The following is a 54,637-nucleotide window of genomic DNA, read 5'->3' on the forward strand; positions in this document are numbered from 1 at the left end:
GGCGAGCCCGGCGGCGAGCGGCGTGCGGCCCCCGGTGGCCAGGGCCCGCAGCCGCGCCGCGCCCGCCTCGACCGACGACGTCGGCGGCAGGACGAGGTCGGCGGCGCGCCCCCGGAAGGTGATCAGGCCGACCTTGTCGCGGCGCTGGTAGGCGTCCAGCAGCAGGCTCAGCACGGCCGTCTTCACCGTCTCCATGCGGCGGCGCGCGGCCATCGAGCCGCTGGCGTCCACGACGAACAGCACCAGGTTGCCCTCGCGGCCCTCGCGGACCGCCTCCCGCAGGTCGTCCGGGCGCAGCACGAGGCCCGCGCCGGACCGGCCGCGCGCCCGCTGCCGCGGTGCGGCGGCCAGCAGCGTCGCCACCACGTGGGGGTCGCGGACCTTCGCCGCCGGACGGCGCGCCCCGGTGACCCGGCCCCGGGCCGTCCGCGACCGCGACCGCCGTCCCGCGGAGCCCTCGCCCACGCCCGGCACCTCCAGCAGCGGCACCGCGTGCGGCGCCGCGACCGAGGCGACCCGCTCGCCGCCCCCGCCGCCGGACCGCTCCTCCTGCGCCAGGTCCGCGTCCTGCGACGGGCCCCTGTTCTGCGACAGGCCCGCGTCATCTGACGAGCCTGCGTTCCGCTCGGGGCTCGCGTCCCGTGACGGGCTCGCGCTCTGCTCCCGGCTCGCGTTCTGCTCCCTGTTCGTGTCCTGCTCCGGGCTTGGGTTCTGCGACGGGCCCTGCCCTCCGCCCTGCGGAGGGGAAGAGGGCTCGCCGCCGCCTCCGCCGTCCGGGGGAGGGTCGTCGCCGGGGGAGGTGCTGTCGAGCAGCTCGTCGAGCAGCGACTCGTCCAGGCCCGGCGCGTCGAAGGGGTCCCGCCGGCGCCGGTGCGGCAGCGACAGCCGGGCGGCCGCGCGCACGTCCTCGGCCGTCACCTTGTCGCGCCCCCGCCACGCGGCGTGCGCGAGCGCGGCGTTCGCCGTGACGAGGTCGGCGCGCAGACCGTCGACCTCGAAGCCCGCGCACACGGCCGCGATCTGCTCCAGCCGCTCGTCCGGCAGCCGGACCCCGGTGAGCCTCTCCCGCGCGGCCGCGATGCGCCCCGCCAGTTCGGCCTCGGCGTCCCGCCAGCGCGCGGCGAACGCGGCGGGGTCGGCCTCGAAGGCCAGCCGCCGCCGGACGACCTCGGCCCGCTCCCGCGGGTCCCGCGACGCCCGCACCTCGACCGTCAGCCCGAAGCGGTCGAGGAGCTGGGGACGCAGCTCGCCCTCCTCGGGGTTCATCGTCCCGACCAGCAGGAACCGGGCCGCGTGCCGCACCGACACCGACTCGCGCTCCACGTAGCAGGTGCCGAGCGCGGCGGCGTCCAGCAGCAGGTCGACCAGGTGGTCGTGCAGCAGGTTCACCTCGTCCACGTACAGGACGCCGCGGTGCGCCGCCGCGAGCAGGCCCGGCTCGAACGCCTTGACGCCCTCGGTCAGGGCCCGCTCGACGTCCAGCGACCCGGCGAGCCGGTCCTCCGAGGCGCCCACCGGCAGCTCCACCAGCGCGGACGGCCGGCGCTCGGCCGGTCCGCCCGGCTCGTGCGGGCCGTCCGGGCAGGACGGGTCGGGCGCCGCCGGGTCGCACGCGAACCGGCAGCCCGCCACCGTGTCCACGGCGGGGAGCTGCCCGGCGAGGGCCCGCACGATCGTCGACTTGGCCGTGCCCTTCTCACCGCGCACCAGCACACCCCCCACCCGTGGCGAGACGGCGTTGAGCAGCAGCGCCAGCTTCAGGTCGTCCAGCCCGACGACGGCGCTGAACGGATAGGCGACGTTCACACCTGGACCTTCCGGTTGACGTGGGCGACCCGCCAGCCGTTCCCGGCGGGGGTGAGCCTCGTGGTGGACAGCGGCGCGACGTCGAACCGGTCGGCCGCGAGGACGTCGACGCGCAGCGCATGGGCGAGCGCGGCACGGATCACGCCCGCGTCGCAGACGGCGATGCCGGACGGCCCGGTGCCGAGCCACGCCGCGACCCGCGCCGCGAGGGCGGACCGGCTCTCGCCGCCGTGGGGCGCGGCGTCCGGATCCGCCAGCCAGGCGGCCAGCGCGTCCGGGGCGATGTCCGCGTAGTGGACGCCGGCCCAGGTACCCGGGTCGGCCTCGGCGAGCGCCGCGACCGGGCGGGCGGCGAGGCCGAGCGCGGTGCAGGTCTCCCGGGCGGCGCGGGCGGGCGAGGTCCACGCGTCGCCGTCCGGGAGCGCGCCCGCCAGCGCCTCCGCCCTGGCCAGGCCGGCCGGGTCGGCGGCGTCGCCGGCGGGGAAGCGGGCCTGCCGCATCCCCGCCGACGTGGCGTGCCGGACGAGCAGCAGCCCGGTCAGCCCGGCCCGCTCACGCCGGGGCCGGGGCACGGGCGGCCCGGTCGCAGAACCACCCGAACAGGGTTCCGAAGGACGCCCAGAACACCAGCTGGGTCCCCAGCGAGGTGATGCGGAACTGCCACAGCAGCGTGGCCGGGAACCCGTCCGGTACCTCGTCCACGGCCGGGAGGAGCAGCGACGCCACCGCCACCGGGACGACGAACGCCAGCACGGCCGCGGGCCAGCGCGCCCACGGTCCGCCGCGCACGCTTCGCGCCGTCGTCACCGCGATCGCGGTCGACAGCAGCCCGACCCCGATCATCGCCAGGTACAGCACGGTCCGGGTGTTGATCGTCTCCGGATCGCCCACCGCGGGCGGGTTCGCCGGATACTTCAGGAACGGCACGACGATGACGGCGGCGAAGGCCGTCCCGGCGGCGGCGAGGGCGAGCCCGGCGTCCGAGCGCGGCCCCACGCGTCCCCGCAGGCCCGCGAAGACGAGCGCGAAGACGCCGCCCACCGCGAGCCCGTAGAGGCCCGTGGCGAGGAAGAGCCCGGCCTTCTGCGTGCCGCGGCCGACCTCCCCGCCGTGCTCGTGTGCTCCCTCGTGTTCGTGTGTCGCGGTCTCGTGCTCGTGTGTCGTGGTCTCGTGCTCGTGCGTCGCGGCGGCCTTCTCCAGGGCGATCGCGTCGTCCACGCGGGGCTCGCCGACCGCGAAGGCGAAGACGCCCGCGACGAGACCGGCCAGCAGGCCCAGAAGCAGGCCCCTGACCAGCAGGGTGCGCACCATGCGGCGGCCTAGTGGCAGGGCACGCCGAGCAGGTGCCGCCCGTCGTGCATCAGCTCGTGGAGGTATCCGCCGGTCTGCGAGACGGCGCCGTTGTCCATGAGGACGAGGTAGCCGAGGAGCAGCAGCGCGGGCACTGCGAGCAGCCAGGGAACGAGGCGGGAGAGGGGGATGTGCGGAGCCGACAGCGTGCTCACGGAGCCTCCGTAGGGGATCTAGCGCGTCCCGGACAATGAGGTCGCGATCACCCGAGCGACCTGGCTCCCGGGATCGGCGTCCCGGATACAGTGGCGCGTCCGCACCGGCATCTCACCGGATTTCCCTCGGGCAACCGTGAATCAGCCGCACGCTACGGGCCGGGTGAGCGCCCTGTCAACAGCGCCCCACCGGCGGCGCCCCCGGCGGCTCGGGGCCGCCGGGGCCCCGCCACCGGCGGCCACCAGGGCGGACCGAGGGTGCCAAGTGCCCGATATCCAGCTTTGTTGCCATGAAGAGGGACTCACCTATCATGGCGAATTCGTCTCGCGTCCCCTGCTCCCGAAACCCGACGTTGGAGCCCCGTACATGATCAGCCCAGAGACCGCGCCCCCCGCCTCCCCCGCCGCCCCCTCCTCCCTCGACGACGTCAAGGGGTGGTTCCCCAAGCTCGACCAGCTCCTGTTCACCTGGTTCCTGGAACGCCAGGAGCGCCTCGGCGAGCGCGGGGACCTGGTGGAGCTCGGCTCCTACCTCGGCAAGAGCGCCATCCTGATGGGACGCCACCTGCGGGACGGCGAGACCTTCACGGTGTGCGACCTGTTCGACACCGACGCGCCGGACGACTCCAACCAGGCGGAGATGCAGGGGTCGTACTCCACCCTGACCCGCCGGGCGTTCGAGTCGAACTACCGCGCCTTCCACGACCGCCTCCCCGAGATCGTCCAGGGCCCGACCTCGCTGATCCTGGACCACGTCCAGCCCGAGACCTGCCGGTTCGTGCACGTGGACGCGTCCCACCTGTACGAGCACGTGCGGGCCGACATCGAGGCGGCGCACGTGATGCTCCCCGCCGGGGGCCTGATCGTGTGCGACGACTACCGGTCCGAGCACACCCCCGGAGTGTCCGCGGCGGTGTGGGGCGCGGTGGCCGCCGGCGGGCTGCGCCCGATCTGCGTCACGACGCAGAAGTTCTACGGCACGTGGGGCGACGCCGACACCGTCCAGGACGACCTCCTCGACTGGCTGGGGACGCGGGACGACGCCTGGCACGAGGTCCAGCAGGTCGCCGGACGGCGGCTCGTCCGCCTCAAGGGCAAGGGGGCGACGCGCCCCTACAACGAGGCGGGCCGGCTGAAGGAGCGGCTCGCGCAGGCGGAGAAGCGGCTCGCGCGTTCGGAGGAGAGGCTGGCCCGCGCCCAGAAGGAACTGGAGGCCGTCCGCGGCTCGGTGAGCTTCAGGGTCGGCCGCGCGGCCACCGCCCTCCCTCGCGCCCTGCGCGGCGGACGGAAGGCGTAGGCGTTCCATCGGCGCGCCGATGGAACGCTCCTCGGAACGGCGCGCCGATGCGATGCCGGCGTGCGCCTCGGCCTTCCCCGCATACCGCGCCCCGCGTGGAAGGGGGTGCGCCGAGGCGGAGCGCCCTATCCCTGCAAGGGGTCCTTAACCCATTTTGCCGGGCTTGTCCGAAAAGCACGTCACAATGGCCGGCGGATCCGAGTTTCAGGGCTTTCGCCCCACCCCCGCGTAGCACCATTGGCGGTCCGCCGCCGGCGGCACGGTCGTCCCCGGATCGGGGCGCCACATCGACAGGGTCGTAAGGCCCGGGTCCACGAGCTCGAAACCGTCGAACAGCCGCGTGACGGCCGCGCGGCCGCGCAGGGTGATCTGGTAGGTGGCCCGCTCGTACACCGCGCCCGCGTCCCGGACCCGCTTGTCGGCGTCGAAGTCGCCGGTCACGTGCGACACCGCCAGGTAGCTGCCGGGCGCGATCGCGTCGCGGAGCCGCGCCACGATCCCGGGCGGGTCGTCGCCGTCGCCGATGAAGTGCAGCACCGCCAGCATCAGCACGGCGACCGGCCGGTCGAAGTCGATGAGCCCGGTCACCTCGGGGTCGGCCAGGATCTCGCCCGGCCTGCGCGCGTCGCCCTGGATGACGGTCACCTGCGGCGTCCCGGCCAGCAGCGCCCGCCCGTGGACCAGCACGACCGGCTCCACGTCGACGTACACGACGCGGGCGTCGGGCGCGACCTGGTGGGCGATCTCGTGCACGTTGCCCTGGGTGGGCAGGCCGGAGCCGATGTCGATGAACTGGCGGATCCCCGACTCGGCGAGGAACCGCACCGCGCGCCGCAGGAACGCGCGGTTCTCGCGCGCCATGAGCGGGGTGTCGGGGGCGTGCCGGACGACCTCCTCCACGGCCTCCCGGTCGGCGGCGTAGTTGTCCTTCCCGCCCAGGAGGTAGTCGTACATTCGCGGAACGTTCGGCGTGTGCGGATCGACGGTGTCCAGCGTCCTCTCCCCGGCTTGCGGCGCCGCGACTTTCCGCCCGGGAAATGTCGCGAAGTTACCCGTGACATGTAAGCATTGCGATCAACTCGGAAACAACCGAAACGACGATGCCAACGCGGGAGAGCGCGAATGCGAGTCGACGCCGGCACCCCTTCCCAGATCCCGGGACCGCCCGCCCGGGACGACGGCTCCGCCGCCATCGCGGCGGCCGGAGGGCTGCACGAGTACCAGTTGAGGCTGCACGCCGAGTACGGGCCGGTGGTGCGGTTCCCGCTGCCCGGTGCCGGCCTCGCGGTGTCGGTCGCCGACCCGGTGCTGCTGGAGGCCACCGCGAAGATCAACAAGCGGCCGGAGAGGCTGTTCGAGTTCCTGGCGCCGCTCCAGGAGTCGGGCAACCTGCAGACGATCCCGGCGGACGAGCACGGCCCCTGGCGGCGGGTGATGCTGTCGGTGCTGGCCGGGCGCCCCTCGCACGAGGCGCACTTCGCCCGCTTCACCGCGCTGGCCGCCGAGCTGGCCGACCGCTGGCAGGCGCATGACGGCCCGATCGCGCTCCAGCAGGACCTGAGCGAACTGTCGCTGCGCATGATCTGCCAGTACGCGCTCGGCAGCGGCCTGGAGTCGCCGGACTCGGCCGCGCGGGTCGTGTCGGCGTTCGAGACCGTCCTCACCGAGTACATGGGCCAGGCCGGGGACGGGGAGGGTAGCCGCGCCCAGGAGGCCCTGGCCTACCTGCGCGCCACCGTCGACCAGGTGCTCACCGCGCACCGCGAGCGCGGCTCCGAGCCGGCCGGCCGGAGCGACCTCATCGCGGCCCTCGCCGAGGCGGGCGAGTCCCCGGCGCGGATCCGCGACACGGTCCTCATGACGATGCTCGCCGCCCACCACACCACCGGCGTCGCCATCTCCTGGACGCTGTACCTGCTGGGCCGCCACCCGGACGCCGCCGAGCGCGTCGTCGAGGAGCTGGACCGGGCGCTCGGCGACCGCCCCGTCCCCGAGTACGGCGACCTCAAGCAGCTCACCTACCTGGACATGGTCCTCCGCGAGACCATGCGGCTGTACCCGCCGGGACCGTACGGCGCGCGGGAGGCGACCGAGGACATCGTGCTCGGCGAGTACACCGTCCCGGCCGGCACCACGATCTTCTATCCGTTCTGGGCCGTGCACACGAACCCCGACCACTGGCCCGACCCGCAGACGTTCGACCCCGGCCGGTTCGCGCCGGAGGCGTCGGCCGGGCGCCCGCGCCTCGCCTACATCCCCTTCGGGATCGGCCCGCGCAGCTGCGAGGGCGCCGCGCTCGCGATGGTCGAGGCCCAGCTCGTCCTGGCCGTCCTGCTCAAGCGCCTCGCGTTCCGGCCGGTGCCCGACCGGACGGTCACGCCCATCGAACGCTTCGTCCTCTGGGCCGCCGAGGACATCCACATGACCGTCAGTCCGCGCGAGCCCGCCTGACCCCGCAGCTGGTAGAAATCACGAATGGAATTCTTCTGCTATCACCGTGACCGTCCCGGCTCGGGAGGATTGCGCGTCGAGCTGCTGGAGGAGCACTGGTCTTACATGGACCGGTTCGAGAAGGAGCTGATCGCCCGGGGCCCCACCTTCGTGGGGGACGACGCCACCGGCAGCGTCCACATCGTCGACCTGCCGGATCCCGCCGCGGCCCGCGAGTTCGCCTTCGACGAACCGTGCTACCAGGCCGGGGCGTACCGGGACGTCATGATCCGCCGGTGGCGCAACACGCTGGGCCGCACGATGTGGGAGTTCCCCGGCGGCCGGACCGGCGGCGACCGCTTCCTCGTCATCGGCCTGGGGGAGGGGGAGGCCGCCGACCTGGAGGCGCCGCCGAACGACGACCTGATCGCCTTCGGCCCCCTGCTCTCCGACGACGGCTCCGCCTGGCTCGGCACGGCCGCCCTCCTCCGCGCCCCGGACGCGGACACGGCCCGCGCCGTCCTGACCGAGGACCGCTACGCCGCCATCGAGGTCCATGCCTGGGAGTTCGGCGGCCGCCGCTGAGGCCCCGCGCCGCTCGGACCTCTTCCGGCCAGCGAAGTCACCGCGAAGGGAGGTTGAGCCGGAATGGCCCGTAATACGCTGAGCCCGCTGTGGGGAGAGACGAGCGCGGAGGGCCATGGTGTCTCGCAGGCCCGCCGACGACCCGGGGGAGATGCGGCGCGAGCTGGCCCAGCAGCTGAACCACCTCCTCTTCGACCGGGAGCGGCGGCAGGGGCGCGGAGTGGACCGCGCGGAGCTGGCCCGGCGGACCAACGTCTCGCGGAGCAGCGTCTACGCCTATCTGAACGGCACGACGCTGCCGCCCACCTCCGTCCTCGACCAGCTGCTCACCGCCCTGGACGCGGGCGGCGAGGCGCGCCGCCGGCTGAGCACGCTGCGCGACGAGATCGAGGTCGCGCAGCAGCGCGGACCGCGCGGCGCCGAGGCGGCGGTGCCGCGCCAGCTGCCGTGCGTGACGGAGCGCTTCACCGGGCGGGACGCCCAGCTCGCCCGGCTCGCGGCCCTGCTGGAGGACCCGGGCGGCGTCACCACGACGATCGCCGCGATCGACGGCGCGCCCGGGGTCGGCAAGACCACGCTGGCCCTGTGGTGGGCGCACCGGGTGAAGGAGCGCTACCCGGACGGCCAACTGCACATCGACCTGCGCGGTTTCGATCCGGAGGGCCCGCTCGACCCGGGTGAGGCGCTGCACCGGTTCCTGCACGCGCTGGGCGCCGCGCCGGAGTCGATCCCGGACGGCCTCGACGAGAAGAGCGCGCTCTACCGCACCCTCCTGGCCGGCCGGAGGACGCTGGTCGTGCTGGACGACGCGAGGTCGTCCGACCAGGTCCGGCCCCTGCTGCCCGGCACCCGCCACAGCCTGGTGATCGTCACCAGCCGGGACCGGCTCGACGGCCTGGTGGTGCGGGAGGGCGCGCATCGCGTCACCGTTCCGGTGCTGCCCCGCGCGGAGGCGCGCGAGCTGCTGCGGCGCTGGCTCGGCCCGGCGCGGGTCGCCGCCGAGACCGGCGCCGCGGACGAGTTGATCGACCTGTGCGCCGGGCTGCCGCTCGCGCTATGCGTGGTCGTGGCCCGCGCCGCCGACCGCCCGGACTGGCGGCTCGCCGCCCTCGCGTCCCGGTTACGCGAGGCGCCCGACCGGCTCGGCGCGCTGGGGGAGGGCTCCCTCGACCTCGACCCGCGCACGGTGTTCCGCACCTCCTACGCGTTGCTCCCCGAGCGGGCGGCCCGGCTCTTCCGGCTGATCGGGCCCTACCCCGACGTCGACGCCCACGCCTGCCGGGCACTGCTCGGCGCCGGCGGGCCGCCGGCCGCCGAACTCGACGCCCTGACCCGCGCCAACCTCCTCACCGAGGGTGCCCTCGGCCGGTTCTCCGCCCACGACCTGCTGCGGGAGTTCGCCCGCGAGCTGGCCGGCGGCGACCCCGCGGAAGAACGCGGGAAGGCGACGGAGCGCCTCCTCGACCACTACCTGGGCACCGCGGTCCGGGCCGCCCGGGCGCTCGAGCCGTGCCGGGAGGCCGACCTCCCGCCCGCCGTCCCGGATCGCCCCGGCCCCCCGCTCCGGGACCGGCCGGAGGCGATGGCGTGGTTCGCCGCCGAGATGCCCGCGCTCCAGGCCGCGATGAGGCAGGCCGCGGCCGAGGGCTTCGACCGGCACGTCTGGGGGCTCGCCTGGGCCGCGACCGTCTTCCTGCGCCGCAGCGGGCGGCGCGCCGAGAGGGTGGCGCTGCACCGGATCGGGCTGGAGGCCGCGCTGCGCGCCGGGGACCGCGCCGTCCAGGCCACCTCGATGCGGCTCCTCGGCGACGGGCTGACCAGGCTGGGCCGGCAGGACGAGGCGCTGCCGCTGCTGCGGACGTCGCTGGCGGAGTGCTCGGCCATCGGCGACGCCAGGGGCGTCTTCCAGGCGCACCTGTCGCTCACCCGGCTGCACGACTCCCTGGGCGACCTACCCGAGGCGCTCGGGCAGGCGGAGCGGGCGCTGCGCGCGTCCACCGCGGTCGGCGACCTGCTGGCCCGCGCCGACGGGCTGACCCACGTGACGAAGCAGCGCGAGCGGCTCGGCCGGCACGAGGAGGCCCTGCCGCTCGGGCGCAGGGCTCTCGCCCTGTACCGGCGGCTCGGCTACGCGGAGGGCGAGGCCGACGCGCTGCGGTGCCTCGGACGGATCGAGCGGCGGCTGAACCGGCCGGAACAGGCGGTCGCGCTGTTCGAGCGGTCGCTGGAGCTCGACCGCCTGCTCGGCGACCGCTTCTGGACCGCGCACGTCCTGCGGGACCTCGCCGCGGCCCACGAGGCGGCCGGAAACCCGGCCCTGGGCCGGACGTACCGCGCGGAGGCGGCGGCCATGTTCGAGGCGATGGGGCAACCGCTCGCCGACCCGGCCCGTGCGGGGGCGGAGGACGAGGCGTCCTAGCGGCGCCGCCGTCCAGAGCCGTCCAGCGGCTTCCAGCCTCGGCCCGGACCGGGCCCGCCTTCTGCTCTCCTGGAGGCCGGTTGGGCGAAGGCGGGCCATGGCGGATCGGTCACAGGACGGTGAGCAGGCGGTCGACCGCCATGGCCCAGCTCGCCTTCTCGGCGAGGGCCCGGCGGGCGCGGGCCGCCCGGGCGAAGGCGGCCTCGCGGTCGCCCATCACCGCGGCGATGCGGTGGCCCCAGGCGGGCACGTCCTCCTCCACCCGGTGCCGCACCGGCACGACGAGCGCGCCGGCGTGGTCCGGCGCCACCTTCGCCACCTGCTCCGCCAGCCCGCTGTTGGCGCTGATCAGCGCGGGCGTCCCGTTGACGATCGCCTCGTGCCCGACCAGCCCGTAGCCCTCCACCAGGGAGGGCATCAGCAGCAGGCTGGCCCGGTCCAGGTCCTCCTGGATCGCGGCGGTCTCGGCGGAGTACGGGCGCACCGTCACGGAGGCGGAGGGGTCGCCGATCCAGCCGAGCACCTGCGTGCGCAGCGCCTGCTCGGTGCCGGCGGGGGTTCCGCGCACGAGCAGCTCCCAGTCCGCGGCGCCCGCGTACAGCCCGCGCGCCCGGCCGATCGCCCTGGCGGCCAGATCCACCCCCTTGAGCCGCACGTCGTCCATCCGGCCCATGATCATGACCAGCGGGCGACCGGCCCGGATCCCGCGCTCGGGCGGCCCGGCCATGTCGAAGCCCGGATCGAGCTGGATCAGCCTGGCGCGGTGCCCGTCGCGGCCCGCCGGCAGGTCCCGCGCCAGCCAGCCGTGCAGCCGCGGCCCCACGGGCACGGCGGCGGTGGCGTCGCGGGCGAGGTCCAGTTCGATGCGGCTGCGCGTGTCCGCCCGCAGGCCGGCGTCGTTCCCGCCGTCGAGCTTGTACCACTCGATCTCGTCGGGGGCCATGTGGACGAGGTGGAACCGGGCGGCGCGGGGATAGTGGTCCTCGGTGACCGCGTTCGCGATCGGGCCGGTCACCCGGCCGTGCCCGATGACCGCGTCCGGCTCCGTCCCCGGCGGGAGGGGCGGCCTGCGCATCAGAGCCTCGCGCTCGCTCGTCCCGGGGCTCCGCCGCGCCTCCAGCAGGCGGACGCCGGAAGCCGCCGCGTCGGCCCGCTCCTCGGCGGAGGCGCCGGGCACCAGGCAGTGCACCTCCGCCCCCGCCGCGGCCAGCGCCGCACACAGGTGGCGGTTGAGCGAGCTCAGGCCGCCGCGCGCGGGGAACCACTCGTCCGCGATCACGAGAACGCGCTTGGGCGCCGCCGCGCGCCGGGCTCCGTTCCGGAGGGCGGCACGTTCGGCGCCGCCGGAATCCCCGCCGGCGCGGGCGGATTCCTCGGCGGCCCGGCCGGCGCTCCCGTCGCCGTGGTCGGCGTCCTTGTCGGCGTGGTCGAGGTCCTCAGCGACATGGTCGATGTTCCACCGGCGCTTTCGCGGGCTGTCATTGCTCATTCGACGCTCGTCCGATGCTCGTCAACAGGAGAACGGCCCCGGCCCCCGCTGGGCGGGCGCGGTAAAGGGGCGACCACTGCGGCCGACGGCGGCCGATAAGGAAGGTACCAGGAGAATGACGTCGCTTATGGGCGGGGAGCTGGCGGGGCGTCCTTTCCTTCAGCAGTTGCGCGCCGAGGAAAAGCGGGAACTGATCTCCGCCGGCGTCGTCCGGCTCGTTCCGGCGGGTGCCGGCATCTACAGCGAGGGACGCCGCTCACCGAGGATCGCGATCCTGTTGACCGCGCACGCGGAGGTGGTGACGCGCGCGTGCGAGGGGGAGCGGTGGCTCGCGTCGCGGGTACCGGGCGACATCCTCGGCGAGCTGTCGCTGGTCGACGGCCGGCCGCACTCCGCCACGGTGCGGATCGTCCGGCCGGGGCAGGTCGTGCAGCTCTCGCACGAGGCGTTCGACCGGGTGATGCGGCGGCACGAGGGCATCACCCGCGCGCTGCTGCGGGTGCTGGCCCATCGGCTGCGCAGCGCCGACGCGATCAGGGGGACCGACCGCGGGCCGACGCTGGTCCGGGTGGCGAACCTGCTGGCCCGCCCGGCCGTCGGCGCGGGCGGGGCGCCGGTCCGGTTCCAGCGGGAGATCGCCGAGGTGCTGGGGGTGTCGCGCAGCTCGGTGGTCCGGGCGCTGACCGAGCTCAGGAGGCGCGGCCTCGTCGTCACCGGTCACGGGACCGTCAGCGTGGCCGACCCCGCAGGGCTCGCGCGACTCCTGGAGGAGGCCGGCCAGCGGAAGTGCTGAATGGCGCAAGTGCGCCATTTCCCCGGCCGATCTCCCTGCGTTCCTCCGGCCTCCGGTGCGCGGGGCCGGCCCTTTCAAGATCAGTGATCAATTATCTGGCCTGCGGTTTCATGGGGAATGGCGGAAATTTTCGCTTCCCTGCCGGAGCGGGGCACAAGCTACCCGGCCCGCACGCCGCCCGCGCCTTGGGGGGACTGAGCAAGATGAAGGCGAATCGGACGCCTTTCGGTCAGGAGTCCGCGGGGCCGAGCCGAAATGCGGCTCGCGATACCACAGGAGGTCGCCCGAGCATGACCGAGTATCCGCAGACCGCGGTGATGGCGGTCGCCGATATGAAGGGCAGCGCGTCCCGCAACGACATGGGGAGGCGCTGGGCGCGGCAGGAGATGTACGCCTGGCTGGAGCAGGCGCTGGGGTCGGCGTGGACGGCGTGCGTCCACCTCGACCGGGGGGACGGGGTCCTCATGCTGTGGCCGCTTTCGGTGCCGGATCCGGTGCCGCCGAAGGTCATCGTCTCCGGGCTGCTGCGGTTGTCGAGCACGGCGCCCACCGGACCCCACCCGCCGCGGCTGCGCGTCGCGGTCAACATCGGGCAGGCGTTCCAGGACGAGTACGGGTTCGTCGGTGCCGGCGTCGACGAGACCTTCCGGCTGAACGAGGCCCGCGTCCTGAGGGCGGCCCTCGCGCAGGCGGACGGCCCGGTCGCCTACCTGCTCTCCGAAACCGTCCACAAGACCGTCGTCGGGTACGGCTACGAGGACCTCGACCCCGCCGCCTTCCACCCCACCGTGGTGAGGGAGAAGGAGTCGACGCTGCGGGCGTGGCTCCATGTGCCTTGTGAGGACGGGATCGCGGCGAGGCTGGCCGCCGAGGGCGGCGAGCCCGTCGAACGTCCGGCCGACCGTGCGGGCGACGCGCCGCGGCCGCCCAGCGGGGTCTACCTGAACATCGGGGGGGACGCGAGGATCTCCGACTCGACGATCGCGGGGAGGGATCTGTACCTATGACGACCAGGGCCCGATCGGGCGACGGCGTGGGAGTGGAGGCGTCCATGGGCGGGCCCCGCCCCCGCCGTGCGCGCCGTGCGCTGCTGAAGGCGGTGCTGGTGCTGCTGCTGTGCCTGGGCGCCGGAGCGGCGGGCCGGATATTCGGCGGCGACTGGGTGTGGGCCGGGTTCGCCGGTGCGCTGATGCTGACGGCCGTGATCGTCCTGCGGGGCGCATGGCAGCCGGCGCCGAGCGGTGCCGGGCGCGGGAGCATCAGCGCGCAGGCGGCCGGGCGGGACGCGCACATGACCCACAACCGCAGCTTCACGCTGAACGCGGGAGGGTTCAGCGCGGTCGTGGGCGCGGCGTTCATCATCGTGCTCAACGGGGCGCTGGTCGCGCACGTGTCGACGGAGGTGCCCGGCGGACGCTACTACCGGCCGGAGAACACGGAGACCGTTCAGCGGAAGCCGCCCGCCACCGCCGTCGAACCGGTCTTCCTGCGCGACCTGCCCGAGGAGCAGATCCGCGTCTCCACCGGCGGTTCGGCGCCCCAAGCCGGGGCGCGCCTCGCCGGGCGGCAGTGCGCCCGCAGCGTCTTCATGCCGGTGTCCGAGGTCGGCCGCGCCCGCCTCATCGTCCTGACTCCCAGCAAGCGGTACAAGCGCTTCACGGCGCTGGCCGGCATGCCGGACGACGAGGACGTGAGGGCGAGCACCGAGTTCGCCCTGCTCGGTGACGATCAGAGGGTGATCGACCACAAGACGGTGAGCCCGGGCAAGCCGGCCGAGTTCGACCAGGACGTCTCGGCCTACGCCACCCTCTACCTGAGAGTCACGCTGATCACCTCCAGGAACGGCAGCGAGTACGGCGGCGACTACAGGGCGGTCTGGGGGGACGCGCAGCTCCTGGCCCCGAACGGGCAGGCCCGCGTCTGCCCGACGTCCGCATGAACGGGAGGGAGGCCCCCATGCGGGCGGAGAGACTGGCGTCCGAGGCCGTCGAGGTGCTCGCCGCGGCCGTCGTGGACCCGGCGGCCGCGGCGGGCGCGGCCGATCTGCACGACCTGGTCAGGCGGTGGTTCCTGCTGCACGACCGGCTGGCGGCGTTCGAGGTGTTCGCCGCGGACCCGCGGCGCGACGAGGGGGTGCGGGCACTGCTGCGCCAGGGCGCCGAGCGTGACGAGGCCTTCGCCCGATCACTGGACGCCGCGATCGAGCGCGCCCGCCCGCAGCCCCAGAGCAACAGCGTGCGCATGGACGTCCGAGACGTCAGCGGAGGGACGTTCCAGGCGTCGGGGCGCGACACCTATCGGAACAGCAACATCGAGATAGGCGGCGGCATCTCCCTCCTCGCCGTGGCCGTCATCGGGCTCCTCCTGCTGGCGGTCGTCGTGCTCGGCTTCGCCGCCCAGCACTGACGGCGGCCGGATCACCGTCGATCCGGCCGCCGTCGGGACGCCCCGGCCGCCGTGAGCGGCCGGGTGCGGTGTTCAGCCGGTCCTGCACTCCGCCCGTATCGGGAGGGCGCGGTACTCGGCCTCCATCGGCCGGTAGGAGTCCGACTCGCCCATCTTCTTGAGCGCCGGCCCCGCCTGCCGCACCGAGGCGTTCCCCTCGTAGCGCTCGGCGGTGTCGCCGAGGTCCCGCAGCGCGTCGAACACCCCCTTGTTGGAGAGGAAGTGCGGCCGCGAGACCTCTTTCTGGTACTTGCCGTACGCGTCGCAGAGGTCCTTCCTCGACGCCGGCCCGCCACCGCAGCCGGCGAGGAGCGCCAGCACGACGCCGCCGGCCGTCACACGGCGGAGAAAACGGTTCGGTACGGCCATGCCGTCCCCCATTCCTGGATCTTCACCGTGCGGTGTTGACCTCTGCGCACGATGGCTCCATAACGGCCCAACTTTCGCGCTATCGGGATAGGTGGGTCAACGCCGTAAATAGCGAACTCTCATCCCGCGCCGAAATCGATCACGGCGATACCGCGACGGCGTCGCCGACGGCCTTTGCGAAGTGCCAGATGAGGAGGGCGGCGGAGGTGGTGGACGGCATCTGACCGGCGGGGACGCCCGCCGAGGACCGGTCGCCACGACAGCGGAAACTACTCATCGGTATGGCGCACCTGCATCATTTCCCCTGGACGGTGACGCGCCATCCATCGGTGAATGTCAGTGCATTCCAGAGTTGTCCAGCATTGCTGCCGATCGAGGGAGTCATCGGGAAGCCTGGCGTGGATTGCCCCGCACCCATCGAGACACGGAGCGGCCATGTCAGACCACAACACTCCCTTGGCGCACCCGAAGACCACGTACATGGGGTTCTACTTCTGGTGGTGGCTGGGCGTGACCGCGCTCTGCACGCTGGCGAGCCTCTTCTTCTTCACCCACGCCGCCGTCGGCGCGGGCTTCGTGGGGCTCGCGATCGCGGGGCTGTCCGCCCTGTACGTCCGCTACCTGTTCCGAGGCGGCCGCTTCCGGGTGATCTTCATCGTCTTCTGAGGGGGCGGGCAGGCGCCGGCGCCGCGGCGGTCAGACGCTGCGGAGGACCGAGACGACGATGCCGAGGACGGTCGCCTCGTCGCCGTCGATCACGTCGTAGGCGGGGTTGCGGGGTTCGAGCAGGACGTGGCCCTCGCGGCGCCGGTACACCTTCACGGTGGCCTCGCCGTCGATCATGGCGGCGACGATCTGGCCCGAGTGGGCCTCGGGCTGCCGGCGCACCACGACGATGTCGCCGTCGCAGATCGCGGCGTCGATCATCGAGTCGCCCCGCACGCGCAGGCCGAAGACGGTGCCGCGCCCGGTCAGCTCGCGGGGCAGCACCAGCGTGTCGTCGGCGTGCTCCTCGGCCGGGATGGGGACGCCGGCCGCGATGTCCCCGACGACGGGCACGGTCACCGGGCCGTCGGCGGACTCGCGCGCCGGACGGTCCGGCAGGAACATGCGCACGTCGATCGGCCGGGAGACCGCGGCGCCGCGCCGCAGGAACCCCTTGTCCTCCAGGCTCGCCAGATGGCGCGACACCGACGACGGCGACCGCAGGCCGACGGCGTCGCCGATCTGGCGCGTGCTCGGCGCGTACCCGTACCTGACCGCCCAGTCGCGGATCATCGCCAGGATCCGCTGCTGGCGCGGGGGCAGCGCGGAGGCGTCCAGGTCCCCGAACGGATCAAGATCACTGTAGGCGGTCACCCGTGGAATTGTAGGGCGCGGCGGCCCGGAGGGCGGCCGGGACGCGCCTCGGCGGCGCCCCCGCGACCGTCGAGGCGGCGGCCTGCTCGCGGGCCGCCGCGCTCGCGGGTCAGCGCGCCCGCATCGCGTCCTCCAGCGCGGCCGCCTCGTACTCGGCGGCCAGCTCCACGACGTCCTCGGGAGCGCGCGCCGGGGAGCCGGCGTCGAACGGGGGCTGCGGGTCGTACTCCGTCCAGAGCTGCACGGCCTGGGCGGTCCGCGTGTCGGTGAGGAGCTCGACGAGGCGCAGCGCCATGTCGATCCCGCTGGAGACGCCCGCGGCGGTCACGATGCGGGCGTCCTCGTCGACCACGACGCGCTCCGGCGTCGGGTCGGCCCCGAAGAGGGGGAGCTTGTCCAGGTGCCGGTAGTGGGTGGTCGCGCGCAGCCCCTTGATGAGGCCCGCGGCGCCGAGGATGAGCGACCCGGAGCACACCGAGGCCGTCCAGCGGGTGGTGGCGTGGACGTCGCGCAGCCAGTCCGGGAGCGCCCCTTCCAGGACGTGGACGGTGCCGGGGCCGCCGGGGACGACCACCACGTCCGGGCGCGGCGCCTCGTCGAGGCCGACGGCGGTCATCTGGAGGGTGCGGCAGTCGTCGCGCACGGGGCCCGCCTGCTCGGCGGCGAACACCACGCGCACGCCGGGCGTGAGCGCCAGCATCTGGTACGGGCCGACGACGTCCAGCGCGGTGAAGCGGTCGTACAGCGGGATGACGACCGTGGTCTCGGGTGCGGTCATGGCGGCGGCCTCAGTGGTGGTACTCGCGCCGGCGCCGGAGCAGCACGGCGAGCATCGCGACCATCATCAGGACGTGCGCGGCCGTCATGAACGCCATCCCGCTCATGACGCCGGCCCAGACGAGCGGGACCAGCACCGCCGGAACGTACATCGCGGCGCACATCTCCAGCGTGCAGCCCCAGCCGTGGCGGCGCAGGCGCATCCAGGCGGCCATGCCGACCGCCATGTCGGCGGCCATGAGCAGGTAGTGGGCGCCCGGATGCGCGTCGAAGTCGACGGTCAGCCCGAGAGCCGCGCGGAGCGCGCCGAGGACGATCATCCCGGCGAACATCGCGAGCACCATCTCGACGTAGTGCAGGGTGAGCCGCCGCCATGAGGCGCGCGGGCGGGCGGTGGCCCGTGAATCGGAGTCCAGGGTGTGGGACGAGGTAGCCATGGCATCACTCTCGGCGCGCCGGGCCCGGCCCAGCCAGCTCCGGACGCGGGGAGGTCCGAAAACTTGGGGTAGCGGTCTATCGGACATAGGTGATAGAGACGCCGACGGGCAATACCGTGGCGGTATGCACGAACTGCGCCGCGTCCTCGTGGTGGGCTACCCGGCGGCCGAACTGCTGGACATCGCCTGCGTCGTCTCGGCGCTCCAGGTGGCCAACTTCCTGAACCGCCGGGGCGTCTACGACGTCTCGCTCGCCTCGCCGGGCGGCCGGCCGATCCACACCGGGACGGGCCTGACGCTCCAGGCGCAGTGCTCGCTGGAGCGGGTCACCGGGCCGCTCGACACGCTGGTGGTGTCCGGGGGCATCGGCTACGTCGACGCGATGGAGGACGGGCGGCTGGTCGCGCACGTGCGCAGGCTCGGCCTGGAGTCCCGCCGCGTGGCGTCGGTGTGCACCGGCGCCGGGGTGCTCGCCGCCGCCGGGCTCCTGGACGGGCGCCGCGCGTCGACGCACTGGGAGCACGCCGACTACCTGGCGGGCCGGTTCCCGGCCGTCGAGTTCGACAGCGGACCGATCTTCGTGACGGACGGGGGAGTGTGCACGTCCGCCGGAGTGACCGCCGCCCTGGACCTCACGCTGTCGTTCATAGAGGCCGACGTCAGTCCGGACCTGGCCCGGAGCGTGTCGCGGCAACTCGTGACCTACCTGCAGCGGCCCGGCAACCAGGCGCAGATGAGCATGTTCACGGCGCCCTCGGCACGCCACTCCCTCGTCCAGGACGCCGTCGCGCACATCGCCGGGAACCCGGCGGCGGACCTGTCGACGGCGGCGCTGGCCGCCCGCGCGGGCGTCAGCCAGCGGCACCTGTCCCGCCTGTTCATGGCCGAGCTCGGCATGAGCCCGGGGCGGTTCGTGCGCCGGGCGCGCGGCGAGGCCGCCGCGCACCTGCTGACCGGCACGGCGCTGACCGTGGAGACGATCGCCGCCCGCTGCGGGTTCGGCAGCGAGGAGGCGCTCCGCCAGGCGTTCCGCGGCCTCTACGGCGTCTCGCCCTCCCACTACCGCGCCACGCAGAGCAGCTCCCGCTGAGTCAGCGGCCCGCGAGGAGCCGGTCGCCCAGCTCCGTCCTGGAGTACAGGACGCGCCGCCCGTCGCGCCGAGCCGCGAGCAGGCCCGCCGCCCGCAGAGCCTGGAGGTGCGCGTTGACCGAGGGCGCCGACAGGGCGAGCTGCGCGGCGGCCTGGGTGGTCGACATCGGGAGGTCCAGCTGCGCCAGGAGGGCCGCGCGGGTCCGCCCGAGCACCTCGGCGAGCGCCGCGGCGGCGGGGGTGGGGCGCCGGGCCCAGAGCCTGCCGACGCCGCGGGGCGCGTAGGACACGGTCGGGACGTTCGGCCGCGCGGTGAGGACGATGACGTCCGGCCAGGCGAACGCGCACGGCACCAGGACCAGCCCGCGGCCGCCGAGGTCGGCGTGCCCCTCGTAGTCCTTGACGACCCGGATGACGCCGTCCGCGAACCCGACCGACGGGTGCAGGTCGCGCATCATCTTCTGGACGCCGCCGTCGGCGAGGGCCTGGAGCCGGTAGGCGACGTCGTCCTGGAGCACCGCCTCGATCCGTGCCCAATCCGGCGCGACCGCCACCCGGTGGTAGGCCGCGAGCGCGTCGGTGACCCGCCCGATTCCGGCGTCGGGCCGGTCGACGAGCGACTGGAGCAGCGCCCTGCGCCGCTCCCGCCCCTCGCCGCGCTGCGCGGCGCGGTGGCGGGCGAGGTGCGCGAGCTCGCCCGCCACCGTCCCGGGGTCGGACGCGGCGACCTGCGCGAGGGCGTCCTCGAACGGAACGGTCCGCCGGGGCGGCGAGGGGACCAGGAAGTCGGGGATGTAGCCGGCGGGCCGCACCAGCGCCGTGAGCAGCTCCATCACGTGCGGCGGGAGCCGCTCGTGAACCCGGGCGCGGAACCGGTCGCACCACGCGCGGTGCAGGTGCCATCCGTCGCGCGCGCTCTGGAGGGTGCGCACGCTGGCGACGCACTCCCACAGCGGCGACGACGCGAACCGGACGCGGCCGAGGTCGGCCGCGGTGAAATGCAGGTGGATCACCGACCGCCCCTTCGATTAGGGCAGAGCCTAATCGTCGCCCCGGTCCCGGCGGCGGGCGGACACTGCCCGCATGACCACAGCGCATGACCGCCTGCTCGAGTCCTACCAGCGCCTTCACGCCTACGGCCCGGAGTTCGGCGGCGACGAGGAGGGCGACCACGGGATGACCAACCACGGGCCGATGGCGGTCGAGGTCATCGTGCGGCGCGGCCTGGACGTCGACGTCGACCGCTGGCTCGACCGCTACGTGAGGCGCCTCGCGGAGCCGCCCTCCTCCGGCGCGGAGATCTCCCGCCGCGACTGGCGCGCGGCGCTCGGGTCCGCCCGGCGCCTGCCCGCCTGGACGCGCTTCTTCCGCACCGAGTTGCGCGAGCGGCCGTGGACGGACGTCCTCACCGAATGGTGGCCGCGCCTGCTCCCCGGCATCGTGGCGGGGTCGACGCACGGCGTCATCCGGGTCGGGCACGCCGTACGGGCCCTGCGCGACGCCCCCGGCGCCTCGCCCGCGCCGGAGCTGGTCGAGGAGCTCGCGCACGGGCTCGCCTTCTGGGCCGCGCGGTACCGCGAGCTGCCGGGGACAGTCCCGCCCGGGGGAGTGCTCGCACCGGCCGACGCCCTCCGCGGCGTCGCGCGCCTGGCGGACCAGAGCGGATACATCGCGCACCGCCTGGACCGGCTCGCCGGGACGTCCGGCTGGCCGGCGAGCGTCCGCCGGCTGCGCGGCCCGGCGTCGGCCGAGGAGGTGCCCGAGCGCCTCGAATCCCTCGTCGACGCGGCGGTCTCGGCGTACCTCGGCCTCGGCCGCGCCGCGCCCGTCCTGCTGGTGCACGCCGCCACGGCCCCGAACGCCGTCCGGCACATCCTGCCGGTGCTGCCGGCGCGGCTGTGGACGGGCGGCTTCGCGGCCGCGTGGGCGGCGGCCGCCGCGATCGTCGCGACCTACGCCCCCGCCGATCCGGCCCCGCATCCGGAACCCGCCGGGCTCACCCCCGCCGCAGCGCTGGAACGCGCGGCGGACCACGGCGACGAGCACGTCCTGAAGTTCACCGACACCGCCGTCGAAGCCTTCGACCGGACCGGCGACCCGGCCCACCTCGCAGCCGCCGCCCACGCCCGCACCCTGATCCCGAGCCCCTGGCGGATGCGCCCCGGCGGGTCGGCGCGCCGCCCTGACGACCAGGGGAATGTTTAGACCGGGCGCGGTGCGGTAGAGCGGACCGATCACTTCGGCCGCCTCGGGGAGACGAGTCATGCCGCTTGCGGAAGAACCCGACGGGGACCAGGCGAGCATGCCCGAGAACCGGCCGCCCGGCGAAGAAGTGGACGGGCGCCCGCCCCGCACCGTCGCCGGCTACGCCTCTTTCACCGCGACGACGGCTCCCACCCCGGCGGCCTCTTTTCCGCTCACCGCCTCCACGCCTTCCTGAGTCCGGCGACGCGGCAGGTCTTCACTCCTCGCTTGCCGTCCTGTCTCCGGCGGTGCCGCTCGCGCCCGTCCCTAGGTGCCGGACCCGCCGCTCGACGTCCCTGCGCGCGCCGCCGGTGTCGGGCGCCGGGTCCGTCCCGAGCGTCCCGGCGGCCTCGCTCGCGCCCGTGCCCACGCCCTGGACGCGCCGCCGCACGTCCGCTCGGGCCTCGGCGCCCTCCGACTCCGGCGCCCGGTCTCCGAGGTCGCCGTGCCCGCCCGTCCCGAGGTGCTGGACGCGCTCGCGGACGTCGCTCTCGGCCTCGCCCATGCCCGGGCCGGCCTCCGTCTCCAGCGTCCCGGGCCTGTCGCTCGCGCCGGTGCCGACGCGCTGGACGCGCCGCTCGACGTCCCTCTCGGCGTCCATGCCGCTGCTCTCCTCGCGCAAAACTCCCCCCGAGTCCGTCTCGGCCCCACGTCCGGAATCCTGCTGATACCCGCTCTGACCAGGGAACATGCCCTCGCGCCTGTGGGGCGCGCTGCTCTGAGCGGATCCGCCGAGGGCAGATCAGGCTGTGACCGGTCCGCGGGCGGGCGCAGAGTGAAGGGCATGAGCGAGGAACAGTCAATCCCGTTGTTCAACGAACGCGTGCGGAGCGAGCTCTACCAGCAGCGCGTCCTCGTGCTCGACGGCCCGCTGGACGACGACAACGGCACGCTGCTGGCGACGCAGCTGATGACCCTGGCGAGGGAGGACTCCTCGACCGACATCGCGCTGTGGATCCATTCGCCCGGCGGGTCGGTGCCGTCGATGCTGGCGATCCGCGACGTCATGCGGCTCATCCCGTGCGACGTGTCCACGCTGGTGCTCGGCATCGCCTACAGCGCCGGGCAGTTCCTGCTGTCGTCCGGCACGCCCGGCAAGCGCCGCGCGATGCCGCACGCCCGCGTGCTGATGCACCAGGGCTCCGCCGGGATCGCGGGCGCCGCCGTCGACATCGAACTGCAGGCCAACGACCTGCGCCACACCCGGGACACGGTGCTCGGCCTCATCGCAGAGGACACCGGCCAGCCCATCGAGCGCGTCTTCGAGGACTCGCTGCACGACCGCTGGTACACCGCGCAGGAGGCGCTCGACTACGGGTTCATCGACGCGATCGTCAGCACGTTCGACGAGGTCATGCCCACCCGCCGCCGCCCCGTCGGGCTCGGCGCACCGTCCGGAGGAGACGCGCGATGAGCACCTACACGATCCCGAACGTCATCGCGCAGCACCCCCGCGGTGAACGGATCATGGACGTCTACTCGCATCTGCTGACCGAGCGGATCATCTACCTCGGGACCGCCATCGACGCGGGCGTGGCGAACGCCCTCGTCGCGCAGCTGCTGTACCTGGAGTCCGACAACCCCGAGCGCGACATCCAGCTGTACATCAACTGCGAGGGCGGAGACCCGAGCGCGATGCTCGCCGTGTACGACACGCTGCGCTACATCCGCGCGCCGGTGGCGACGACGTGCGTGGGCCAGGCGGTCGCCGTCGGCGCCGTGCTCCTGGCGGCCGGCGACCCCGGCAAGCGCGCGGCCCTGCCCCACACCAGGGTCGTCCTGCACCAGCCGATCGGGCAGGGCCGCGGGGCGATCCCGGACCTCATCCTCCAGGCCGACGAGGTCGTCCGCGTCCGCGCGGACATCGAGGGCATCCTCGCCCGGCACACCGGGCAGGACGTCGCGACCCTGCGCGCCGACACCGACCGGGACCGCGTCTTCACCGCGAACGCGGCGCTGGAGTACGGCCTCATCGACCACGTCCTGGAGGAGCGGCAGCCGATGCCCGCGTAGCGGGACCGGCTACGCGGCGAGGGCGTACGCCGCCTGGCAGGTCGGGCCGGCCGGAGCCGCTCCGGCCGGCACGGCCAGCAGGCCCGTCGCGATCGCCAGCGTCAGGTCGCCGAGCGTCATGTCGAGGGCGCCGGCGACGGCGGCGATCATCTCGCTCGACGGCTCCTTCACGCCGCGCTCGATCTCGGAGAGGTACTGCGGTGAGACCCCCGCCCGGCGGGCGGTCTCCACCAGGATCTCGCCGCGTTCGAGCCGTGCGCGCCGCAGGCACTGGCCGAGCGCGTCGCGCCACAGCGGCTCGGCCGGCGGGCGCGCCGCGGCGGGCCGGTGCGGCGCATGCTCGTGCGGCTTCTCGATGTCGTCGGCGGGCGTGAGCGGTCGCGCGGTCTCGGCCATGCGCACATCGTAGATCGGCATCCCCGCGGGGCCCCAGCGATTCCGCCGACCGCAGAACGGGGCCGGGGACGAAGGGCCCTCGCCGCCTCGGGGAGCGGATGTCATTCTGAGGGCATGCGCGTACTGGTCGTGGGTGCGGGGATCGTCGGGGCCGCCCTCGCGGACCGCCTCACCCGTCCGGCGGCCGGAGGCCCCGCGCTTCCGGCGCACGAGGTCACGGTGGTCGAAGGGGAGGAGCCCGGCGCCGGGACGTCCGGCACGAGCTACGCCTGGATCAACGCCAACGACCCCTCCGACCCGTCCTACCACCGGTTCCGGACCGCGGCGATGTCCGCCTGGCGCGACCTGGCGGCCGGGTTCGGCGACCCGGACTGGTACCGCCCGTCGGGCAACGTCACGTGGGCGACCACCGACGACGCCAAGGAGCGGCTGGCCGACCGGGTCGCCCGCCTCACCGCCCTCGGCTACGCCGCCGACCTGATCGGCTCCGGCCAGGTGGGCGAGCTGGAACCGCACATCCGCGTGCCAGGGGACGCGCTCATCGTGCACTACCCCGACGAGGGCCACGTGCACGGAGGCCCCGCCGCGCGGGCGCTGGCCGGCCGCGCCCGGGAATCGGGCGCCGCCCTCGTGACGGGCCACCGCGCGATGCGCCTCACCACCGACGGCGACCGCGTGACCGGCGTGCGGCTGGACGACGGCCGCGACCTGGACGCCGACCTCACGATCTGCGCCGCGGGCTGGCGCAGCCCCAAGCTCCTCGCCACGGCCGGGGTCACCCTCCCGCTGGTGGACCCCTCCGAGCCGGGCTCGGCCGCCCCGTGCCTCGTCGCCATCACGTCCGCGTCGCAGACCGTCGTCAACGGCCTCGTCCACGCCCCCGGCCTGTCCGTCAGGCAGTCCGAGGCCGGGGGACTGAACCTGGAGGCCGACGACCTGGACGCCGGCGTGGACGAGTCCGCCTCCCCGGAACTGATCCGGGCGGTGGGCGGCGAACTGCACGCCCGCGCCCGCGCGCTCATCCCGCACCTGAACGCGGAGGTCGCCGAAGTGCGAAGGTGCGTCCGCCCCCTGCCTGTGGACGGCTACCCCCTCATCGGCTTCCAGGCCCCCGGCCTGTACACGGTCGTCACCCACAGCGGCATCACCCTCGCCCCCCACCTGGCCGCCCTGGTGGCCCAGGAGATCGACGGCGGCCCGTCCCCACTCCTCGCCCCGTACCGCCCGGATCGCGCGGACCCCCTCCCGCGCCCGTAGGGGAACCGGGTGGTCGGGATCCTCAGACGGCGCGGGACGGTCTTCCGGGAGACTTACCGTGTACGGGTAGAGTGCGTCGGGAGGAAGATCGATGACTCCACGGACCGACGCCGACGAGGTGGCCGAGCGGCCGCGCATCCCGCTGAGCCGCAGGCGGGTGCTGCGCGCGGCCGCCGGCCTCGCCGACCGCGACGGGCTCGACGCGCTCACGATGCGCCGGCTCGCGCAGGAGGTCGGCGTCGAGGCGATGTCGCTGTACCACCACGTCGCCAACAAGGAGGCCGTCTTCGACGGTCTCGTCGAGGTGGTCCTGGACGAGATCATGGCGGCGGTGGAGGAGGCCGACGCCCCGCTCCCCGAGCGCGACTGGCGGGCGGCTCTGCGCGCGCGGATCCTCGCCGCCCGGGAGGTTCTCCTCCGTCACCGTTGGGCTCCGCAACTGATCGCCACCCGCCCCACCATGAGCCCCGCCGTCATCGCCTACTACGACCACGTCGTGGGCCTTCTCCGGGCGGGCGGTTTCTCCTTCGACCTGGCGCACCGCGCGCTGCACGTCCTGGGCAGCCGAGCCCTCGGGTTCGCCCAGGAGCTGTTCCAGCCCGGCGACGCACCGGCCGACGACGCCGCGGCGATGGAGCAGATGGCCGACCGGTTCCCGAACCTCGCGGGGATGCTCGCGGACGCCGTCCACGACGACCCGGACGGCACCCTGGGCTTCTGCGACGACCAGTTCGAGTTCGAGTTCGCCCTCGACCTGATCCTCGAAGGGCTGGAGCGGCGCCGCGCCGCCGCTTCGTGATCCTCTCCGGCCGCACCTGAGCGCGCCGTCCGTCGTCTCCGAGCGGTATCCGCTTCCTCCCTCTTGACCGCCTTACGGCGTACGATTACCTTACGACGTATGACAACCTTACGACGTACGACGGCCGATCGGTCCAACGCCCATCCCGGTGAGCACGCCCAACGGAAGGAAGCCGCCATGAAGGCCTGGACCTGGGACCGCTACGGCCCGCCGGACGCGCTGGCCCTCAAGGACGTCGGGGAACCGGACATCGGCCCGGACGAGGTGCTCGTCCGCACGCGGGCGGCGTCCGTCAACCCCTACGACTGGCGCCACCTTCGGGCCGACCCGAAGCTGGTGCGGCTCACCTACGGCCTGCGGAGGCCGAGGCCCGGCCTGGTCCTCGGCGCCGACCTCGCCGGCGTCGTGGAACGGACGGGCGACGCGGTGACCGGGCTGCGTCCCGGCGACGAGGTCTTCGGGGAGGTCCGCCTGGGCTCGTTCGCCGAGGCCGTCGCCGTCCCGCAGGACCGGCTGGCCGTCAAGCCCGCCCGCCTCACCTTCGAGCAGGCGGCGTCGGTGTCGATGGCCGGGCACACCGCGCTGCAGGGGCTGCGGGACACGGGCCGGATCTCCGCCGGGCAGCGGGTCCTCGTCCACGGGGCCTCGGGCGGCGTCGGCACGTTCGCCGTCCAGCTCGCCAAGGCGTTCGGGGCCGAGGTCACCGGAGTGTGCAGCACCCGCAACCTCGAACTGGTCCGCTCCCTGGGCGCGGACCATGTCGTGGACTACACCCGGGAGGACTTCACCGAACGGAAGGGGCACTACGACCTGCTCCTGGACATCGTCGGCGACCGGTCGCTGACCCGGCTGCGGCGCTGCCTGACCTCCCGCGGGACCCTCGTGATCGTCGGCGGCATCGCCTCGCCCCGCGGCGGGCTGCTCGGACCCGCGGGGCAGATCGTCCGCGGCGCCCTGGCCTCCCCTTTCGTCAGACAGCGCATCGCCAACGTCGGATGGAAGCCCAACTCCACGGACCTGCGGTTCCTGGCGGAGCTGATGGAGAAGGAACGGGTCACCCCCGTCATCGACCGGACCTACCCGTTCACCGAACTCCCCGAGGCCCTCCGCCACGTCGAGCGCGGCCACGCCCGAGGCAAGGTCGCCGTCGCCTTCTGACGGCGGTCGAGCCTCGGCGGAGTCAGGCCATCGCGATGGCGGCTATCCCGGCCAGCACCACGGCCGAACCCGCCAGCCGCCGGACGGCGTGCGCCTCGCCCAGGACCCGCCACGCGGCCAGCCCGCCGAGCACGATGCTCAGCTCGCGGGCCGGGGCGACCAGGCTGACCGGCGCCATCCGGAGCGCGAAGAGCACGAGCAGGTACGCCACCGGCGACAGCAGGCCGATGGTCAGCGCCTCGCGGCGGTGGTCGCGCCACAGCCGGGCGACCCGTGCCCGGTTCCGCAGCGCGTGCGGCGCGAGGAGCAGGCTCTGGACGAGGGTGCCGACGCCGAAGTAGACCAGCGGCGGGACGCCGAGCCCGGTGACCGAGTGGGCGTCCCACAGCGTGTAGCCCGCGATCACGACCCCCGTCAGCACGCCGTAGAAGACGCCCGCGCGGCGCCGCGCGGGCGAGGCGCCGTCCGCCGTCGGTCCGCCGCTGCTGACGACCAGGACACCGGCGATCACCAGGAGTGCGCCGGCCAGCCCCGCCGCGCCGGGGTCCTCACCGAGGAAGAGGACCGCCGCCAGCACCGACAGCAGCGGCCCCGTCCCCCTGGCCAGGGGGTACACCACCGACAGGTCACCGACCGCATACCCGCGCTGGAGCACGATTCCATACGCCACGTGCAGGAGCGCGGTCCCCAGCGCCGCGAGGAGCCACGTCCATTCAGGACGCTGAGGGGAGAGGACCAGGAAGACCGCCGCCGCCGGGGCGAAAACGACGGCCCCAACGGTGTAGTAGAGGAAGACGAACGGCGCCCCGCCGTCTCCGACCCGCTTCGCGGAGAAGTTCCAGAACGCGTGCACGACGGCGGCGGCGAGGACGAGCGAGAGGGCCAAGCCGTTCACGAGGAGGCCTTTCTCCGCCCGGTCGAGCCGGGGGAGCGGCGTGGCCGGTTGTGGACGTGTGACGGGATCTTTCAGTGTGTCCGAAGTTACATTGAACGTGAAACTCACTCAAATTCTGTGATCTGCGGGCCGCGGTCCCGGCAGTGCCGGACAGGGGCCTCGGAGACGAGGGCGACTTATGGGCAGACGGTTCCCCGGCAGGCTCTGGCTGATCGTTGCCACCGCGTTCGGGCTGGTCCTCGGGCTGACGGCGAGCGCGGGCGCGCACATCGAGCGCCCCTCGTACTGGCCGCTGCCCGGCCCGGACTGCTCGGTCAGCCCGTGCGCGGGCGGCGCGGTCCCCAAGGCCAGGACCCTGGCGTCGTCGATCGAGACGACCAAGGGCAGCACGACCCGCGTGGTGTGCCGGCCCGACTCGCTCAAGCGCCTGGAGGCCTCGATCAAGCGGGCTCGGAAGTCGGGCTACGACATCCGGCCGAACGACCACCGGAGCTTCAGCGCCGCGGAGGCGCGGGAGCTCACGCGCGTCAACAAGGCCCTGGCCTCGCGGTGCCGGTACAACGAGATCCAGCCCGCGGTGAACGACTCGAGGAACAACGACCGGGTCGTGGTCCTGCCGGGCGTCTACACCGAGCCCACCGCGCGCCAGAAGCCCACCCACGACAAGGCGTGCGACCCGTACAAGCTGAGCACCGGGGCGTACTCCTACCTCGGCGAGTACATGTGCCCGAACGACGCCAACCTGATCGCCGTGCTGGGCCGTTCGCCCGGCTCCGGCAAGGACCCGGACCCGCCGCTGGTCGACCGGCACGGCGTCCCCAACCTGGGCAAGTGCGTGCGCTGCAACCTCCAGATGGAGGGGTCGGGCGTGAGCGCGGACGACGTGGTCGTCGAGGCCGGCGACCCCGCGTCCGGCAACGGCGGCCCGCGCCGCTCGGCGAAGGACGTGGGCATCCGCGCCGACCGGGCCGACGGCTTCGTCCTGCGGAACGTCACGGTCCGGCATGCCGAGGAGCACGCCATCTACGTGCTGGAGACCAACGGCTACATGCTCGACCGCTTCAAGACCTTCTACGCGGGCGAGTACGGCGTCCTCACCTTCGTCGAGGACCACGGCCTGATACAGAACTGCGAGGCGGCGGGCAGCGGCGACTCCGGGCTCTATCCGGGGTCGGGCGCCAAGACCTCGGCGGGCCGAGACCCGAAGGTCTATCCGAAGGCGCGCTACAGCCAGGAGATCCGCTACTGCGACTCCCACCACAACACCAGCGGCTACTCCGGCACCGACGGCAGCGCCACCTGGCTGCACCACAACAACTTCTACGGCAACGCCCTCGGCTTCACGACCGACGTGTTCACCGCGGCGGGCCACCCCGGCTTTCCGCAGCAGGGCGACCTGATCGAGAACAACGTCTTCTCCTCCAACAACTTCAACCCGTACCTGCCCGGCAGCGACGTGGTGCCGTCGGTGCCGGTTCCCGTCGGCACCGGCATGTGGATCGCGGGCGGCGACGACAACGTCGTCCGCAACAACCGCTTCCACGACAACCGCAGGCGCGGGGCGATGCTGTTCGCCGTCCCCGACGCCTTCGTCTGCGGTCCGGGGAACTCGCCCATCACCGGCTGCGATCCGCTGAAGCTGTCCACCTCGCACCGCAACTCGTTCCACGGCAACACGATGACCGGCAACGGCGTGGACTTCTGGTGGGACGCCTTCCCCGGCAACGTGGGCAACTGCTGGTACTCCAACGGCAACGCGACCAGCGCTCCGAAGAACCTGCCCGACTGCCTGAACGGCAAGGTCCCCTGGCTGAGCATCGGCCTCGGCAACCTGGAGAACGAGGCCGAGCTGTTCGTCTGCATGACCGACCTGAAGCCGGGCGGCCCGTGCCCCTGGTTCAAGTCCCCGGCCGCCGCGAAGGCGGCGCCCGCCGACGACCACGACCACGGCGCGTCGGGAGAGCTCAACGACGCGCTGCTCGCGGCCGTGACGTGCCATTCCTGGCAGGGGATGAACACCGGCCAGCGCGAGCACATGCTCGACAGGATGGGGGTGTTCATGGGCGGCCAGATCGACCACCCGGGAGCGCGCGGCACCACGCTCAGCAACAAGAAGGCGACCAGCGTCCTCGACAACGCCTGCGGGCTGTCCTTCGCCGGCCAGTTCAAGCTGTACAAGCTCTACGCCCGCGCGGCGGCGTTCACCCCGCAGCTCCAACGCTGACCCGAGCCGCCGCCCGCACGCTACCGGTCCTTCGGTGACGTGCGGGCGGGCCGGCGCGGCAGCGCGACGATCCGCGCGGTACCGAGGGCGAGCCCGAGTGCCCCGGCGGAGACCAGCCAGGTCTCGACGGCGGGCATGGACAGGAACAGCTGCGTGTAGGAGAAGGCGCGCCCGGTCAGGAGCAGCATGAGCCGGGGGAGCGCGAGCACGAGGACGGCGGGCAGCACCGGCCAGGCGATCTGCGGCACCGTCAGGACGAGCGTCCGCCACCGGTCCCGGGCGCGGGCCCGGTCCGTCCAGCGGCGGAGGCGCACCAGCGCCCTCGTCCGCAGGACGACGGAGCCGAGGGTGAGGATGCCGAGCAGCACCGCCGTGACCCGGCCGTCCGGGATCCGGGCCGCGGCGGGACGGCGGCCGGTCATGAGCGCGATCACGCCCTCCTTGATCCCGCTGGTGTCGGCGAGCGCGTCGTTCACCGGGTAGAGCAGAGCGATGCCGACGCGGCTTCCGGGCAGGACGACCTGGTCGGCGTAGAACGTCGACAGGACGCCGTTGTGCTCCAGCCGCGGCGGGGCGCCCTCCGGACTGAACCAGCCCATCGCGTAGCCGCCGTCCACCCCGGGCGGCGGCGTGTGCAGCGTCCGCATCCCGGCCGCGCTGAGCAGGCCCGAGGGGTCACCCGCGTGCAGCCTCAGCCACCGGGTCATGTCCCGGGCACTGGTGATCACCCCGCCGGAGCCGCCCACCAGCCCGTGCAGTTCCGCCCGCCCGACGGGCAGGCCGTAAACCACGATCCCGCCCCGCGCAAGACGCGGTGCGACACGTGTTCCCTCCTGCGCGGTGGGAACGGACACGGTGTCGCGCATACCGAGCGGCTCGAAGACCGACCGGCGCAACTCGTCGGACAGCGGCCGCCCGGAGACGACCTCCAAGACCCTCCCGAGGACCTGGTAGTTCAGATCGCAGTAGTGGAAGGCACGCCCAGGCGCGTCGACCAGATGCGCCTGCCGCAGGTCGGCGACCCGCCCCGCGAGACTCGTCTGCTGATCACGGGCGATCCTGAGGAAGCCGCCGTCCCCGAGTCCACTGGTCTGGTTGAGCAGCTCCCGGACGGTGATCCGCGCTCCGGCCGGGTCGGCGAGCCGGAAGCCGGGCAGGTAGCGGCGGACGGGCTGGTCGAGCCCGATCTGCCCGGCCTCGACCCGCCGCATGACGGCGAACGCGGTGAAGGACTTGCTCAGCGACGCGACACGGAACCGGGTCTCCGGCGTGATCGGCGCGCCCCCCGCGTCCTTCCCGTACCCCCGCACGAGAACGGTCTCGCTCCCGCGCGTGATCGCCAACCCCATCCCCGGCAGCCGAGCGGCCGCGAGCCGCCCACGTACGAACCGGTCGAGGTCCGCGACGTCAGAGCCACCGGCCGCCCGCCCGCGCCCGAGCGGCGCGGCGATCAACCCGAGAAGCACGACCAGGACCGCGGCCCGCAGAACGGCCCGATGAGACGATCCAGCCAAGCCCGACCCTCCAGCGCGCCGTCGATGAACCAGGATGCCCATGATGCGCCGGTGACGGTGGAGTTTCCAACAGAGGCCCCGAGCGTAAAAGCGTCGACTGCGAACAAGATCTTTGACAGCCTCGTGGAGGCCCGCACCCGAAGCCCGGAGGAACGTCCATGCCCCGTGCCGTCACGCTGATCCGCTCCGCGTCCCTGTCCGCCGTGGCCGAGTACGCCTACGCGGCGACTGCCCCGGCGGAGGCCCGGCTCGTCTTCCTGGCCGGGGCGTGCCCGCTGAACGAGGACGGCACGACCGCCGCGATCGGGGACTACGCCGGCCAGGCGGCCAAAGCGCTGGAGAACCTGCGAACCGCCTTGGCGGACGCAGGCGCGTCGCTGCAAGACGTCATCAACACCCGAGTACTGGTCGCCTCGAACCGCCGGGAAGACCTGGTGACGGCATGGCAGGTGGTCCGCGACGCCTTCGGCGCCCACGACGTCCCCAGCACCCTCCTGGGCGTCACCGTCCTCGGTTACACCGACCAACTAGTAGAGCTGGAAGCCACCGCCGCCGTACTCGACCACTGAAGCGCGTCCCCGGCGGCATCCCCCAGCGCCTCAACCGCGACCCGCCGCCGGTTCCGTCGCCAGGACCATCCTGTTGATGTCGCGGAGGTGGTGCGCCCGTCGGTGCGGCTATCGTCCGGCAACCACGCATGAAGGCGGCCACTCACAGGTACGAAGGTGGCCGGTGCCGAGCTTGGCGCAACGTGGCGGGGGTTGGTCTGAACGCTCACCACGTGATTGCTGATGGCGTCCGCGAACCTCAGCCCCGCACGCAGGGGGCGTGGGGGACGGAGTCCCCCACATCGGGGGTCTGGGGGTCGCCCCCCAGGAAAGCATTGCGGGCCACCGGGAAGGCGCAGCTGCGCCGACCATGATGGCCCGACTCGGGGGTCTGGGGGTCGCCCCCCAGGAAAGCATTGCGGGCCACCGGGAAGGCGCCAAAGGCGCCGAACAGGGTGGCCCGACTCGTGGGCGATACTGGGATTGAACCAGTGGCCTCTACCGTGTCAAGGTAGCGCTCTCCCACTGAGCTAATCGCCCTTGTGCGTGCTGCGAGGTGGAGACGGGATTTGAACCCGTGTACACGGCTTTGCAGGCCGTTGCCTCGCCTCTCGGCCACTCCACCAGAGCGAGGCCTGACGGGGGCCTCTCAGAGCGGACGACGGGATTCGAACCCGCGACCCTCACCTTGGCAAGGTGATGCTCTACCAACTGAGCCACGTCCGCGTTCCGGTCCGGGGGTCGCCCCCCGGGCTCGCATGGACAACTCTAGCGGAATCCTGGAGTGGTTGCGTACCGGTCGGACGCCGAGTCGGTGAGCTCGGCGTGCAGGGTGTTCCAGAAGTCGAGCTCCTTGTCCTCTTCGAGGTGGGCGATGCGGCCCCAGAACTCGCGGTCCTCGGCCTCGTGGGCGGCGGCGAGGGAGAGGGCGGGCATCACGGTGGTGCCGGCGTCCGCGGCGTCGAGGTCGGCGGGGGTGATGTCGGCCGGGAGGGCGACGGGGGAGGACGGGCGGTGGTGCTTGCCGCGCTTGCGGACGCGGATGGGCGGCGTGGTGGGGGCCTTGGCGGCGGCGGCGCGGCCGGCGGCGAGGGCCACGGTGCCGCACAGGACGAAGGCGAGGATGCCGCCGAGGACGACCTCCTGGGCGGGGACCTGCTCGGGGGAGTGGGAGGGGGAGTGCTCCAGCTCGTGGGTGCGCGTCGTCGAGGCGGGGTCGCCGACCTTGTCGACGGTGGGGGCGGGCGCGGCGTGCCTGGGGGTGTACTTGGCCTCGACCTTGATCTTGGACGGGTAGCCGAAGCCGACGACGGAGTCCATGTCGCGGGTCTTGCGCATGAGCTTGTAGCCGTCGGCGTTGCCCTCGATGGTGTGGAGGGTGTGGCCGTCGACCTTCTCGACGATGCCGACGTGGTCGATCTGGTCGATGTCGCCGGAGCCGTTCCAGTCGTAGAAGACGATGGCGCCCGGTTCGGGGTCGTGGCCCCAGGCGTCGTTCTTCTTGAACCACTTGGCGTGGTCGACGGTGGAGGCGAACTGCCCGGCCTGGCCGGTGACGTCGGCCTTGTCGGCGGCCCAGGCGAGGAACATGTCGCACCAGGGCGCCGTCGAGAAGTACTCGTCGTGGTCGCCGTCGATGTTCTTGCGGTACCACTCGCCGAACTTGGTGTAGCCGTCGCCCTTCTCGGTGTAGCCGAGCTCCTTCGTGGCGATGTCGAGCAGCTTCTTGCCGATCGGGTCCATCTCGCTCCCTGCCCCCTCGCTCGTTCGGGCAGGGTGACGCCCGACCGGGGAACGGAACGTGCCCCGGTTCAAGGTCACGTTCCGATCTCGACGGAATTTAGCCGAGGTAAACAGCAGGCGGCAAGCGGTTCCATTGAAACGGTCATAAGGGACTACTCAGTAGTAGCCACGCGGGAGGACCGTGACCGGGCAGGGTGCGGCGCGCAGCACCTTGAGGGCGACCTCGCCGAGGAAGACGCGGTGGGCGGCGGCGTCCTCGCTGGACGCGGCGACGAGGAGCTCGTCCTCGGGCCAGTCGACGTCGTCCAAGGCGTCCGCGACGTCGTCGCCTTCGGCGACCTCGGCGGTGACGTCCTCGGGAAGCAGGTCCGCGGAGTCCACCGCGAGCCGGATGGCGAGGGCCAGGTCGTCGCGGAGCGGTTCGGGGTTGACGTCGCCGATGGCCAGGGTGACGAGCCGGAGCGGGACCTCCAGGCGGTCGGCGGCCTGGGCGGCGCGGATGACCGCCTCGTCGCACTGGGGCCGCCGCACGTACATGACCGTGATCCGGCCCAGCTCGTCCGGCGGCCGGTAGCCGGACGGGGCGAGCATCACGGCCTCGGTCGCCGAGTGGAGCAGGTGGTCGGCGGCGGCGCCGACGCCGATGCGGCCGTGGGCGCCGCCTTCGGGAGAGCCCACGACGATCAGGTCGGCGCCGATCCGGCTGGCGAGCACCGTCAGGCCGCGGCCGACGCTGCGGCCCTCATGGACGAGCAGGTCCGCCGGCTCCCCGGCCAGGACGTCCGCCAGCTGGTCCATCGTGGTGCGCGCCTCCCCGGCCGCGGCGGGGAGGTCGGGCGGATGGACGGTCGCCACGCTCAGCCGGCCGCCGGTCAGCGCGACGATGGCGCGCGCGAGGTCGAGTGCCTCCCGGCCGCCCGCGTCGGGGACGTATCCGGCCAGCACGTGTTCACCGATCATGCCGAAAGCATTCCCCCTGAGGGTCCGGACAGACCAGAGTGATGTTTGGTGTACTTTGGCCGGATTGTCGAGTTATTGGGGGGATTGATGGGTGGCGAGGTGCCCGACCTCGAAGCCGGCCGCTGGACCATCGACCCGGTCCACTCCGAGATCACCTTCTCGGTCCGGCACCTGATGACGACGGTGCGCGGCTCGTTCCCCGACTTCGAGGGCGAGGTCGTGATCGGGGAGGATCCGTTCGACTCCGCCGCCCGCGCGGAGATCCGGATGGGCTCGATCGACACCCGCAGCGCCGAGCGCGACGAGCACGTCCGCTCCGCCGACTTCCTCGACGTGCGCCGCCACCCGGTGATGAGCTTCGCCGGCTCGGGTGTGGAACGTGCCAAGATCGGTCGCCGCGCCCGCACGCCCCGCTACCACCTGGACGGCGAGCTGACGATCAAGAACGTGACCCGGCCGGTCCGGCTCCTGACGGAGTTCCACGGCGTGGGCCCCGACCCGTGGGGCGGCGTCCGCGCGGGCTTCACCGCGACCGCGTCCATCAGCCGCCGCGACTTCGGCATCGAGTTCAACATCCCGCTGCAGGGCGACCGGGTCATGCTCGGCGACGAGATCGCGATCGCCTTGGAGATCCAGGCCGTCTTCGCCCCCGCGAAGGCCCCCCGCCTGACCGCCGAGCCCCGAGCCTGACCCCGTGGCCGGCTAGCCGGCTGAGCGGGAGGTGCGGGTCAGGGCGAGCAGGTCGCGCGCGGGGCCGGCGGGGCGCTGGCCGGCCGGCCAGACCGCGCGCAGCGGCCGTGAGAGGTCCAGTTCGGGGACGGGGACCCGGACCAGCCGCCCGGAGGCGATCTCGTCGGCGACGGCCAGGTCGCTCACCACGACCGGGCCGGCGCCCGAGACGGCCGCCGCCTTGAGCGCGGTGGTGGACGCGAGCTGGAGCAGCGGCGGCGCCGTCCCGCCGTGCGCGGCCAGGGCCCGGTCCAGGACCTCGCGCGTCCCCGACCCCTCCTCGCGCAGGACGAGCGGCGTCGCGGCCAGCTCGGCCGCCGCGATGCCCGAGCGCCGCCTCGCCCAGGCGTGCCGCGTGCCGACCACGACGACGAGCCGGTCGGTGGCGACGACGGTGCCGTTCAGGCCGGCGGGCGTTCGGGCCCCCTCCACGAACCCGAGGTCGGCGGCGCCGCCGCGGACCTGCTCGGCGACCACGGTCGAGTTGGCGGTGCGCAGCGTCACCGCCACGCCGGGATGGACGGTCTTGAGCGTCACCAGCCAGCCGGGCATCAGGTACTCGGCGACCGTGAGGCTCGCCACGACGCGCAGCCGCCCGTCCCGCCGCTCGCGGAGCGCGCCGATCCCGGCGTCGAGCGCCTCCGCCGCCGCGACCACCTGCCGGGCCCACTCGGCGACCAGCGCGCCCTCCTCCGTGGGGCGGGAGCCGCGCGGCGACCGTTCGAGCAGCGCCACGCCGATCTGCCGCTCCATCGAGCGGATCCGGGCGCTGGCGGCGGGCTGGGTGACGCCGAGCTCGGCCGCCGCGCGCCCGACGCTGCCCAGCCGGACGACGGCGAGCAGCAGTTCGAGGGCGCCGAGATCGGGGACGCGGTGCGAGACGGCCATGACCGCAATTCTACGAACCCATAAGGGTGCCTTATGAGGACATAGGGCCATGACCTCTACTGATGCGGCCGCGGACGGCGGAACCTGGACGGCATGACCCTCCCCACCCCGAACGGCGTCCTGCTGGGCGCGCTGGACCGCCCCGCCGAGGTGTTCCGGCATCTCGGCCCCAACTGGTACGCGGCCGTCATGGGCACGGCCATCGTCGCGAACGGGGCGAACGCGCTGCCGGTGGACGTCCCGGGCCTGCACGCCTTCGCGATGGCCGTGTGGGCGGTCTCGTTGGTGATGCTCATGGCGCTCATGGCGGCGCGCGCCGTCCACTTCACCCGGCACACGGACGTGGCGCGGTTCCAGCTCCTGGACAACCCCGCCACGGCCGTCTTCTACGGCTGCCCGCCGATGGCGCTGCTCGCCGTCGGCTACGGGACGCTCGTGCTCGGCCCTGGCGTGATCGGCACGCGGGCGGCGGTCGCCCTGGACGCCGTCCTCTGGACGGCCGGGACGCTCTACGCCCTGCTGGCCGCCGCCGGCGTCCCCTACCTCATGATCACCAGGCACCGGCTCGAGCCGGGGTCGGCGAACCCGACCTGGCTGCTGCCCGTGGTCGCCCCGATGGTCGCCGCGGCGCTCGGGCCCGCGCTCGTCCCGCACCTGCCGGAGGGGCAGGCCCGCGCCACGCTGCTGTTCGGCTGCTACGGCATGTTCGGCGCGAGCCTGCTGGCCACGCTCGTCCTGCTGCCCGGCATCTGGACGCGGCTCGCCGGCGGCCCGCCGTCGCCGGTCGCCCTGACCCCGACGCTGTTCCTGGTGCTCGGGCCGCTCGGGCAGTCCACCACGGCCGTCGTGCAGATCGCGGACGCGGCGGGGCAGGCCGCCCCCGGGTACGCGGCGGCGGCGCGCGCCTTCGCCGTCCTCTACGGCGCGCCGGTCATGGGCTTCGCGCTGCTCTGGCTGGCCCTCGCCGGGACCGCGAACCTGCGGGCGCTGCGCGGCGGCATGCCGTTCGCGATGACGTGGTGGGCGTTCACCTTCCCGGTCGGGACGTGCGTGACCGGCGCGTCCGGCCTGTCCCGGCTCACCGGCCTGGACACGCTGGCAGGCGTGGCCGTCCTCCTCTACCTCCTCCTCGTCACGGCCTGGGCGGTCGCCGGCGTACGGACGATCCGGGGCGCGCTCAGCGGGCACCTCTTCCTGCCCGCCGCGCCGCGCCCGGCGCCCCTGCGCCCGGTCCCCGCCGCGTAGGCGCGGGGGCGCGGGCGGGCAGGAATACGGGCACGTGGGCCGGGGTTCGGTAGGATAATTGAAAGTTCTACTAACCTGGAGGCCGGCATGCAGTTCGGGATATTCACGGTCGGCGACGTCACCCCGGACCCGACCGACGGGCGCGTCCCGACCGAGGCCGAGCGGATCAAGGCCATGGTCGCGATCGCGCTCAAGGCCGAGGAGGCCGGCCTCGACGTCTTCGCGACCGGCGAGCACCACAACCCCCCGTTCGTGCCGTCGTCCCCGACGACGATGCTCGGCTACATCGCCGCGCGCACCGAGCGGCTGATCCTGTCCACCGCGACCACGCTGATCACCACGAACGACCCGGTGAAGATCGCCGAGGACTTCGCGATGCTCCAGCACCTCGCCGACGGCCGGGTGGACCTGATGATGGGGCGCGGCAACACCGGCCCCGTCTACCCGTGGTTCGGCAAGGACATCCGCGACGGGATCCCGCTCGCGATCGAGAACTACCACCTCCTGCACCGCCTGTGGCGCGAGGACGTCGTCGACTGGGAGGGCAAGTACCGCACGCCGCTCCAGTCGTTCACCTCGACGCCGCGGCCGCTGGACGGCGTCCCGCCGTTCGTCTGGCACGGCTCGATCCGCAGCCCCGAGATCGCCGAGCAGGCCGCCTTCTACGGCGACGGCTTCTTCGCCAACCACATCTTCTGGCCGACGGACCACTTCCAGCGCCTCATCGGCCTGTACCGGCGGCGCTACGAGCACTACGGGCACGGCTCCGCCGACCAGGCGATCGTCGGCCTCGGCGGGCAGGTGTTCATGCGCAGGAACTCCCAGGACGCCGTCCGCGAGTTCCGCCCGTACTTCGACAACGCGCCCGTCTACGGGCACGGGCCGTCGCTGGAGGAGTTCACCGCCGAGACGCCCCTCACCGTCGGCAGCCCGCAGCAGGTCATCGACAAGACGCTGACCTTCCGCGACCACTTCGGCGACTACCAGCGCCAGTTGTTCCTGATGGACCACGCCGGGCTGCCGCTGAAGACCGTCCTGGAGCAGATCGACATGCTGGGGGAGGAGGTCGTCCCCGTGCTGCGCAAGGAGTTCGAGTCCCTGCGCCCGGCGCACGTCCCGGCGACCGCCCCGACCCACGCGTCCCGACTCACCGAGGGGGTGCGATGACCGCCATCGCCGTCGTCTCCGCAGGGCTCGGGCAGCCGTCGTCCAGCCGGCTCCTGGCCGACCGGCTCGCCGCCGCGGCGGCCGAGGCCCTGCGCGGGGACACCGCCGTCGAGACGATCGAGCTGCGCGACCATGCGCACGCCATGGTCGACGCGACCCTCACCGGCTTCCCGTCCGGGGCGTTCCGGACCGCCGTCGAGACGGTGGTGAACGCCGACGGCCTCATCGCCGTGACGCCGATCTTCAACGCCTCCTACAGCGGCCTGTTCAAGACGTTCTTCGACGTCCTGGAGAACGGTTCCCTGGACGGCAAGCCGGTGCTGCTCGGCGCTACAGGCGGCACCGCCCGGCACTCCCTCGCCATCGACCACGCGATGCGGCCCCTGTTCGCGTACCTGCGCGCGAGCGTCGTCCCGACCGGCGTCTTCGCGGCGTCCGAGGACTGGGGGAAGGCGGACACCGCCCTGCCGGACCGCGTCGCCCGCGCGGGCGCCGAGCTGGCCGCGCTGGTGGAGGCCCGTCCGGCCCCGGCGAAGGACGACCCGTACGACGCGCCCGTGCCCTTCGAGCGGCTTCTCGCCGGGCAGTAAATTTAAGGCTCGACTTATATAAGCCGAGCCTGTAACTTGGTCGCCGTGCACGCATTCGATGTGCTGGGCGACCCCGTACGACGCCGGATCCTCGAGCTGCTCGCCGACGGCGAGCGCTCGTCCGGCGAGGTGACGGCGGTCATCCGGGAGGAGTTCGGGATCTCGCAGCCCGCGGTCTCGCAGCATCTGAAGGTGCTGCGCGACGGCGGGTTCGCGGTCGTGCGGGCAGAGGGGACGCGTCGGCTCTACGCCGTCGACTCCGCGCCGCTGCGGGAGATCGATGCATGGCTCGACCGCTTCCGCCGGTACTGGACGCCGCATCTGGACGCCTTGGCGACCGAGGTCGCCCGCGGCAGGCGCGCACGCCGCACTGAACGCGACGACCCAGGGAGCGATACATGATCGACGTCACGGGGCACATCAACGCGGTCGCCCGCACGGTGGGTGAGCGGGTGCTGGAGGCCGGCACCGCGAAGACCGCCGTGGTCAGCCGGGTCTACGACACCGATGCCGAGGACCTGTGGGACGCCGTCACCGACCCCGAGCGGATCACCCGCTGGTTCCTGCCGGTCTCCGGCGACCTGCGGCCGGGCGGCCGCTACCACCTGGAGGGCAACGCCTCCGGGACGGTCGAGCGCTGCGACCCGCCGAAGGGCTTCTCGGCCACGTGGGAGTTCGCCGGCCAGACCAGCTGGATCGAGGTCCGGCTGACGCCCGAGCCGGACGGCCGGACCCGGTTCGAGCTGGAGCACATCGCCCACGTCAGCGACCACTGGGTCGAGTTCGGTCCGGGCGCCGTCGGCATCGGCTGGGACATGGGGGTCCTCGGCCTCACCCTCCACCTGGAGACGGGTGGCGACATCCGCGCCGAGTTCGGCCAGGCCTGGGCCATGTCGGACGAGGGCCGCGAGTTCGCGCGGCAGGCCGGGGAAGCCTGGTTCGCCGCCCACGTGGCGTCCGGAGTCGACGAGGCCGCCGCCCGCGCCGCGGCCGACCGCACCATCGCCGCCTACACCGGGGCGGGATGACCTCCGCGCGAGCCTCCTGTCCGGAGTGATCGCCTGGACACGCGTTGTGACGGGCTTTAGCCGCCGGAGGTGACCGGCGGGGCAGAATGACGGGGTGGACGTCAGGGTCGGTGTCCGCGTCGAGGGGGTCGTGCAGGGCGTCGGGTTCCGGCCGTTCGTGCACGGCCTCGCGACCGGCCTCGGGCTGTCGGGGCTCGTCGGCAACGACGCGGGCGGCGTGTTCATCGAGGTCGAGGGCGCTCCCGACGTGGTCGGGCGCTTCCTGGACGGGCTCCGCGCGCGCCCGCCGCGGCTCGCCGTCGTCGAGCGCGTCACCACCCGCGAACTGGACGCCGAGGGGCGCGGCGGCTTCGCCATCGTGGGCAGTGCCGCGTCGGGGGAGCGCCGCGCCCTCGTCTCCTGGGATTCGGCCACCTGCGACGCCTGCCTGCGCGAGATGCGCGATCCGGCGGACCGGCGCTACCGGTACCCGTTCATCAACTGCACCGACTGCGGGCCGCGCTTCACGATCGTCAAGGACGTCCCGTACGACCGCCCCAACACCACGATGGCGGGCTTCGCGATGTGCGGGCCGTGCGCCGCCGAGTACGCGGACCCTGCCGACCGCAGGTTCCACGCCCAGCCGGTGTGCTGCCCGTCCTGCGGCCCGTCCCTGGTCTCGCGTCCCCACGCCGACGAGCCCTTGGACGCCGCGCGTGCGGTGCTCGCGGACGGCGCCGTCCTCGCGGTCAAGGGACTCGGCGGCTACCACCTCGCGGCCAGGGCGGCGGACGCCGGCGCGGTCGCCGCGCTCCGCTCCCGCAAGCACCGCGAGGACAAGCCGTTCGCCGTGATGGTCCCCGACCTGGCCACGGCCCGGGCCCTCTGCGTCCTCTCGGAGGCGGAGGAGAGCCTGCTCACCGGGCCCCGGCGCCCGATCGTCCTGGCCCGCCGCCGCCCCGACGCAGACCTCGCCGACGCGGTCGCACCCGGCAACCGGCACCTCGGGCTCATGCTGCCCTACACCCCGCTGCACCACCTGCTCGTCACCGAGCCGACCGTCATGACCAGCGCGAACGTCTCGGACGAGCCCATCGCCTACCGTGACGAGGACGCCCTTGAGCGGCTCTCCGGCATCGCCGACGCCTTCCTCCTGCACGACCGGCCCATCCACACCCGCACCGACGACTCGGTGATGCGGACGTTCCGCGGGCGGCCGCTGCCCGTCCGCCGGTCGCGCGGGTACGCGCCGGAGCCGATCCCCGTCCCCGCGGGCCGCCCGGTGCTGGCGTGCGGCGCGGAGGCGAAGAACACGTTCTGCCTGACCCGCGACGGCCGCGCGTTCGTCTCCCACCACATCGGCGACCTGGAGAACCACGAGACGCTCCGCGCCTTCGAAGAGGGGATCGAGCACATCACGCGCCTGTTCGACATCGCCCCCGAACTCGTCGCCTACGACCCCCACCCGGAGTACCTGTCCACGAAGTACGCGCTCGACCAGGACCTGCCGGTGGTCGCCGTCCAGCACCACCACGCGCACATCGCGTCCTGCCTCGCCGACAACGGCGCGGACGGCCCGGTCATCGGCGTCGCGTTCGACGGCACGGGATACGGCGCCGACGGCACGCTGTGGGGCGGCGAGTTCCTGGTCGCCGACCTGTGCGGCTTCGAGCGCGCCGGGCATCTGGAACCGGTTCCGCTGCCGGGCGGCGCCGCCGCGATCCGGGAGCCGTGGCGCATGGCGGCGGCCTACGGGGTTCCGGACGACCTGCCGGTGGCCCGCCGCCCCGGCTGGGCGGCGGTGACGGCCATGGCCCGGCGGCGCGTCAACGCCCCGCCGACCTCCAGCATGGGCCGCCTTTTCGACGCGGTCGCCGCCGTCCTCGGCGTCCGCGACCGCGTCAACTACGAGGGACAAGCCGCCATTGAACTGGAGCAGCGCGCCGACACCGCCGAACGCGGCGCCTATCCGGCGGCCCTGAACGGCACCGCCGGTTTCACCGTCGCGGGCGCCGACCTCGTGGACGCGGTGGTGGCCGACCTCAAGGCGGGCGTCCCCGTCGCGACGATCGCCGCACGGTTCCACAACGGCGTGGCCGCCCTCACCGTCGCCGCGGCCATGCGCATCAGATCGGGGACCGGGATCGGCACGGTCGCCCTCTCTGGTGGGGTGTTCCAGAACATGCTCCTGCTCGACCGCGCCGTCTCGGGCCTCACCGATGCGGGCTTCAAGGTGCTGACCCACCACCGGGTCCCGCCCAACGACGGCGGCATCAGCCTCGGTCAGGCGGCCGTCGCCACCGCCCGCGGCTGATCGGCACCCGTTCGGCGCGAAACGCCGACGCGGCGCACCGACCACCGTGCATGATCATTACATGACGGACGAAGGCGACGAGTCACAGGAGCGCGCGCCGAGATCGTGGTTAATCCGGCGATGGGCGGGGCCGGCGGCACTGGCCGCGTCCGTCGCCGCGTCCATCGGCGCGGTCCACCTGTGGGCGCCCGGGCCGGTGGCGACCGGCGAGGACCGCGTGCCGCGCTTCATCGTCACGACCGGAGAGATCGGTACCTCCACCCAGGGAGCGCCGGTGCCGTGGATCCAGGTCGGAGCCCCAGGAGAGGCCATGAGACGGCCTGTGGACTCGGTGCCCGCCCCGCCCTCGGCCGGTGCGGCGCAGTCGATCATCGCGGGCCCGAAGGGAACGTTCGTGCTCTCCGCCTTCCGGGAGGAGACCTGCACGACCCGACTCTTCAGATTCCGCCTCTCCGTCGACGGCCAGGTGAAAGAACTCGCACCGCTCCCAGGAGGCACCGTCCCCACCCGTGTAGCGGGACTGGCGATGAGCCCGGACGGCGACCGGCTCGCCTACGCGACGGCCCCCTGCGCGGACGCGGCGCAGCCCCAGGCGGCGGTGACCGTCCTCGACGTCGCCTCGGGCCGCCGCCGGAACTGGAGCACCGCCGCCCCGTCCGTCGTCGGGGAGATCGTCTGGGCGCGCGACAACCGCAGACTCGGCTACACCATCGCCGACATGCGCACCTGGCCCCTCAGGGGCGGCAGCGGTCCCGGCTTCCCTCCCGAACGCAGAGTCGAGAACGTCACCGTGCACGCACTCGACACGGACGAGGGAGGATCCGACCTGCGGGCCGGCCGCGTCCTGTTCAGGCAGCCGGACGGCTCCGCGCCGGTCACCACCGCCGTCATGAACCCGGACGGGCGAAGGGGCTACGGCGTCATGAAGAGGGCCCGTCCCGCGAGCATGGTCTTCTTCTCCTTCACCGCCGGAAAGCCGATGAAGGTCACCGGGACCCTCGACCTCAAGCCGAACACCGGAGTCGGTGTCATCCTCTCCTCAGGCGGCGAACCCAGGTACGCCTGCCTCGGAGGCATCGACTCCTTCGGCAGGGTGGTCGACGGCGGCTTCAGGACGACGCAGGGAAGCGGCCTCGGCTGCTCGGTCGCCTATGCCTACTGATCGTTTCGGCGGCGGGCGCTCGGCGCCTTCGACTAACGTTGGCGGCACCATGGCCGAGGTGTCGTTGAGCATTGGGGAGCTGGCGCGCCGTACCGGTGTCGCCGCGTCCGCGCTGCGGTACTGGGAGGGGCAGGGGCTGCTTCCCGCGCCGGCCAGGGTGTCGGGGCAGCGGCGGTATCCGGAGGAGGCGGTCGCGAAGGTCGGGCTCATCCTCCTGCTGCGGGACGCCGGCTTCTCGCTCGCCGACCAGAAGGCGCTCCTGGCCTCGCGTGCCGGTGACATGCAGGAGTGGCGGCGGCTCGCCCGGCGCAAGCAGGCCGAACTCGACGAGCAGATCGCCAAGGCCCAGGCGGCTCGGGACGCCATCGAGCACGGCCTGCGCTGCTCCCACCCCGACTTCCGCGACTGCCCGAACGCGCGGAGCCTCGTCCAAGCTCGCCTGACCGGTCTGTCGCTCAGCGAGGCGCACAAGCACTGACCGCCGGGGAGCGTCAGAGGCTGCCGAGGACGCGGGTCGCGGTGATCTCTATGACGACGCGCTTCGGGTTCGGGCGCGGGGGCTTGTAGCGGGCGGTGTAGAGGTCTTCCGCGTGCGCCACGGAGGCCGGGTCGGTCCGCAGGACGGCGCGGCCCTCGACGGTCGACCAGCGGCGGCCGTCCACCTGCGTGACGGCGACGGGGAGGCCGTCGGCGCCGGCGGCGCGGACGTGGCGGGCCTTCGCCGAGGACGCGGAGGTGATCACGCGGACGGTGCCGCCGTCCAGCGTCGCGCCGACGGGGACCGAGTGCGGGGTGCCGTCCGGGCGGAGGGTGACGAGGGTGCACAGGTGGCGTTCCCGCCAGAAGGCGATGAGGCGCTCGTCGGTCACGTCCAGCCGGTGTCGTCCGTCCACCGGAGTAAGCCTATCCGCACTGGTCGGAATCGACGGGTTTATGATTAGTTAGCGGAAGAAACTATCTGAACCGGGGAGGATGCGGCGTGCCGTCCAAGCACTATCCGTGGATCGCGCTGAGCAACACGACGCTCGGCATGCTGCTGGCCACGGTCAACTCCTCGATCGTGATCATCTCGCTGCCGGCGATCTTCCGCGGCATCCATCTGAACCCCCTCGAACCGGGCAATGTCAGCTACCTGCTGTGGATGCTGATGAGCTACATGCTCGTCTCGGCGGTGCTGGTGGTGACGCTCGGGCGGCTCGGGGACATGTTCGGGCGCGTCCGGATGTACAACGCCGGGTTCGCGGTCTTCACGGTCGGGACGCTCGTGCTGGCGCTGGACCCGCTGCACGGGGGAGCCGGGGCGCTCTGGCTCATCGGCTGGCGGGTGTTCCAGGGGATCGGCGGCGCCATGCTGATGGCGAACTCGGCCGCGATCCTCACCGACGCGTTCCCCGCCCACCGGCGCGGCATGGCGATGGGCGTCAACCAGGTCGCGGGCATCGCCGGGACGTTCATCGGCCTGGTCGCCGGCGGGCTGCTGAGCGAGATCAACTGGCGGCTGGTGTTCTTCGCCTCGGCGCCCATCGGGATCATCGGGACGCTCTGGGCGTACCGGAGCCTGGTCGAGACCGCGAAGCGGGCGGTCGCCGCGAGGATCGACTGGCTCGGCAACGTGACGTTCGCGGTGGGGCTGACCGCGCTGCTCGCCGCGATCACCTACGGCATCCAGCCCTACGGCGGGCACGACATGGGCTGGACGAACCCGTGGGTGCTCACCGGGATGATCGGCGGCGCCGCCGTGCTCGCCCTGTTCTGCTGGATCGAGACCAGGGTCGAGCAGCCGATGTTCCACCTGCGCCTGTTCCGCATCCGGGCGTTCGCGGCCGGCAACCTGGCCGGGCTGCTCGCCGCGATCTCCCGCGGCGGGATGCAGTTCATGCTGATCATCTGGCTGCAGGGCATCTGGCTGCCGCTGCACGGCTACGACTACGAGGACACACCGCTGTGGGCGGGCATCTACCTGCTGCCGCTCACCGCGGGCTTCCTGGTCGCCGGGCCGATCTCGGGGCACCTGTCCGACCGGCACGGCGCCCGGGCGTTCGCCTCCGGCGGGCTGGTGCTGTCGGCGCTGGCGTTCGCGGGGCTGCTGGTGATCCCGACCGACTTCGGGTACCCGACCTTCGCGCTGCTGATCTTCCTCAACGGGATCGGCTCCGGGCTGTTCGCCGCCCCCAACACCACCGCGATCATGAACTCGGTCCCGGCGGACCAGCGCGGCGTGGCCTCCGGGATGCGCGCCACCTTCATGAACGCCGGCATGGTGCTGTCGATCGGCGTGTTCTTCTCGCTGATGATCGCGGGCCTGGCCGACACGCTGCCGAGGACGCTGACGCGGGGGCTGACCGAGCACGGCGTCCCGGCCGGGCCGGCCGCGCGGGTGGGCGAGCTGCCGCCGGTCGGCACGCTGTTCGCGGCGTTCCTCGGCTACAACCCCATCCAGAACCTGCTCGCCCCGTTCCACGTGCTCGGCCGGCTCGCGCCGGACGACGTGGCCACCCTCACCGGCCGCTCGTACTTCCCGCACCTGATCTCCGAGCCGTTCCACCACGGCCTGGTCATCGTGTTCGGCATGGCGATCGCGATGTCGCTGGTGGCGGCCGTGGTGTCGCTGCTGCGCGGAAGCCGGTACGTGCACGAGGACGACACCGCCGGCGAGCCCGCCCTGCAGAAGGCGGGCCGCGGCGCCGCCTGACCCGCCCTCCGACAGCCCCCGGCCCTCCCCGCCCGGCCGGGGGCTTTTCTCCGCCCGCTATTGACACTGTTCCGCAAACGTTTTCATAATCCACGGCATGGAGGGCAGCGGCACCGGCGCGGGCGGGACCGGCCGCCGGCGCGCCGGGGGCTCCCGGGCCTCGATCCGGGCCGTGGCGAACCTCGCCGGGGTGTCGCCCTCCACCGTGTCGCGCGCACTGAACAGCCCCGAGCTCGTCAACGCCGAGACCCGGCGGCGCGTGCTCGAATGCGCCGAACGGCTGGGCTACCAGCCGAACCGGGCGGCGCAGTCGCTGGTCCTCGGGCGGACCCGCAACGTCGGGCTGATCGTCCCCGACATCGCCAACCCGTTCTTCGCGCCGTTCATCAAGGGCGTCGAGGCCTACTTCCGGGACACCGAGTACGCGGTGTTCCTGGCCGACACCGACGAGGACGCGGCGACGGAGGTCAGGCTGGCCGAGGCCATGGTCGAGCGGGTGGACGGGCTGATCCTGTGCGCCCCGCGCATGACCGGGGCCCGGCTGCGCGCCGTCGCCGCCAGGACCGCCGTGGTCCTGGCGAACCGGACCAGCCGGGTTGCGCCGTCGGTCCTGCTGGACTTCCGGCCCGGCATGGAACAGGCGGTCGCGCACGTCCACGCGCTCGGCCACCGCCGCTGCGCGTACCTGGCAGGCCCCGCCAACTCCTGGTCCAACCGGCAGCGGCGCAGGTTCCTCGGCGCCGCCTGCGCGGAGCGCGGCATCGAGCTGGTGGACCTCGGCCCGTACGAGCCGCGCTTCACCGGCGGGTACCGGGCGGCGGACGAGGTGCTCGCCGCCGGCGCCACCGCCGTGTTCGCCTACAACGACCTGGTCGCGCTCGGCGTGCTGTCCCGGCTGGCGGCGCGCGGCGTACCGGTGCCCGGCGAGCTCAGCATCGTCGGGTTCGACGACGTCCCGATGGCGTCGATGACCAATCCGCCGCTCACCAGCGTGGCGATGCCCGTCAACGCGCTGTCGCGGGCGGCGGCCGCCACCATGCACTCGATGCTCGACTCCGGGGCGCCGAAGGCGCCGCCCCTGCCGCCGGCCGCGGAGCTGGCGACCCGACTGCTGATCAGAGGCACCACCGGGCCGGCGTGACCCCGCCCGGCCCGTAGGACCCCCCGTCCTGCCTGGAGGACCCCCATGAGAACTCCTCGGTCCGCACTCCTCACCCTCGCCACCGCCGCCGGCCTGCTGCTGACCGCCTGCGGGGCGCCCGACGCGGGCGGCAAGGCCGCCTCCGAGCCCGCCGCCTCCGACGTCCGCCTCCCGTCCAAGCCCGTCACCCTCAACATCATCGACGTCGCCGGAAACCTCCAGCTCACCCAGCAGATCTTCGAGAACTACAAGAAGGAGCACCCGGATCTCCTCGGCAGGATCACCTACACCAAGGCCACCGCGCCCGAGCTGGCCGGCAAGGTCAAGGCGCAGCAGGACGCCGGACGCCTCGACATCGACCTCGTGCTGACCGGCACGGACGGCCTCTCGGCCGGCCTGGAGCAGAACCTTTGGGTCGACCTCGTCGGGAAGTACTCCGCCAAGCTGCCGGACCTGAAAGCGCAGTACCTGGAGCCCGCCTCCCGGATGCAGGACCTCGCGCAGGGGCGCGGCGTCGTCGTGACCTACTACCCGTCAGGCCCCCTGCTGGAGTACGACCCGAAGAAGGTCCCGGACCCGCCGAAGACGGCCGAGGAACTGCTGGCCTGGGCGAAGGCGCACCCGAACAAGCTGGAGTACGCCCGCCCGTCCAACTCCGGCCCCGGACGGACCTGGCTCATGGGCCTGCCCTACATCCTCAAGGACTCCGACCCCAAGGACCCCGCGAACGGCTGGTCCAAGACCTGGACGTACCTGAAGGACCTCGACCGGTACATCGAGTACTACCCGACCGGCACCACGCAGACGATGAAGGAACTGGGCGAAGGCACCCGCGACATCATCCTCAGCACCACCGGCTGGGACATCAACCCGCGCGTCCTCGGCCAGGTGCCGAAGGACGTGCGGATCCAGCCGCTGGACGGGTTCACCTGGGTCACCGACGCCCACTACATGGTCGTCCCGAAGGGCGTGTCCGGCGAGAAGCTCGCCGTCCTGCTCGACCTCATGAAGTTCGCGCTCCAGCCGAAGCAGCAGGCGATCACCTATGACAAGGGCTACTTCTACCCGGGCCCGGCTGTGAAGGGCGTGACGCTCGACATGGCCCCGCCCGAGAGCCAGAAGGCGATCAAGGAATACGGCCGCCCGGAGTACGACGCGCTCATCGCCGGCCACCCCACGGCCCCGCCGCTCGACGCCAAGGCGCTCGTCGCCGCGTTCGACCGCTGGGACCGCGAGGTCGGCGGGCAGAAGGTCAAGAAGTCATGACGGCGGGCACCGCGGCGGACAGGGACGCGCGGGCCGGCTTCGGGCGCCTCCGGCTGGACGGCGTCACGCGGCGGTTCGGGAGGACGACCGCGCTGAGCGGGTTCGACCTGCGGATCGAGGGCGGCGAGTTCATCGCGCTGCTCGGGCCGTCCGGCTGCGGGAAGTCGACCGCGCTGAACTGCCTGGCCGGGCTCCTGCCGCTGTCCGGCGGCGCGATCTGGCTCGACGACGAGCGCATCGACGCGCTGCCGCCCGAGCGGCGCGGGTTCGGGATGGTGTTCCAGAACTACGCGCTGTTCCCGCACCTGTCCGTCCGCAAGAACGTGGCGTTCGGGCTCTCGGTGCGGCGCGTCGGCAAGGCGGAGACCGTGCGGCGGGTGGACGAGGCCCTGCGCACCGTCGAGCTGACCGAGCACGCGGACAAGCTGCCCGGGCAGCTGTCGGGCGGCCAGCAGCAGCGCGTCGCGATCGCCCGCGCGATCGTGCTCCGGCCGAGGCTCGTGCTGATGGACGAGCCGCTGTCCAACCTGGACGCCAAGCTCCGCGTGCAGATGCGCACCGAGATCCGGCGCATCCACCAGGACCTCGGGCTGACCACCGTGTACGTGACGCACGACCAGGAGGAGGCGCTCGCGCTCGCCGACCGGGTCGTGGTCCTGCGGTCGGGGAAGGTGGAGCAGATCGGCACCCCCGAGGAGGTCTACACCCACCCGGTCAGCACCTACATCGCCGGGTTCATGGGCTACCGGAACCTGCTGGAGCTGCCGGTCCTGGCGTCCGGCGACGGGAGGGTCCGGCTCGGCGGCGGCGACGGCCCGACCCTGACCGGCCGGAGCCGGCAGCCGATCGCCGGGCCGCGCGCGGTGGCGGCCGTCCGGCCGGAGGACTTCCGGGTCGCGGGGCCGCCCGGCACCGCGACCGGCGAGAACCTCGTGACCGTCAGGGTCGAGGTGTCGGAGTTCCACGGGCGCGAGGTCGCCGCCGAGGGCGTGACCGACGGCGGACGCGTCATCCACTTCCGGTCGCCGGAACGGGTCGCGCCCGGCGAGCGGGTCGCGCTGACCGTCCCGCCCGAACGCGTGCTCGTGTTCGGGGAGAGCGTGCGGGAGGCGGCGGAGGCGCTCGACGGGCCCACCGCCGAGGCCCTCGGCGGGACGGGGGTCCGCGATGGCGGTTGAGGCCCCCGCCCGCGCCGGGACGCGCACACCAGGGCGCGGCCGCCTGCGGCACCGGCTCGCCGAGCGCGGCGTCGACCGGGTGCTGCTCCTGCTGCTGCCCGCCGTGCTCGTCGTCGGGCTGCTGTTCCTCTACCCGATGCTGTACGGGGTGGGGCTGTCGCTCCAGCCGAAGAACGGCGGCGGGCCGTTCGGCAACTACGCCGACTTCTTCCGAGACCCCTACCAGCGCGGCACCATCTGGAAGACGCTCAAGCTCGCGCTGCCCGCCGCGCTGATCAACGTCGGTGCGTCGGTGCCGATCGCCTACCGGCTGCGCGGGGCGTTCCGCGGCCGGCGGGTGCTGACGGCCCTGCTCGTCCTGCCGGTGACGCTCGGCACGGTCCTGGTCGCGGACGGCCTGCTGCGCTACCTCGGCCCCAAGGGATGGTTCAACCGGGTCCTGCTCGACCTCGGCGTCGTGGACGAGCCCGTCCGGCTCGTCTACAACTACTGGGGCGTGCTGTTCTCACTGCTCATCACCGGGTTCCCGTTCGCGTTCCTGCTGGTGCTGGCCTACATGTCCGGGATCGACCCGACGCTGGAGCGGGCGGCGGCCACGCTCGGCGCCGGGCCCTGGCAGCGGATGCGGCGGATCGTGCTGCCTCTCCTCGCGCCGGGGCTCGCGACGACGTTCGTGCTCGCGTTCGTGCTGGCGTTCTCGGTGTTCCCGTCCGCGAACCTCGTCGGCGAGCCGGCGGGGGAGACGCGGGTCATGGCGATCGCGGCCTACCAGGCGGCGTTCGAGAAGTACGACTACTCGATGGCCTCCACCATCGCCGTGCTGATGGGCGTGTTCGAACTGCTCGTCATCGCGGCCACGCTGCTGCTGCGCGGCCGCCTCTACACCGGGCCCGCGACGGGAGGTAAGGGATCATGACCGCCGGCACGCGCCCCCGCGGGCTGCGCAGAGGCAGGCTGAGCGGCTGGACCGTCTGGCTCTGCGTCGCGTTCTTCCTGGTGAACCTGGCCGCCCTGATCCTGTCGGTGGTCGTGAACTCGTTCGGCACCCGGTGGTTCGCCGGGTGGCTGCCGCAGGGCTTCACCGGCGCGTGGTACTCCGACGCGTGGGCGGAGTTCGCGCTCGGCGAGGTGCTGACCGCGACCCTGGAGATCACGCTGATCGTGGTGGCGCTGTCGCTGCTGGTCGGGGTCCCCGCCGGGTACGCGCTGGCGCGGCGCGACTTCCCCGGCAAGCGGATCGTGATGGTCCTGCTGCTGCTCCCGGTGGTGCTCCCGCCGATCACCTACGGGATCCCGCTCGCGACCGTGCTCTACAAGGTGCATCTGGCGGGGACGATGACGGGTGTGGTCGCCGCGAACCTCGTCCCGGCGCTGCCGTTCGTCGTCCTGGTGATGACGCCGTTCGTGGAGCAGATCGACGCGAACGTGGAGTCGGCGGCGCGGATGTGCGGCGCCCGCACCCGGCAGGTGTTCGCACGGGTGCTGGTGCCGCTCCTGCTGCCGGGGATCCTCGCGGCCGGGATCCTGGTGCTCGTGCGGACCGTCGCCATGTTCGAGCTGACGTTCCTGGTGGCGGACGCCGACAGCCAGACGCTGGTCGTCGCGCTCTACAGCGCGGCGTTCACGCCCGGGATCCGCGCGGCCCAGGCCATCGACGCGATGGCCGTGATCTACATGGCGCTGTCGGCGGTGCTGCTGGTCATCGCCCTGGTGTTCGTCAACCCGACGCAGATCGTCGCGCAGGTGAGGGAGGCTCCGGCGGAATGAGCGCTGTCCGGTTCGACTGCACGGGGGAGCGGGTGCTGGTCACCGGCGCGGCGGGGCTGATCGGCCGCGCGCTGGTGCGGCGCTTCGCGGGCGCGGGCGCCGACGTCCTCGCCGTGGACGTGGACGCCGACGGCCTCAAGCTCTACCGCGGCGATCCGCGGGTCGCGACGATGGCCGGCGACCTCGCCCGCGAGGACGTCGCCGACGCCGTCTTCGCCAGGGTCCTGGAGGACGGCGGCCTGGACGTGCTCGTCAACAACGCGGCGATGACCGGGGTGCGCACCCCGTTCATCGACATCGACGCCGCCGTGTGGGACGCCGTGATGGCCGCGAACCTGCGCTCGGCGTACCTGCTGTCGGTGCGGGCGGTCCGCCACTGGCGGGACGCCGGGCGCGGCGGGACGATCGTGAGCCTGTCCTCGCCGGGCGGGTCCCGCGCGCACGAGAACCAGAGCGCCTACGACGTGACCAAGGCGGGGATCGAGGCGCTCAGCCGGGCGATCGCGGTGGAGCTGGGCGGCCTCGGCATCCGCGCGAACTGCATCGCGCCCGCCAGCGTCGGCGAGGAGGTCCGGCCCGCGACCGACATCCCGGCCGGACGCACCACCGCGCCGGAGGAGGTCGCGGACGCGGCCCTGTTCCTGGCGTCCCCGGCGGCGGCGCGGCTCAACGGGCACGTCCTGCGCGTGGACGGCGGCCTGCACGCGCGGCTGCGGACCGGCCCGCCCCAGGAGCGGCACGGCGATTCCTAGTCCGGCCCGAGGCGGCGCGTCCTGGGAGACGGCGCGGCCCGGTCGCCCGCGGTGGCGGGCGGCCGGGCCGTGACGCGCGGAAGGGCGCGGGGTCAGACGCGCCAGGACTGGACGAGCGCGTCCAGCGTCGCCTGGTCGTAGACGATGCCCTGGGCGTTCAGCTCCTGGGCGACCAGTTCGCCGTCGCCGTGATGCTTGGCCAGCAGCCGGTACACCGCGTACGGGAACCAGTGGTTGTCGCTGATCCGCTGGATCTCGGTCTCGTCGCAGCGGTAGCCCTGGGCCCGGACCTCGGCGAGCGTCGCGGCGACGTCCCCGTGGCGGCGCTCCAGGATGTCGATGACGAGGGACCGCAGGTTCTCAGGCGAGGGCCCGGCGGGCGCCTCCTCCTCGGCGGTGGTGCCGTAGGAGCTGCGTCCGTTGAGGCTGCCGCGCGACGCGGCGCTGACCACGGCCAGCTCGGGCTCCGGCTCGGGGGCCGGGGCGGGCGCGGGCTCGGGCGCCTTCGGGGCGGCGGGGGCCGCGGCCGGAGCCGAGGCGGCCGGGGCCTGGGCGGGCTCCGCCGCGGGCGCGGCCTTGGCCTCGGCCCGGCCCGAGGTCCCGGACTCGATGGCCTTGCCGGAGTACCCGGGGACCTGGATCTGCGGGAACGGGCCGGTGTTGCGCAGCGGCATCAGCGTGATCTGGTTCAGCGTGACCGGCCCGGCGATCGCGCGCGTCTGCGGCTCGGGCTGCTTGGTCTCCTCCTCCTCGGTCTTCTGCGACACGTACCGGTGCAGCGTCCGCAGCAGGACGAACAGGCCGAGCATCGACACGATCGGCGGGACCGCCGCCGTCGCCTGGAAGGAGAAGGTCTTGTGGCCGACGTGGCCGACGTTGAAGATGAGGCTGGCCGTCCAGCCCGCGAGGGCGATGGTCAGCGGCAGGCAGAAGTCGAGCCAGCTCATCAGGGCCCGGCGCTTGATGACGAAGGCGTCGATCGCCAGCAGGAAGAGCCCGAGCTCGCCGACGATGATGAACAGGTCGACCAGCAGGGGGAACGACTCGGCCTTCCAGCCCCGGAGGCCGTGTTCCAGGGCCCAGTGGTAGAGACCGGCATAGGACTGGGCGAAGCCACCGGCGGTGGCGGTCAGGACCGCGGCCGCCATGAAGGCGATGGCCCCCCACCGTGTGATGACCTGTGCCCGGTTGGCAGCGCTCATGCGGCGTGTGCTCCCAGATTCCTTACACAACCAAAAGTGATCGGTGGGAGACTATCCATTCCTTTGCCGTTTCGCGGCCGATTCGCATCACGTCTCGGTCCCGTTCCCCGGCGAATCGGCGGAGGCGCCTGGATAGGACCGCCGGGAGACGCCGCAGGACACCGCAGGCGAGGGCCATGCAGTGACGGCGGGGAACTCCGCCGCGACAAAGCGGGAGCCCCCGCAGTATCAGACGCGGGAGCCCCCGCAGCGTCACATGCGGGAGCCCCCGCAGCGTCACATGCGGGAGCCCCCGCCGAGGCGCGCCGGTGCCTTGGCGGGGGCGGGATTCCGCGGGAGCGGTGACGGAATCGGGCCGCGGACCCGGGTCAGGGCACCTGGAGGACGAAGTCGAACTTCGCGGTGCGCCCGCCGGGGACGGTCTGGACCTGCATGAGCAGCGCGGGGTCGTAGAGCATGTCGGAGGCGTTCCGCGGCTCGTTCGGGAAGTACAGCTGCGTCGTCAGGATCGGCTGGTAGGGGGCCTGCGCCTTCACGTGGATGTGCCGGGTGCGGCCGGGGTAGAGGCCGGGCACGATCGTCCTGAGGGTGAATCGTCCCGATGCATCCGTGTATTGATGCCCACGTAGCGTATAGCCGTAGTTGTCGTAATTGCCGTAATAGTCCGCCTGCCAGAAGTCCAGCAGGGCGTGGGCCACCGGCGTGCACGACATCGAGTAGACGATCCCGGACACGGTGAGCGGCGTCCCCGGCATGCCGGGCGTCGCGATCGACGAGCGCTCGGGGGAGCCGGGCTTGAAGTAGGGGCCCTCCATCTGGGAGTGGGTGGGGGAGTCGTCCCCGTCGTCGCACTTGGGCGTCGGGGTGAGCGGCCGCTGCTCCGCGCTGGCCTGCGCGGGCGCGGCCACCGCCGACACGGCGGTGGGCAGCGCGAGCGCGCCGACCCCCGCCGCGCCCGCGGCGACGATGAAGTTCTTGCGACTGAT

Annotated in this window: 56 protein-coding genes and 3 tRNA genes (1 of these 59 cut by a window edge); 35 read left to right on the forward strand and 24 right to left on the reverse strand. The window is 73.2% G+C overall.

Going from position 1 to position 54,637, the window contains the following annotated elements; genetic code table 11:
- The 4 genes from ABWI07_RS34630 to ABWI07_RS34645 form a co-directional block, all read right to left on the reverse strand.
- Positions 1-1,806 (reverse strand): VWA domain-containing protein (locus ABWI07_RS34630; RefSeq protein WP_353821151.1); only part of this gene is annotated, 1,806 nt, incomplete at its 3' end.
- The gene (locus tag ABWI07_RS34635; RefSeq protein ID WP_235037248.1) at positions 1,803-2,378 is read right to left on the reverse strand and encodes a histidine phosphatase family protein; all 576 of its coding nucleotides are present in this window, start codon (positions 2,376-2,378) and stop codon (positions 1,803-1,805) included. The genes ABWI07_RS34630 and ABWI07_RS34635, both read right to left, overlap by 4 nt.
- A complete protein-coding gene (locus tag ABWI07_RS34640; protein ID WP_353821152.1) occupies positions 2,359-3,117 on the reverse strand; it encodes a CbtA family protein in 759 nt (252 codons plus the stop codon). Before ABWI07_RS34640 ends, ABWI07_RS34635 begins: the two co-directional genes overlap by 20 nt.
- 8 nt (positions 3,118-3,125) lie before the next feature.
- A complete protein-coding gene (locus ABWI07_RS34645) occupies positions 3,126-3,311 on the reverse strand; it encodes a CbtB domain-containing protein (RefSeq protein WP_149263190.1) in 186 nt (61 codons plus the stop codon).
- A gap of 367 nt (positions 3,312-3,678) precedes the next feature.
- Here ABWI07_RS34645 and ABWI07_RS34650 point away from each other — a divergent pair, with 367 nt between their 5' ends.
- Positions 3,679-4,608, forward strand: coding sequence for a class I SAM-dependent methyltransferase (locus ABWI07_RS34650; RefSeq protein ID WP_353821153.1), 930 nt, complete (start codon positions 3,679-3,681; stop codon positions 4,606-4,608).
- Between the two features lie 204 nt (positions 4,609-4,812).
- Here the strand turns inward: ABWI07_RS34650 and ABWI07_RS34655 are convergent, their stop codons facing one another.
- Entirely contained in the window at positions 4,813-5,601 is a 789-nt protein-coding gene (locus ABWI07_RS34655) for an SAM-dependent methyltransferase (RefSeq protein WP_353821202.1), read from the reverse strand.
- 129 nt (positions 5,602-5,730) lie between these two features.
- Here ABWI07_RS34655 and ABWI07_RS34660 point away from each other — a divergent pair, with 129 nt between their 5' ends.
- From ABWI07_RS34660 to ABWI07_RS34670, 3 genes are all read left to right on the forward strand, one after another.
- Entirely contained in the window at positions 5,731-7,059 is a 1,329-nt protein-coding gene (locus ABWI07_RS34660; RefSeq protein ID WP_353821154.1) for a cytochrome P450, read from the forward strand.
- A 24-nt stretch (positions 7,060-7,083) separates the two neighbouring features.
- Entirely contained in the window at positions 7,084-7,623 is a 540-nt protein-coding gene (locus tag ABWI07_RS34665) for a YciI family protein (RefSeq protein WP_353821155.1), read from the forward strand.
- Between the two features lie 115 nt (positions 7,624-7,738).
- Positions 7,739-10,042 (forward strand): ATP-binding protein, encoded by a 2,304-nt coding sequence (locus tag ABWI07_RS34670; protein ID WP_353821156.1) that lies wholly within the window; start codon positions 7,739-7,741, stop codon positions 10,040-10,042.
- Between the two features lie 109 nt (positions 10,043-10,151).
- On the opposite strand, the gene ABWI07_RS34675 is transcribed toward ABWI07_RS34670, so the two are convergent.
- On the reverse strand, positions 10,152-11,531 hold the full coding sequence (locus tag ABWI07_RS34675; RefSeq protein ID WP_149263194.1) for a glycosyltransferase family 4 protein: 1,380 nt from the start codon (positions 11,529-11,531) through the stop codon (positions 10,152-10,154).
- A gap of 115 nt (positions 11,532-11,646) precedes the next feature.
- On the opposite strand from ABWI07_RS34675, the gene ABWI07_RS34680 reads away from it, so the two are divergent.
- The 4 genes from ABWI07_RS34680 (at position 11,647) to ABWI07_RS34695 (ending at position 14,730) form a co-directional block, all read left to right on the forward strand.
- Positions 11,647-12,324 (forward strand): Crp/Fnr family transcriptional regulator, encoded by a 678-nt coding sequence (locus ABWI07_RS34680; RefSeq protein ID WP_160161123.1) that lies wholly within the window; start codon positions 11,647-11,649, stop codon positions 12,322-12,324.
- A 290-nt stretch (positions 12,325-12,614) separates the two neighbouring features.
- Complete coding sequence (locus ABWI07_RS34685; RefSeq protein WP_149263196.1) at positions 12,615-13,331, forward strand: hypothetical protein; 717 nt, start codon at positions 12,615-12,617, stop codon at positions 13,329-13,331.
- On the forward strand, positions 13,328-14,263 hold the full coding sequence (locus tag ABWI07_RS34690; protein ID WP_353821157.1) for an NPCBM/NEW2 domain-containing protein: 936 nt from the start codon (positions 13,328-13,330) through the stop codon (positions 14,261-14,263). The genes ABWI07_RS34685 and ABWI07_RS34690 overlap by 4 nt, the downstream gene beginning before the upstream one ends.
- Before the next feature lie 17 nt (positions 14,264-14,280).
- Positions 14,281-14,730 carry a hypothetical protein gene (locus ABWI07_RS34695; protein WP_149263198.1) on the forward strand — a complete coding sequence of 150 codons (450 nt, stop codon included), beginning with the start codon at positions 14,281-14,283 and terminating at the stop codon, positions 14,728-14,730.
- A gap of 72 nt (positions 14,731-14,802) precedes the next feature.
- Here ABWI07_RS34695 and ABWI07_RS34700 read toward each other — a convergent pair whose 3' ends face one another.
- Positions 14,803-15,138: a hypothetical protein gene (locus ABWI07_RS34700; protein WP_149263199.1), complete on the reverse strand. Its 336-nt coding sequence runs from the start codon at positions 15,136-15,138 to the stop codon at positions 14,803-14,805.
- Positions 15,139-15,573: 435 nt separating this feature from the next.
- On the opposite strand from ABWI07_RS34700, the gene ABWI07_RS34705 reads away from it, so the two are divergent.
- Positions 15,574-15,804, forward strand: a complete 231-nt coding sequence (locus ABWI07_RS34705; RefSeq protein WP_149263200.1) for a hypothetical protein — start codon at positions 15,574-15,576, stop codon at positions 15,802-15,804.
- 30 nt (positions 15,805-15,834) lie between these two features.
- On the opposite strand, the gene lexA is transcribed toward ABWI07_RS34705, so the two are convergent.
- From lexA to ABWI07_RS34720, 3 genes are all read right to left on the reverse strand, one after another.
- A complete protein-coding gene (lexA, locus tag ABWI07_RS34710) occupies positions 15,835-16,497 on the reverse strand; it encodes a transcriptional repressor LexA (RefSeq protein WP_353821158.1) in 663 nt (220 codons plus the stop codon).
- Between the two features lie 109 nt (positions 16,498-16,606).
- On the reverse strand, positions 16,607-17,275 hold the full coding sequence (locus ABWI07_RS34715) for a DJ-1/PfpI family protein (protein WP_149263202.1): 669 nt from the start codon (positions 17,273-17,275) through the stop codon (positions 16,607-16,609).
- A 10-nt stretch (positions 17,276-17,285) separates the two neighbouring features.
- Entirely contained in the window at positions 17,286-17,711 is a 426-nt protein-coding gene (locus ABWI07_RS34720; protein ID WP_353821159.1) for an LPXTG cell wall anchor domain-containing protein, read from the reverse strand.
- 124 nt (positions 17,712-17,835) lie between these two features.
- Between ABWI07_RS34720 and ABWI07_RS34725 the strand changes: the two genes are divergently transcribed.
- Positions 17,836-18,801, forward strand: a complete 966-nt coding sequence (locus ABWI07_RS34725) for a GlxA family transcriptional regulator (RefSeq protein ID WP_353821160.1) — start codon at positions 17,836-17,838, stop codon at positions 18,799-18,801.
- Between the two features lies 1 nt (position 18,802).
- On the opposite strand, the gene ABWI07_RS34730 is transcribed toward ABWI07_RS34725, so the two are convergent.
- Positions 18,803-19,813: a DUF5937 family protein gene (locus ABWI07_RS34730; RefSeq protein ID WP_353821161.1), complete on the reverse strand. Its 1,011-nt coding sequence runs from the start codon at positions 19,811-19,813 to the stop codon at positions 18,803-18,805.
- Positions 19,814-19,883: 70 nt separating this feature from the next.
- On the opposite strand from ABWI07_RS34730, the gene ABWI07_RS34735 reads away from it, so the two are divergent.
- Positions 19,884-21,005 (forward strand): questin oxidase family protein, encoded by a 1,122-nt coding sequence (locus ABWI07_RS34735; protein WP_353821162.1) that lies wholly within the window; start codon positions 19,884-19,886, stop codon positions 21,003-21,005.
- A 58-nt stretch (positions 21,006-21,063) separates the two neighbouring features.
- Positions 21,064-21,240 (forward strand): hypothetical protein, encoded by a 177-nt coding sequence (locus ABWI07_RS34740; protein WP_353821163.1) that lies wholly within the window; start codon positions 21,064-21,066, stop codon positions 21,238-21,240.
- A gap of 21 nt (positions 21,241-21,261) precedes the next feature.
- Here the strand turns inward: ABWI07_RS34740 and ABWI07_RS34745 are convergent, their stop codons facing one another.
- Positions 21,262-21,645, reverse strand: a complete 384-nt coding sequence (locus tag ABWI07_RS34745; protein ID WP_149263205.1) for a hypothetical protein — start codon at positions 21,643-21,645, stop codon at positions 21,262-21,264.
- A gap of 183 nt (positions 21,646-21,828) precedes the next feature.
- Between ABWI07_RS34745 and ABWI07_RS34750 the strand changes: the two genes are divergently transcribed.
- Complete coding sequence (locus tag ABWI07_RS34750) at positions 21,829-22,458, forward strand: ClpP family protease (RefSeq protein ID WP_149263206.1); 630 nt, start codon at positions 21,829-21,831, stop codon at positions 22,456-22,458.
- Positions 22,455-23,057, forward strand: a complete 603-nt coding sequence (locus tag ABWI07_RS34755) for a ClpP family protease (RefSeq protein ID WP_149263207.1) — start codon at positions 22,455-22,457, stop codon at positions 23,055-23,057. Before ABWI07_RS34750 ends, ABWI07_RS34755 begins: the two co-directional genes overlap by 4 nt.
- Before the next feature lie 9 nt (positions 23,058-23,066).
- Here the strand turns inward: ABWI07_RS34755 and ABWI07_RS34760 are convergent, their stop codons facing one another.
- Positions 23,067-23,453, reverse strand: a complete 387-nt coding sequence (locus ABWI07_RS34760; RefSeq protein ID WP_149263208.1) for a helix-turn-helix domain-containing protein — start codon at positions 23,451-23,453, stop codon at positions 23,067-23,069.
- Positions 23,454-23,567: 114 nt separating this feature from the next.
- On the opposite strand from ABWI07_RS34760, the gene ABWI07_RS34765 reads away from it, so the two are divergent.
- The 3 genes from ABWI07_RS34765 (at position 23,568) to ABWI07_RS34775 (ending at position 26,667) form a co-directional block, all read left to right on the forward strand.
- A complete protein-coding gene (locus tag ABWI07_RS34765) occupies positions 23,568-24,710 on the forward strand; it encodes an NAD(P)/FAD-dependent oxidoreductase (protein ID WP_353821164.1) in 1,143 nt (380 codons plus the stop codon).
- 91 nt (positions 24,711-24,801) lie between these two features.
- On the forward strand, positions 24,802-25,509 hold the full coding sequence (locus tag ABWI07_RS34770) for a TetR/AcrR family transcriptional regulator (protein WP_353821165.1): 708 nt from the start codon (positions 24,802-24,804) through the stop codon (positions 25,507-25,509).
- Positions 25,510-25,686: 177 nt separating this feature from the next.
- Positions 25,687-26,667, forward strand: a complete 981-nt coding sequence (locus ABWI07_RS34775; protein ID WP_149263211.1) for an NAD(P)-dependent alcohol dehydrogenase — start codon at positions 25,687-25,689, stop codon at positions 26,665-26,667.
- Between the two features lie 22 nt (positions 26,668-26,689).
- Here ABWI07_RS34775 and ABWI07_RS34780 read toward each other — a convergent pair whose 3' ends face one another.
- Positions 26,690-27,562, reverse strand: coding sequence for an EamA family transporter (locus ABWI07_RS34780; protein ID WP_353821166.1), 873 nt, complete (start codon positions 27,560-27,562; stop codon positions 26,690-26,692).
- Positions 27,563-27,740: 178 nt separating this feature from the next.
- On the opposite strand from ABWI07_RS34780, the gene ABWI07_RS34785 reads away from it, so the two are divergent.
- On the forward strand, positions 27,741-29,786 hold the full coding sequence (locus ABWI07_RS34785) for a right-handed parallel beta-helix repeat-containing protein (protein ID WP_149263213.1): 2,046 nt from the start codon (positions 27,741-27,743) through the stop codon (positions 29,784-29,786).
- Between the two features lie 20 nt (positions 29,787-29,806).
- Here the strand turns inward: ABWI07_RS34785 and ABWI07_RS34790 are convergent, their stop codons facing one another.
- A complete protein-coding gene (locus ABWI07_RS34790) occupies positions 29,807-31,300 on the reverse strand; it encodes a serine hydrolase domain-containing protein (RefSeq protein ID WP_353821167.1) in 1,494 nt (497 codons plus the stop codon).
- 158 nt (positions 31,301-31,458) lie between these two features.
- Between ABWI07_RS34790 and ABWI07_RS34795 the strand changes: the two genes are divergently transcribed.
- Positions 31,459-31,869 (forward strand): RidA family protein, encoded by a 411-nt coding sequence (locus ABWI07_RS34795; RefSeq protein ID WP_353821168.1) that lies wholly within the window; start codon positions 31,459-31,461, stop codon positions 31,867-31,869.
- 447 nt (positions 31,870-32,316) lie between these two features.
- Here the strand turns inward: ABWI07_RS34795 and ABWI07_RS34800 are convergent.
- The 5 genes from ABWI07_RS34800 to ABWI07_RS34820 all read right to left on the reverse strand — a co-directional run bounded on the left by ABWI07_RS34800 (position 32,317) and on the right by ABWI07_RS34820 (position 34,551).
- A tRNA-Val gene (locus tag ABWI07_RS34800) sits at positions 32,317-32,388 on the reverse strand.
- Between the two features lie 14 nt (positions 32,389-32,402).
- A tRNA-Cys gene (locus tag ABWI07_RS34805) sits at positions 32,403-32,473 on the reverse strand.
- Positions 32,474-32,501: 28 nt separating this feature from the next.
- A tRNA-Gly gene (locus tag ABWI07_RS34810) sits at positions 32,502-32,574 on the reverse strand.
- A gap of 42 nt (positions 32,575-32,616) precedes the next feature.
- Complete coding sequence (locus ABWI07_RS34815) at positions 32,617-33,591, reverse strand: CHAP domain-containing protein (RefSeq protein WP_353821169.1); 975 nt, start codon at positions 33,589-33,591, stop codon at positions 32,617-32,619.
- A gap of 156 nt (positions 33,592-33,747) precedes the next feature.
- Positions 33,748-34,551, reverse strand: coding sequence for a universal stress protein (locus ABWI07_RS34820; protein WP_353821170.1), 804 nt, complete (start codon positions 34,549-34,551; stop codon positions 33,748-33,750).
- A gap of 87 nt (positions 34,552-34,638) precedes the next feature.
- Here ABWI07_RS34820 and ABWI07_RS34825 point away from each other — a divergent pair, with 87 nt between their 5' ends.
- The gene (locus tag ABWI07_RS34825; RefSeq protein ID WP_353821171.1) at positions 34,639-35,241 is read left to right on the forward strand and encodes a YceI family protein; all 603 of its coding nucleotides are present in this window, start codon (positions 34,639-34,641) and stop codon (positions 35,239-35,241) included.
- Between the two features lie 12 nt (positions 35,242-35,253).
- On the opposite strand, the gene ABWI07_RS34830 is transcribed toward ABWI07_RS34825, so the two are convergent.
- Entirely contained in the window at positions 35,254-36,168 is a 915-nt protein-coding gene (locus tag ABWI07_RS34830) for a LysR family transcriptional regulator (protein WP_353821172.1), read from the reverse strand.
- Between the two features lie 93 nt (positions 36,169-36,261).
- Between ABWI07_RS34830 and ABWI07_RS34835 the strand changes: the two genes are divergently transcribed.
- The 8 genes from ABWI07_RS34835 to ABWI07_RS34870 all read left to right on the forward strand — a co-directional run bounded on the left by ABWI07_RS34835 (position 36,262) and on the right by ABWI07_RS34870 (position 44,131).
- The gene (locus ABWI07_RS34835) at positions 36,262-37,413 is read left to right on the forward strand and encodes a TDT family transporter (protein ID WP_149263220.1); all 1,152 of its coding nucleotides are present in this window, start codon (positions 36,262-36,264) and stop codon (positions 37,411-37,413) included.
- An 87-nt stretch (positions 37,414-37,500) separates the two neighbouring features.
- Positions 37,501-38,580, forward strand: coding sequence for an LLM class flavin-dependent oxidoreductase (locus ABWI07_RS34840; RefSeq protein ID WP_149263221.1), 1,080 nt, complete (start codon positions 37,501-37,503; stop codon positions 38,578-38,580).
- Positions 38,577-39,170: a CE1759 family FMN reductase gene (locus tag ABWI07_RS34845; protein WP_149263222.1), complete on the forward strand. Its 594-nt coding sequence runs from the start codon at positions 38,577-38,579 to the stop codon at positions 39,168-39,170. Before ABWI07_RS34840 ends, ABWI07_RS34845 begins: the two co-directional genes overlap by 4 nt.
- 45 nt (positions 39,171-39,215) lie before the next feature.
- Positions 39,216-39,572: an ArsR/SmtB family transcription factor gene (locus ABWI07_RS34850; protein ID WP_149263223.1), complete on the forward strand. Its 357-nt coding sequence runs from the start codon at positions 39,216-39,218 to the stop codon at positions 39,570-39,572.
- Positions 39,569-40,198 (forward strand): SRPBCC family protein, encoded by a 630-nt coding sequence (locus ABWI07_RS34855; protein ID WP_353821175.1) that lies wholly within the window; start codon positions 39,569-39,571, stop codon positions 40,196-40,198. The genes ABWI07_RS34850 and ABWI07_RS34855 overlap by 4 nt, the downstream gene beginning before the upstream one ends.
- 94 nt (positions 40,199-40,292) lie before the next feature.
- Positions 40,293-42,491, forward strand: a complete 2,199-nt coding sequence (gene hypF, locus ABWI07_RS34860; protein ID WP_353821176.1) for a carbamoyltransferase HypF — start codon at positions 40,293-40,295, stop codon at positions 42,489-42,491.
- Between the two features lie 61 nt (positions 42,492-42,552).
- On the forward strand, positions 42,553-43,653 hold the full coding sequence (locus ABWI07_RS34865) for a beta-propeller domain-containing protein (RefSeq protein WP_353821177.1): 1,101 nt from the start codon (positions 42,553-42,555) through the stop codon (positions 43,651-43,653).
- A 58-nt stretch (positions 43,654-43,711) separates the two neighbouring features.
- Entirely contained in the window at positions 43,712-44,131 is a 420-nt protein-coding gene (locus ABWI07_RS34870; RefSeq protein WP_353821178.1) for a MerR family transcriptional regulator, read from the forward strand.
- A 13-nt stretch (positions 44,132-44,144) separates the two neighbouring features.
- Here ABWI07_RS34870 and ABWI07_RS34875 read toward each other — a convergent pair whose 3' ends face one another.
- Positions 44,145-44,546 carry a PPOX class F420-dependent oxidoreductase gene (locus tag ABWI07_RS34875; RefSeq protein ID WP_353821179.1) on the reverse strand — a complete coding sequence of 134 codons (402 nt, stop codon included), beginning with the start codon at positions 44,544-44,546 and terminating at the stop codon, positions 44,145-44,147.
- Positions 44,547-44,632: 86 nt separating this feature from the next.
- On the opposite strand from ABWI07_RS34875, the gene ABWI07_RS34880 reads away from it, so the two are divergent.
- From ABWI07_RS34880 to ABWI07_RS34910, 7 genes are all read left to right on the forward strand, one after another.
- Positions 44,633-46,345, forward strand: a complete 1,713-nt coding sequence (locus ABWI07_RS34880; RefSeq protein ID WP_353821180.1) for an MFS transporter — start codon at positions 44,633-44,635, stop codon at positions 46,343-46,345.
- 97 nt (positions 46,346-46,442) lie between these two features.
- Positions 46,443-47,486 carry a LacI family DNA-binding transcriptional regulator gene (locus ABWI07_RS34885; RefSeq protein ID WP_149263229.1) on the forward strand — a complete coding sequence of 348 codons (1,044 nt, stop codon included), beginning with the start codon at positions 46,443-46,445 and terminating at the stop codon, positions 47,484-47,486.
- Between the two features lie 45 nt (positions 47,487-47,531).
- Complete coding sequence (locus tag ABWI07_RS34890) at positions 47,532-48,752, forward strand: extracellular solute-binding protein (protein WP_353821181.1); 1,221 nt, start codon at positions 47,532-47,534, stop codon at positions 48,750-48,752.
- Entirely contained in the window at positions 48,749-49,930 is a 1,182-nt protein-coding gene (locus ABWI07_RS34895; protein ID WP_353821182.1) for an ABC transporter ATP-binding protein, read from the forward strand. The genes ABWI07_RS34890 and ABWI07_RS34895 overlap by 4 nt, the downstream gene beginning before the upstream one ends.
- Positions 49,920-50,846: an ABC transporter permease gene (locus ABWI07_RS34900; RefSeq protein WP_353821183.1), complete on the forward strand. Its 927-nt coding sequence runs from the start codon at positions 49,920-49,922 to the stop codon at positions 50,844-50,846. The genes ABWI07_RS34895 and ABWI07_RS34900 overlap by 11 nt, the downstream gene beginning before the upstream one ends.
- A complete protein-coding gene (locus ABWI07_RS34905; RefSeq protein WP_353821184.1) occupies positions 50,843-51,697 on the forward strand; it encodes an ABC transporter permease in 855 nt (284 codons plus the stop codon). Before ABWI07_RS34900 ends, ABWI07_RS34905 begins: the two co-directional genes overlap by 4 nt.
- On the forward strand, positions 51,694-52,449 hold the full coding sequence (locus tag ABWI07_RS34910; protein ID WP_353821185.1) for an SDR family NAD(P)-dependent oxidoreductase: 756 nt from the start codon (positions 51,694-51,696) through the stop codon (positions 52,447-52,449). The genes ABWI07_RS34905 and ABWI07_RS34910 overlap by 4 nt, the downstream gene beginning before the upstream one ends.
- 92 nt (positions 52,450-52,541) lie before the next feature.
- On the opposite strand, the gene ABWI07_RS34915 is transcribed toward ABWI07_RS34910, so the two are convergent.
- Complete coding sequence (locus ABWI07_RS34915) at positions 52,542-53,651, reverse strand: DUF2637 domain-containing protein (RefSeq protein WP_149263235.1); 1,110 nt, start codon at positions 53,649-53,651, stop codon at positions 52,542-52,544.
- Between the two features lie 368 nt (positions 53,652-54,019).
- Positions 54,020-54,637, reverse strand: partial view of a dioxygenase family protein gene (locus tag ABWI07_RS34920; protein WP_353821186.1) — the 3' portion only. Its footprint extends 81 nt past the window's final position; 618 of the gene's 699 nt are visible here — the last part of the coding sequence; the start codon falls outside the window, past its right edge — the gene reads right to left on this strand; it ends in the stop codon at positions 54,020-54,022.

Origin of the sequence: Actinomadura sp. NPDC000600, assembly GCF_040492135.1 — a bacterium.
Taxonomy (GTDB): Bacteria; Actinomycetota; Actinomycetes; order Streptosporangiales; family Streptosporangiaceae; genus Spirillospora.

What these genes read in the sequence shown, in the direction of transcription:
- ABWI07_RS34640 (WP_353821152.1), bottom strand. Translation starts at nt 3,117, where the DNA reads ATGGTGCGCACCCTGCTGGTCAGGGGCCTGCTTCTGGGCCTGCTGGCC.
- ABWI07_RS34650 (WP_353821153.1), top strand. Translation starts at nt 3,679, where the DNA reads ATGATCAGCCCAGAGACCGCGCCCCCCGCCTCCCCCGCCGCCCCCTCC.
- ABWI07_RS34660 (WP_353821154.1), top strand. Translation starts at nt 5,731, where the DNA reads ATGCGAGTCGACGCCGGCACCCCTTCCCAGATCCCGGGACCGCCCGCC.
- ABWI07_RS34665 (WP_353821155.1), top strand. Translation starts at nt 7,084, where the DNA reads ATGGAATTCTTCTGCTATCACCGTGACCGTCCCGGCTCGGGAGGATTG.
- ABWI07_RS34670 (WP_353821156.1), top strand. Translation starts at nt 7,739, where the DNA reads ATGGTGTCTCGCAGGCCCGCCGACGACCCGGGGGAGATGCGGCGCGAG.
- ABWI07_RS34675 (WP_149263194.1), bottom strand. Translation starts at nt 11,531, where the DNA reads ATGAGCAATGACAGCCCGCGAAAGCGCCGGTGGAACATCGACCATGTC.
- ABWI07_RS34680 (WP_160161123.1), top strand. Translation starts at nt 11,647, where the DNA reads ATGACGTCGCTTATGGGCGGGGAGCTGGCGGGGCGTCCTTTCCTTCAG.
- ABWI07_RS34685 (WP_149263196.1), top strand. Translation starts at nt 12,615, where the DNA reads ATGACCGAGTATCCGCAGACCGCGGTGATGGCGGTCGCCGATATGAAG.
- ABWI07_RS34690 (WP_353821157.1), top strand. Translation starts at nt 13,328, where the DNA reads ATGACGACCAGGGCCCGATCGGGCGACGGCGTGGGAGTGGAGGCGTCC.
- ABWI07_RS34695 (WP_149263198.1), top strand. Translation starts at nt 14,281, where the DNA reads ATGCGGGCGGAGAGACTGGCGTCCGAGGCCGTCGAGGTGCTCGCCGCG.
- ABWI07_RS34700 (WP_149263199.1), bottom strand. Translation starts at nt 15,138, where the DNA reads ATGGCCGTACCGAACCGTTTTCTCCGCCGTGTGACGGCCGGCGGCGTC.
- ABWI07_RS34705 (WP_149263200.1), top strand. Translation starts at nt 15,574, where the DNA reads ATGTCAGACCACAACACTCCCTTGGCGCACCCGAAGACCACGTACATG.
- ABWI07_RS34715 (WP_149263202.1), bottom strand. Translation starts at nt 17,275, where the DNA reads ATGACCGCACCCGAGACCACGGTCGTCATCCCGCTGTACGACCGCTTC.
- ABWI07_RS34720 (WP_353821159.1), bottom strand. Translation starts at nt 17,711, where the DNA reads ATGGCTACCTCGTCCCACACCCTGGACTCCGATTCACGGGCCACCGCC.
- ABWI07_RS34725 (WP_353821160.1), top strand. Translation starts at nt 17,836, where the DNA reads ATGCACGAACTGCGCCGCGTCCTCGTGGTGGGCTACCCGGCGGCCGAA.
- ABWI07_RS34735 (WP_353821162.1), top strand. Translation starts at nt 19,884, where the DNA reads ATGACCACAGCGCATGACCGCCTGCTCGAGTCCTACCAGCGCCTTCAC.
- ABWI07_RS34740 (WP_353821163.1), top strand. Translation starts at nt 21,064, where the DNA reads ATGCCGCTTGCGGAAGAACCCGACGGGGACCAGGCGAGCATGCCCGAG.
- ABWI07_RS34745 (WP_149263205.1), bottom strand. Translation starts at nt 21,645, where the DNA reads ATGGACGCCGAGAGGGACGTCGAGCGGCGCGTCCAGCGCGTCGGCACC.
- ABWI07_RS34750 (WP_149263206.1), top strand. Translation starts at nt 21,829, where the DNA reads ATGAGCGAGGAACAGTCAATCCCGTTGTTCAACGAACGCGTGCGGAGC.
- ABWI07_RS34755 (WP_149263207.1), top strand. Translation starts at nt 22,455, where the DNA reads ATGAGCACCTACACGATCCCGAACGTCATCGCGCAGCACCCCCGCGGT.
- ABWI07_RS34760 (WP_149263208.1), bottom strand. Translation starts at nt 23,453, where the DNA reads ATGGCCGAGACCGCGCGACCGCTCACGCCCGCCGACGACATCGAGAAG.
- ABWI07_RS34765 (WP_353821164.1), top strand. Translation starts at nt 23,568, where the DNA reads ATGCGCGTACTGGTCGTGGGTGCGGGGATCGTCGGGGCCGCCCTCGCG.
- ABWI07_RS34770 (WP_353821165.1), top strand. Translation starts at nt 24,802, where the DNA reads ATGACTCCACGGACCGACGCCGACGAGGTGGCCGAGCGGCCGCGCATC.
- ABWI07_RS34775 (WP_149263211.1), top strand. Translation starts at nt 25,687, where the DNA reads ATGAAGGCCTGGACCTGGGACCGCTACGGCCCGCCGGACGCGCTGGCC.
- ABWI07_RS34785 (WP_149263213.1), top strand. Translation starts at nt 27,741, where the DNA reads ATGGGCAGACGGTTCCCCGGCAGGCTCTGGCTGATCGTTGCCACCGCG.
- ABWI07_RS34795 (WP_353821168.1), top strand. Translation starts at nt 31,459, where the DNA reads ATGCCCCGTGCCGTCACGCTGATCCGCTCCGCGTCCCTGTCCGCCGTG.
- ABWI07_RS34815 (WP_353821169.1), bottom strand. Translation starts at nt 33,591, where the DNA reads ATGGACCCGATCGGCAAGAAGCTGCTCGACATCGCCACGAAGGAGCTC.
- ABWI07_RS34820 (WP_353821170.1), bottom strand. Translation starts at nt 34,551, where the DNA reads ATGATCGGTGAACACGTGCTGGCCGGATACGTCCCCGACGCGGGCGGC.
- ABWI07_RS34825 (WP_353821171.1), top strand. Translation starts at nt 34,639, where the DNA reads ATGGGTGGCGAGGTGCCCGACCTCGAAGCCGGCCGCTGGACCATCGAC.
- ABWI07_RS34830 (WP_353821172.1), bottom strand. Translation starts at nt 36,168, where the DNA reads ATGGCCGTCTCGCACCGCGTCCCCGATCTCGGCGCCCTCGAACTGCTG.
- ABWI07_RS34835 (WP_149263220.1), top strand. Translation starts at nt 36,262, where the DNA reads ATGACCCTCCCCACCCCGAACGGCGTCCTGCTGGGCGCGCTGGACCGC.
- ABWI07_RS34840 (WP_149263221.1), top strand. Translation starts at nt 37,501, where the DNA reads ATGCAGTTCGGGATATTCACGGTCGGCGACGTCACCCCGGACCCGACC.
- ABWI07_RS34845 (WP_149263222.1), top strand. Translation starts at nt 38,577, where the DNA reads ATGACCGCCATCGCCGTCGTCTCCGCAGGGCTCGGGCAGCCGTCGTCC.
- ABWI07_RS34855 (WP_353821175.1), top strand. Translation starts at nt 39,569, where the DNA reads ATGATCGACGTCACGGGGCACATCAACGCGGTCGCCCGCACGGTGGGT.
- ABWI07_RS34865 (WP_353821177.1), top strand. Translation starts at nt 42,553, where the DNA reads ATGACGGACGAAGGCGACGAGTCACAGGAGCGCGCGCCGAGATCGTGG.
- ABWI07_RS34885 (WP_149263229.1), top strand. Translation starts at nt 46,443, where the DNA reads ATGGAGGGCAGCGGCACCGGCGCGGGCGGGACCGGCCGCCGGCGCGCC.
- ABWI07_RS34890 (WP_353821181.1), top strand. Translation starts at nt 47,532, where the DNA reads ATGAGAACTCCTCGGTCCGCACTCCTCACCCTCGCCACCGCCGCCGGC.
- ABWI07_RS34895 (WP_353821182.1), top strand. Translation starts at nt 48,749, where the DNA reads ATGACGGCGGGCACCGCGGCGGACAGGGACGCGCGGGCCGGCTTCGGG.
- ABWI07_RS34900 (WP_353821183.1), top strand. Translation starts at nt 49,920, where the DNA reads ATGGCGGTTGAGGCCCCCGCCCGCGCCGGGACGCGCACACCAGGGCGC.
- ABWI07_RS34905 (WP_353821184.1), top strand. Translation starts at nt 50,843, where the DNA reads ATGACCGCCGGCACGCGCCCCCGCGGGCTGCGCAGAGGCAGGCTGAGC.
- ABWI07_RS34910 (WP_353821185.1), top strand. Translation starts at nt 51,694, where the DNA reads ATGAGCGCTGTCCGGTTCGACTGCACGGGGGAGCGGGTGCTGGTCACC.
- ABWI07_RS34915 (WP_149263235.1), bottom strand. Translation starts at nt 53,651, where the DNA reads ATGAGCGCTGCCAACCGGGCACAGGTCATCACACGGTGGGGGGCCATC.